The 57,671-nt window shown below is 47.2% G+C and carries 50 protein-coding genes and 2 pseudogenes (2 of these 52 cut by a window edge); 31 read left to right on the forward strand and 21 right to left on the reverse strand.

All coding sequences use genetic code 11. The features are described from left to right. Window positions 1-71, forward strand: the 3' end of a protein-coding gene (ttcA, locus tag G5S52_RS03395) for a tRNA 2-thiocytidine(32) synthetase TtcA (protein ID WP_165011798.1). The gene continues 856 nt to the left of window position 1, outside the view; only the last 71 of its 927 coding nucleotides appear in the window; its start codon lies beyond the left edge, outside the window; it ends in the stop codon at window positions 69-71. Window positions 72-140: 69 nt separating this feature from the next. Here ttcA and G5S52_RS03400 read toward each other — a convergent pair whose 3' ends face one another. Genes G5S52_RS03400 through G5S52_RS03410 form a run of 3 tightly spaced genes read right to left on the reverse strand, consistent with a single transcriptional unit; the run spans window position 141 to window position 2,365 of the window. After that, entirely contained in the window at window positions 141-785 is a 645-nt protein-coding gene (locus tag G5S52_RS03400; protein ID WP_165011799.1) for a DUF2987 domain-containing protein, read from the reverse strand. Continuing rightward, window positions 782-1,555, reverse strand: a complete 774-nt coding sequence (locus G5S52_RS03405) for a glucosaminidase domain-containing protein (protein WP_165011800.1) — start codon at window positions 1,553-1,555, stop codon at window positions 782-784. The genes G5S52_RS03400 and G5S52_RS03405 overlap by 4 nt, the downstream gene beginning before the upstream one ends. Next, window positions 1,556-2,365, reverse strand: a complete 810-nt coding sequence (locus tag G5S52_RS03410; protein WP_165011801.1) for a DUF2189 domain-containing protein — start codon at window positions 2,363-2,365, stop codon at window positions 1,556-1,558. It lies immediately after the preceding gene. 341 nt (window positions 2,366-2,706) lie between these two features. On the opposite strand from G5S52_RS03410, the gene potA reads away from it, so the two are divergent. From potA to G5S52_RS03430, 4 genes are all read left to right on the forward strand, one after another. Continuing rightward, window positions 2,707-3,822 (forward strand): spermidine/putrescine ABC transporter ATP-binding protein PotA, encoded by a 1,116-nt coding sequence (potA, locus tag G5S52_RS03415; protein WP_165011802.1) that lies wholly within the window; start codon window positions 2,707-2,709, stop codon window positions 3,820-3,822. Further along, window positions 3,806-4,663 carry a spermidine/putrescine ABC transporter permease PotB gene (potB, locus tag G5S52_RS03420; RefSeq protein ID WP_205743775.1) on the forward strand — a complete coding sequence of 286 codons (858 nt, stop codon included), beginning with the start codon at window positions 3,806-3,808 and terminating at the stop codon, window positions 4,661-4,663. Before potA ends, potB begins: the two co-directional genes overlap by 17 nt. Next, window positions 4,660-5,430 (forward strand): spermidine/putrescine ABC transporter permease PotC, encoded by a 771-nt coding sequence (potC, locus tag G5S52_RS03425; protein ID WP_002537168.1) that lies wholly within the window; start codon window positions 4,660-4,662, stop codon window positions 5,428-5,430. Before potB ends, potC begins: the two co-directional genes overlap by 4 nt. Window positions 5,431-5,556: 126 nt before the next feature. Then, on the forward strand, window positions 5,557-6,597 hold the full coding sequence (locus tag G5S52_RS03430) for an extracellular solute-binding protein (protein ID WP_165011804.1): 1,041 nt from the start codon (window positions 5,557-5,559) through the stop codon (window positions 6,595-6,597). Between the two features lie 50 nt (window positions 6,598-6,647). Here the strand turns inward: G5S52_RS03430 and cobB are convergent, their stop codons facing one another. Then, on the reverse strand, window positions 6,648-7,364 hold the full coding sequence (gene cobB, locus G5S52_RS03435) for a Sir2 family NAD+-dependent deacetylase (RefSeq protein WP_165011805.1): 717 nt from the start codon (window positions 7,362-7,364) through the stop codon (window positions 6,648-6,650). A gap of 212 nt (window positions 7,365-7,576) precedes the next feature. Here cobB and G5S52_RS03440 point away from each other — a divergent pair, with 212 nt between their 5' ends. The 10 genes from G5S52_RS03440 (at window position 7,577) to G5S52_RS03485 (ending at window position 19,095) form a co-directional block, all read left to right on the forward strand. Further along, the gene (locus G5S52_RS03440; RefSeq protein WP_205743760.1) at window positions 7,577-8,830 is read left to right on the forward strand and encodes a hypothetical protein; all 1,254 of its coding nucleotides are present in this window, start codon (window positions 7,577-7,579) and stop codon (window positions 8,828-8,830) included. A gap of 1 nt (window position 8,831) precedes the next feature. After that, window positions 8,832-9,266: a type 2 periplasmic-binding domain-containing protein gene (locus tag G5S52_RS03445; RefSeq protein WP_235956077.1), complete on the forward strand. Its 435-nt coding sequence runs from the start codon at window positions 8,832-8,834 to the stop codon at window positions 9,264-9,266. Further along, on the forward strand, window positions 9,250-10,878 hold the full coding sequence (locus G5S52_RS03450; RefSeq protein WP_165011806.1) for a sensor domain-containing diguanylate cyclase: 1,629 nt from the start codon (window positions 9,250-9,252) through the stop codon (window positions 10,876-10,878). Before G5S52_RS03445 ends, G5S52_RS03450 begins: the two co-directional genes overlap by 17 nt. Before the next feature lie 81 nt (window positions 10,879-10,959). Next, window positions 10,960-11,409 carry an NUDIX domain-containing protein gene (locus G5S52_RS03455; RefSeq protein ID WP_165011807.1) on the forward strand — a complete coding sequence of 150 codons (450 nt, stop codon included), beginning with the start codon at window positions 10,960-10,962 and terminating at the stop codon, window positions 11,407-11,409. Between the two features lie 78 nt (window positions 11,410-11,487). Further along, window positions 11,488-12,207: a DUF3581 family protein gene (locus G5S52_RS03460; RefSeq protein WP_165012105.1), complete on the forward strand. Its 720-nt coding sequence runs from the start codon at window positions 11,488-11,490 to the stop codon at window positions 12,205-12,207. 135 nt (window positions 12,208-12,342) lie between these two features. Further along, window positions 12,343-13,167: an HDOD domain-containing protein gene (locus G5S52_RS03465; protein ID WP_165011808.1), complete on the forward strand. Its 825-nt coding sequence runs from the start codon at window positions 12,343-12,345 to the stop codon at window positions 13,165-13,167. A 222-nt stretch (window positions 13,168-13,389) separates the two neighbouring features. Beyond that, window positions 13,390-14,163, forward strand: coding sequence for a (Fe-S)-binding protein (locus G5S52_RS03470; protein WP_165011809.1), 774 nt, complete (start codon window positions 13,390-13,392; stop codon window positions 14,161-14,163). Next, window positions 14,160-15,590 carry a LutB/LldF family L-lactate oxidation iron-sulfur protein gene (locus G5S52_RS03475; RefSeq protein WP_165011810.1) on the forward strand — a complete coding sequence of 477 codons (1,431 nt, stop codon included), beginning with the start codon at window positions 14,160-14,162 and terminating at the stop codon, window positions 15,588-15,590. The genes G5S52_RS03470 and G5S52_RS03475 overlap by 4 nt, the downstream gene beginning before the upstream one ends. Next, window positions 15,587-16,261 carry a LutC/YkgG family protein gene (locus tag G5S52_RS03480; protein WP_165011811.1) on the forward strand — a complete coding sequence of 225 codons (675 nt, stop codon included), beginning with the start codon at window positions 15,587-15,589 and terminating at the stop codon, window positions 16,259-16,261. The genes G5S52_RS03475 and G5S52_RS03480 overlap by 4 nt, the downstream gene beginning before the upstream one ends. 2 nt (window positions 16,262-16,263) lie before the next feature. Then, complete coding sequence (locus G5S52_RS03485; protein WP_165011812.1) at window positions 16,264-19,095, forward strand: FAD-binding and (Fe-S)-binding domain-containing protein; 2,832 nt, start codon at window positions 16,264-16,266, stop codon at window positions 19,093-19,095. A 52-nt stretch (window positions 19,096-19,147) separates the two neighbouring features. Here G5S52_RS03485 and G5S52_RS03490 read toward each other — a convergent pair whose 3' ends face one another. Continuing rightward, window positions 19,148-20,152: a substrate-binding domain-containing protein gene (locus G5S52_RS03490; RefSeq protein ID WP_165011813.1), complete on the reverse strand. Its 1,005-nt coding sequence runs from the start codon at window positions 20,150-20,152 to the stop codon at window positions 19,148-19,150. A gap of 114 nt (window positions 20,153-20,266) precedes the next feature. Next, on the reverse strand, window positions 20,267-21,124 hold the full coding sequence (locus G5S52_RS03495; RefSeq protein WP_165011814.1) for a DNA ligase: 858 nt from the start codon (window positions 21,122-21,124) through the stop codon (window positions 20,267-20,269). 567 nt (window positions 21,125-21,691) lie between these two features. Between G5S52_RS03495 and G5S52_RS03500 the strand changes: the two genes are divergently transcribed. From G5S52_RS03500 to pqqA, 4 genes are all read left to right on the forward strand, one after another. Next, window positions 21,692-23,518, forward strand: a complete 1,827-nt coding sequence (locus G5S52_RS03500; RefSeq protein WP_165011815.1) for a methanol/ethanol family PQQ-dependent dehydrogenase — start codon at window positions 21,692-21,694, stop codon at window positions 23,516-23,518. Between the two features lie 78 nt (window positions 23,519-23,596). Beyond that, a complete protein-coding gene (locus tag G5S52_RS03505; protein WP_205743761.1) occupies window positions 23,597-24,259 on the forward strand; it encodes a pentapeptide repeat-containing protein in 663 nt (220 codons plus the stop codon). A 101-nt stretch (window positions 24,260-24,360) separates the two neighbouring features. Continuing rightward, complete coding sequence (locus G5S52_RS03510; RefSeq protein ID WP_165011816.1) at window positions 24,361-26,472, forward strand: 4Fe-4S binding protein; 2,112 nt, start codon at window positions 24,361-24,363, stop codon at window positions 26,470-26,472. 131 nt (window positions 26,473-26,603) lie between these two features. Next, entirely contained in the window at window positions 26,604-26,675 is a 72-nt protein-coding gene (pqqA, locus tag G5S52_RS03515) for a pyrroloquinoline quinone precursor peptide PqqA (RefSeq protein ID WP_165012107.1), read from the forward strand. A gap of 56 nt (window positions 26,676-26,731) precedes the next feature. Here pqqA and G5S52_RS03520 read toward each other — a convergent pair whose 3' ends face one another. Together G5S52_RS03520 and hrpA are read right to left on the reverse strand one after the other, a co-directional pair. After that, window positions 26,732-27,343 (reverse strand): murein L,D-transpeptidase catalytic domain family protein, encoded by a 612-nt coding sequence (locus G5S52_RS03520; RefSeq protein WP_165011817.1) that lies wholly within the window; start codon window positions 27,341-27,343, stop codon window positions 26,732-26,734. 338 nt (window positions 27,344-27,681) lie between these two features. Then, window positions 27,682-31,523: pseudogene (gene hrpA / locus G5S52_RS03525) on the reverse strand (ATP-dependent RNA helicase HrpA). Window positions 31,524-32,024: 501 nt separating this feature from the next. Here hrpA and G5S52_RS24480 point away from each other — a divergent pair. The 3 genes from G5S52_RS24480 to G5S52_RS03535 all read left to right on the forward strand — a co-directional run bounded on the left by G5S52_RS24480 (window position 32,025) and on the right by G5S52_RS03535 (window position 34,196). Further along, complete coding sequence (locus G5S52_RS24480; protein ID WP_497707156.1) at window positions 32,025-32,339, forward strand: FAD-dependent monooxygenase; 315 nt, start codon at window positions 32,025-32,027, stop codon at window positions 32,337-32,339. Between the two features lie 14 nt (window positions 32,340-32,353). Then, on the forward strand, window positions 32,354-33,700 hold the full coding sequence (locus G5S52_RS03530; protein WP_497707157.1) for a GMC oxidoreductase: 1,347 nt from the start codon (window positions 32,354-32,356) through the stop codon (window positions 33,698-33,700). Between the two features lie 139 nt (window positions 33,701-33,839). Continuing rightward, on the forward strand, window positions 33,840-34,196 hold the full coding sequence (locus tag G5S52_RS03535) for a YibL family ribosome-associated protein (protein WP_002537231.1): 357 nt from the start codon (window positions 33,840-33,842) through the stop codon (window positions 34,194-34,196). A 133-nt stretch (window positions 34,197-34,329) separates the two neighbouring features. On the opposite strand, the gene G5S52_RS03540 is transcribed toward G5S52_RS03535, so the two are convergent. After that, entirely contained in the window at window positions 34,330-35,673 is a 1,344-nt protein-coding gene (locus tag G5S52_RS03540) for an endonuclease/exonuclease/phosphatase family protein (RefSeq protein ID WP_165011818.1), read from the reverse strand. A 444-nt stretch (window positions 35,674-36,117) separates the two neighbouring features. Between G5S52_RS03540 and G5S52_RS03545 the strand changes: the two genes are divergently transcribed. From G5S52_RS03545 to G5S52_RS03555, 3 genes are all read left to right on the forward strand, one after another. Further along, window positions 36,118-36,954, forward strand: coding sequence for a calcium-binding protein (locus G5S52_RS03545; RefSeq protein WP_165011819.1), 837 nt, complete (start codon window positions 36,118-36,120; stop codon window positions 36,952-36,954). Between the two features lie 331 nt (window positions 36,955-37,285). Then, a complete protein-coding gene (locus G5S52_RS03550; RefSeq protein WP_165011820.1) occupies window positions 37,286-37,699 on the forward strand; it encodes an OsmC family peroxiredoxin in 414 nt (137 codons plus the stop codon). 128 nt (window positions 37,700-37,827) lie between these two features. Further along, window positions 37,828-38,277, forward strand: coding sequence for a tellurite resistance TerB family protein (locus G5S52_RS03555; RefSeq protein ID WP_165011821.1), 450 nt, complete (start codon window positions 37,828-37,830; stop codon window positions 38,275-38,277). Window positions 38,278-38,285: 8 nt separating this feature from the next. On the opposite strand, the gene G5S52_RS03560 is transcribed toward G5S52_RS03555, so the two are convergent. The 11 genes and pseudogenes from G5S52_RS03560 to thrS form a co-directional block, all read right to left on the reverse strand. After that, entirely contained in the window at window positions 38,286-39,143 is an 858-nt protein-coding gene (locus tag G5S52_RS03560) for an Ig-like domain-containing protein (RefSeq protein ID WP_165011822.1), read from the reverse strand. A 101-nt stretch (window positions 39,144-39,244) separates the two neighbouring features. Then, a complete protein-coding gene (gene btuD / locus G5S52_RS03565) occupies window positions 39,245-40,000 on the reverse strand; it encodes a vitamin B12 ABC transporter ATP-binding protein BtuD (RefSeq protein ID WP_165011823.1) in 756 nt (251 codons plus the stop codon). After that, a pseudogene (gene btuC, locus G5S52_RS03570) lies at window positions 39,997-40,982 on the reverse strand (vitamin B12 ABC transporter permease BtuC). The gene btuD and the pseudogene btuC overlap by 4 nt, the downstream one beginning before the upstream one ends. Window positions 40,983-41,045: 63 nt before the next feature. After that, window positions 41,046-42,170 carry a succinylglutamate desuccinylase gene (locus G5S52_RS03575; RefSeq protein WP_368737446.1) on the reverse strand — a complete coding sequence of 375 codons (1,125 nt, stop codon included), beginning with the start codon at window positions 42,168-42,170 and terminating at the stop codon, window positions 41,046-41,048. Between the two features lie 123 nt (window positions 42,171-42,293). Then, entirely contained in the window at window positions 42,294-42,590 is a 297-nt protein-coding gene (gene ihfA, locus G5S52_RS03580; RefSeq protein WP_002540095.1) for an integration host factor subunit alpha, read from the reverse strand. Between the two features lie 410 nt (window positions 42,591-43,000). Continuing rightward, window positions 43,001-45,391 (reverse strand): phenylalanine--tRNA ligase subunit beta, encoded by a 2,391-nt coding sequence (gene pheT, locus G5S52_RS03585; protein WP_165011824.1) that lies wholly within the window; start codon window positions 45,389-45,391, stop codon window positions 43,001-43,003. 19 nt (window positions 45,392-45,410) lie between these two features. Further along, the gene (pheS, locus tag G5S52_RS03590) at window positions 45,411-46,394 is read right to left on the reverse strand and encodes a phenylalanine--tRNA ligase subunit alpha (protein WP_046302616.1); all 984 of its coding nucleotides are present in this window, start codon (window positions 46,392-46,394) and stop codon (window positions 45,411-45,413) included. A gap of 360 nt (window positions 46,395-46,754) precedes the next feature. Then, window positions 46,755-47,108, reverse strand: coding sequence for a 50S ribosomal protein L20 (gene rplT / locus G5S52_RS03595; RefSeq protein WP_002540099.1), 354 nt, complete (start codon window positions 47,106-47,108; stop codon window positions 46,755-46,757). Between the two features lie 41 nt (window positions 47,109-47,149). After that, window positions 47,150-47,344 (reverse strand): 50S ribosomal protein L35, encoded by a 195-nt coding sequence (rpmI, locus tag G5S52_RS03600; RefSeq protein WP_002540100.1) that lies wholly within the window; start codon window positions 47,342-47,344, stop codon window positions 47,150-47,152. A gap of 100 nt (window positions 47,345-47,444) precedes the next feature. Then, a complete protein-coding gene (infC, locus tag G5S52_RS03605; protein ID WP_082111321.1) occupies window positions 47,445-47,990 on the reverse strand; it encodes a translation initiation factor IF-3 in 546 nt (181 codons plus the stop codon). A gap of 3 nt (window positions 47,991-47,993) precedes the next feature. Beyond that, window positions 47,994-49,922, reverse strand: coding sequence for a threonine--tRNA ligase (gene thrS, locus G5S52_RS03610; RefSeq protein WP_002540102.1), 1,929 nt, complete (start codon window positions 49,920-49,922; stop codon window positions 47,994-47,996). Window positions 49,923-50,461: 539 nt separating this feature from the next. Between thrS and G5S52_RS03615 the strand changes: the two genes are divergently transcribed. Further along, a complete protein-coding gene (locus tag G5S52_RS03615) occupies window positions 50,462-51,232 on the forward strand; it encodes a nuclear transport factor 2 family protein (RefSeq protein WP_165011825.1) in 771 nt (256 codons plus the stop codon). A 208-nt stretch (window positions 51,233-51,440) separates the two neighbouring features. Further along, window positions 51,441-51,875 (forward strand): hypothetical protein, encoded by a 435-nt coding sequence (locus G5S52_RS03620; protein WP_165011826.1) that lies wholly within the window; start codon window positions 51,441-51,443, stop codon window positions 51,873-51,875. Window positions 51,876-51,963: 88 nt separating this feature from the next. Here the strand turns inward: G5S52_RS03620 and G5S52_RS03625 are convergent, their stop codons facing one another. After that, window positions 51,964-53,175, reverse strand: a complete 1,212-nt coding sequence (locus tag G5S52_RS03625) for a glycerophosphodiester phosphodiesterase family protein (protein WP_165011827.1) — start codon at window positions 53,173-53,175, stop codon at window positions 51,964-51,966. Between the two features lie 239 nt (window positions 53,176-53,414). On the opposite strand from G5S52_RS03625, the gene hutC reads away from it, so the two are divergent. From hutC to hutU, 4 genes are all read left to right on the forward strand, one after another. After that, window positions 53,415-54,119: a histidine utilization transcriptional repressor HutC gene (gene hutC / locus G5S52_RS03630; RefSeq protein ID WP_165011828.1), complete on the forward strand. Its 705-nt coding sequence runs from the start codon at window positions 53,415-53,417 to the stop codon at window positions 54,117-54,119. A gap of 444 nt (window positions 54,120-54,563) precedes the next feature. Then, the gene (gene hutI / locus G5S52_RS03635; RefSeq protein WP_165011829.1) at window positions 54,564-55,775 is read left to right on the forward strand and encodes an imidazolonepropionase; all 1,212 of its coding nucleotides are present in this window, start codon (window positions 54,564-54,566) and stop codon (window positions 55,773-55,775) included. Further along, entirely contained in the window at window positions 55,765-56,778 is a 1,014-nt protein-coding gene (gene hutG, locus G5S52_RS03640; RefSeq protein WP_165011830.1) for a formimidoylglutamase, read from the forward strand. Before hutI ends, hutG begins: the two co-directional genes overlap by 11 nt. Then, a protein-coding gene (hutU, locus tag G5S52_RS03645) for a urocanate hydratase (protein ID WP_165011831.1) crosses the window boundary here: on the forward strand, window positions 56,778-57,671 show its 5' portion. It continues 801 nt past the right edge of the window; the window shows 894 of its 1,695 coding nt (coding positions 1-894); its start codon is at window positions 56,778-56,780; its stop codon lies beyond the right edge, outside the window. Before hutG ends, hutU begins: the two co-directional genes overlap by 1 nt.

Raw genomic sequence — 57,671 nt, forward strand, 5'->3', positions numbered from 1 at the left:
CACAACCATCAGAAGACGATGTGGTTGAATTTGATCCATCGCTGAAACTGGACGTGGTTCAGGTGAACTAAGCCGACCAACAGAGATAAAAAAGCCCGCAACTTCAACTGCGGGCTTTTTCTTTTTTAAACGCTAAGAGACTAACTTTGCGGAATCCAAGGCGTCACTTTCAGTGGCTCTTGCGGGAAAAAGACACGTTCCCCACTCTTTAGCTCGGAAGCACGTATAATAGCGACCTTACCATTGACATCGATTGTGCGCCCTTCTGAAGTTTTCAGCTCAGGTTGTGCATCAGCAAAATGTACGGTCACACCTTCCACTTCCGGCATAAACCAAGAAGCGAACATACCCCCTAAATCCTGCATCATGGTCGTCATCTGAGGAACCAGATTATTCACCTCTTCTTCCGTCACTTCAGATCCAAAACTGTTCTTTGCCAAGACCTGAAACGAAATATCACAAGCTTGGGTACCAGCCGTTTCAATAAACACATCCGGATTCACTTTACGGAGGTGGTTATCAATGGGAAGCGGTAGTTCTTGCGATGCTGGGATCTCAAATTCTTCGTAATGCGCTTTTTTGGTCATCCAGGCTTTGGTGATTTGACAAGTCGCCCCTGAAGAAGGAGAAACCATAAAATACCCAATCTTTACGTCTGGATGGTTTTCACTGTAGTTATGCTTAAGCTGGGTATATAGCTTGCTATAACTGAATTTTACCTGCGCCGCGGCAGCAGGTGCTGAAATTACAGCTGCCAACAAGACAGCCGTAAGTCCTTTAATCATCCTTGGCTCCAATACTTCTCGTTGTATCGAATCATGCTTTGCACTTCTTCGACATAAGCTTGGCCGCGTTCAGAATAACTTTTCAATCCATTAGCCAAAGCAACGCCCGAAATCGGCTCTCCTGATTTTCTCAAGTCGGCTCGGATATCCCGCAACTGGGCATACGCTTTATTGCGGTTGACGTTAAGGAAATACGCGCGGATTGATTGGTAAGTGTCTTTGAACACGGCAACTTCGTGGGTTTTACCCTGCGAACGTGCACTTGGCACCATGCCGCAGCCAGAAGTGTAACACCACTGACCAAAGTAGTTATTTCCTTCGCGGGCAAAGCGTGATGTGCCCCACCCAGATTCTTTAGCTGCCTGAGTTAAAACAAGATCTGCAGGTATCACATCCACACGCTTGAGGGCTTCTTGATACCATTTTTTGTCAGCACCTGCTTCTGGAAGTGGCAGATTAAACAGCTCGGCGACACGGGCAAGGAACGCCTCGTCTTCATCCGTTGGTGTTTTACCTTTTTCCAGTCCAATGAGCCGCGTGCGTGCGTTCTCGATCAGTCCGTTGATATAGTTGATGCCAGGTTTCATAAAAGCCACAAACGCTTTCTTTTTCTCATCAACAATTTTGTAGGAAGCAAAATCAGGCTTCTCGACCATTGAAGGTGGTGGTGAAGCCGGTTGCAGATTGTCTACTGTGATGGGAGATTGTGGGGCGTCGCTACACGCAGAAATAAACAGAGCCGAAGCCAATACAGCATGGGAAAGCTTCATTTACGCGTTGAAAACCTCTTTATTCCCGCCATCAGAAGAAGAATCGTCATCTCCCTCTTGTGACACGGTCACTTCAATACCAACACCGAACATTTCACGGTAAAGCACGCCCTTCACATTGAACATGAATGGTAGCGCCCAGACCAAGGCCAAGCCTGCTGTCGCATAAGAAAAGACAAACAAGATAGCAATGACGATGTAAACCAAGGTCAATGGTATCAGTTTTTTTATAATCGCCCTAAATGAAACGATCATCGCCTCCACCGGACGCAGCCGTTTTTCACAGATAAGCAAAATGGTCATAGAAAAGGTAATGCCGAGGAAAATGCCCAGCAACGGTATGAGTTGGCTGCTAAAGCTTTGTAGTGCGTTGATAAAGCTCATTGCCAACGTCACCGCCAAACCATAAGCCAACCCCTTTGTGATATGCCTAGGTTTGGTTCTAAAGCCTATCGCGTGGCTTAAACCCATCAGGCTCGCACCGGCATAAAGTGGTGCAGATAGCACGGTGGCCGCGAAAACTGCAATTCTGGCCGACGCCATAAGATCAGGCGTCATTTGCTGCTTGCCTATAAAGGCTTCCATCACCGAATAAGGCGTGCCATTCATGATGGTCAGCGCCACCAGGAAAATCAGAATGTGCGCAATGGTCAATATCACGGTTGCAGGCAGAAATTGCCAAAAATGCTTTTGCGTTAGCTTAACGGCTTCCTGAACCACGCTGGAAGCACTCAAGTTATAATCACCACTCAGCGCATTTTCTAAAGTACCGCCAACGTGCAGTGCGTTGCTCAACTGTTGTTTATTCATAACAAAGTAACTTTTGTCTTTAGCCTAAGAAATTTCCCCACTCTTAAAGTTATAGGTGATATTTTTTGGATGCGTCTCAAGGTGTCGCATTTTTGGACGTCACATTAAGGGTCTATACTTGCGAGCGCCCGCGTCCTCAAATGGATGATGCAGGTCACAAGAATCGGTTTTGTTCGCGGTTTCTTCATTTTCTTATGCCGCGTCAATTCAGGGCGAAAAATTCCCGGTAAAACACAAAAAACGCTTTAACTTCATGATTCGCACGTCTATCATGCGCGGTCTAATTTTTAGGGGAATTTTTACTTAGCTAATCGCCCGTGGTGTAAGGAGTGAGAGTAGAATTGAACGCAACACAACCAATTAAAAAACCCGTTGTCCAGTTAAAAGGACTGTGTAAGAGCTTCGATGGTAAAGAGATCATCTCTAACTTCGATCTTGAAATTAACAACGGTGAGTTTTTAACCATTCTAGGTCCGTCAGGTTGTGGCAAGACCACAGTACTTCGTTTGATTGCTGGTCTTGAAGATGCAGACGATGGCCACATTATCATCGATGAGCAGGACGTGACTGCTATCCCCGCAGAACATCGTCATGTTAATACCGTTTTCCAAAGCTATGCATTGTTCCCGCACATGACGGTGTTCGATAACGTTGCTTTCGGCCTGCGCATGCAGAAAGTTGCTGAAAGTGAAATCGAACCACGTGTGATGGAAGCCCTTCGCATGGTTCAACTGGAACAATTTGCACCACGCAAACCTCATCAACTCTCGGGCGGTCAACAGCAACGCGTCGCAATTGCTCGCGCTGTCGTGAATAAACCAAAAGTACTGCTGCTTGATGAGTCCCTCTCTGCGCTTGACTACAAACTGCGCAAGCAAATGCAGATTGAGCTGAAACAACTCCAGCGCAAGCTAGGCATTACCTTCATCTTCGTCACCCACGATCAAGAAGAAGCGCTGTCGATGTCTGATCGCATCATCGTGATGAAATCCGGTGAAGTGGTTCAAGACGGCACACCTCGTGAAATTTACGAAGAGCCAGCGAACCTGTTCGTTGCGCGCTTCATCGGTGAAATCAACGTGTTTGACGCTGATGTTATCGCCCGTATCGATGAAGAGCGCATTACTGCCACCATCGAAGGCCGTGAATGTCAGGTTTACTGTAAGTTGGACGTTAAAGCGGGTGACCGGGTGAAAGTCCTGCTTCGCCCTGAAGATCTGCGTATCGAAGAAATCGAAGCGGCAGATTCTGGCAATGGCATTATCGGTTACGTTCGCGAGCGCAACTACAAGGGCATGACGCTGGATTCAGTCCTAGAGCTGGAATCTGGCATGTCAGTCATGGTCAGCGAATTCTTCAACGAAGATGATCCAGATGTAGACCACTCTTTGGATCAGAAAGTCGCGATTACCTGGGTTGAAAGCTGGGAAGTGGTACTGCCTGATGAAGAAGCTTAATCTCCAAAACGCCATCATTGGCGTGATTGTAGGTTGGTTGCTGCTGTTCGTGTTTATCCCGAACCTGATGATTATTGTCACCAGCTTCCTGACCCGCGATGACGCAAACCTGATTGAGATGACCTTCACCTTGAGCAACTACGCCAAGTTGATGGACCCTCTCTACGCGAAGGTGGTTTGGCATTCATTCTATATGGCGGCCATTGCTACCCTGCTCTGTTTGCTGATTGGTTACCCGTTTGCGTACATTATTGCGCGCATGCCAGTGAAATGGCGTCCAGTGATGTTATTTTTAGTGATTATTCCTTTCTGGACAAACTCACTAATTCGTACTTACGGCCTGAAAATTTTCCTGGGTACCCGTGGTTTACTTAACGAAGGCCTACTGACGCTGGGCATTATCGATAAGCCGCTACGTATTATGTACACCGAGTATGCGGTGATGATTGGCCTGGTTTATATCCTGCTGCCGTTTATGATTCTTCCGCTTTACTCAAGCATCGAGAAGCTGGACAACAGCTACCTCGAGGCCGCGAAAGACTTAGGCGCAAGCAAACTTCAGGCATTTATCAAAGTCATCTTGCCTTTGACCATGCCGGGCATCATTGCTGGCTGTCTTCTGGTTCTGCTTCCAGCACTGGGTATGTTCTACGTATCTGACCTGTTGGGCGGCGCGAAGAACCTGTTGATTGGTAACGTCATCAAGAGTCAGATCCTTAATGTTCGTGACTGGCCGTTTGGTTCAGCAGCAAGTATTTCCCTGACCGTATTGATGGGTCTTATGCTGTTCGCCTACTGGCGTGTCGGAAAACTGATTAACAAGAAGGTAGAGCTGGAATGAGTAAGTTTTTCCGCACCAGCTTTATGTCGCTGGTCTATGCGTTCTTATACATACCTATCGTCATTCTTATCGTTAACTCGTTTAACGAAAGTAAATTCGGTATGGAATGGAAAGGTTTTACCACTAAGTGGTACACCCTACTTTTGAATAACGACAGCCTGGTGCAGGCGGCATGGAACTCGCTGACAATCGCGGTGTTTTCTGCGACCGCAGCGGCGGTTATCGGCAGTCTGACTGCCGTTGCCCTGTTCCGCTATCGCTTCCGCGGTAAAGGCTTCGTGAATGGCATGCTTTTCGTGGTGATGATGTCTCCAGACATCGTGATGGCAATCTCTCTGTTAGCGCTGTTCGTGCTGATGGGCGCACAACTGGGTTTCCTGACCCTGTTGCTGTCACACATTACTTTCTGTTTGCCATTTGTTGTGGTGACGGTTTACAGCCGACTGAATGGTTTTGATGCACGTATGCTTGAAGCAGCGAAAGACTTGGCTGCAAGCGAGTGGACAATTCTGACGAAAATCATTCTGCCTCTAGCTGCACCTGCGGTTGCTGCGGGCTGGTTGTTAAGCTTTACCCTGTCTTTGGACGACGTCATCGTCAGTTCGTTCGTGACAGGTCCAAGCTATGAAATCTTGCCACTGAAAATCTACTCAATGGTTAAGGTTGGCGTTTCTCCGGAAGTAAATGCTCTGGCAACGCTGATGCTTATCGTCTCTCTCGTGCTGGTCATTTGCTCTCAAATGCTTGCACGCGACAAGGTGCGATAATGATCAGAGGGGAACAATCATAATGATTGTTCCCCTCCTTTGTTTTCGCATTTTTCAGTCACGGATGGTTCGAACCACCCGTTATTCTAACTAACTCATACCAACGAAAAACTACAGGAGTTGTCGATGAAACCCTGGTCTAAGTTTGTGCTGGGAAGCGCCCTGTCCTTCTCTCTTCTTTCTACCGCTGCTGTTGCTGACGAAGAGCTCTACTTTTACAACTGGTCAGAATACATTCCAACTGAAGTCCTTGAGCAGTTTACTGAAGAAACTGGTATCAAAGTCATTTACTCAACTTACGAGTCAAATGAAAGCATGTACGCCAAGTTAAAAACCCACCCAGATGGATATGATCTGGTTGTACCTTCCACATACTATGTGAAGAAGATGCGCGACGAAGGCATGCTGCAGAAAATAGACAAAAGCAAACTGAGCCACTTCGATGGGTTGGATCCAAACAACCTGAACAAGCCTTTTGACCCAGATAACCAATACTCTATCCCATATATCTGGGGTGCAACCGGTATCGGTGTGAACACGGACTTCGTTGAAAAAGACTCAGTACATGCTTGGGCAGACCTTTGGAACCCAGAGTATGAAGGCCAATTGCTGATGATGGATGATGCCCGTGAGTTCTTCCACATTGCGCTCACCAAACTAGGCTACTCAGCAAACACCACCAACCCGGAAGAAATCAAGGCGGCTTACGAAGAGCTGAAGAAGATTATGCCAAACGTACTGGTATTCAATTCAGACTTCCCTGCAAACCCTTACATGGCTGGCGAAGTAGCACTAGGCATGCTGTGGAACGGCTCTGCTTACATCGCACGTAGCGAAGGCGCACCTGTCGACATCGTATGGCCGGAAGAAGGCGCGATTTTCTGGATGGATAGCCTTGCGATCCCAGCGACAGCGAAAAACGTGGACGCTGCACACAAGATGATCGACTTCCTGCTACGTCCTGAGAATGCAGCGAAACTGGCTATTGAAATTGGTTACCCAACACCGGTTAAAGCGGCGTACCCTCTCCTGCCGAAAGCATTCAAAGATGATCCAAGCATCTACCCACCACAAGATGTGATGGAGAAAGGTGAGTGGCAAAGCTCAGTTGGCGAAGCGAATGTGCTTTATGAAGAGTACTTCCAGAAGCTGAAAGCGGGTCAATAACACACAAAAAGCGGCCATTGGCCGCTTTTTGTCACTCATTTGAAACCAGCTCAATCTTGCAGTGCGAGAATCTCTTCAACCAGCTCCGGAACCAAAACGCTCGCCTTTCCATAGCGCTTTTCATCAAATTCACTTTCTACCGCACTCGGCTCCAGGTTCACTTCAATGGTTCTCGCGCCATTAATCGCCGCTTCGTGCACAAACCCGGCAGCAGGATAAACAGAGCCCGACGTACCAATCGAAATAAACAGGTCTGCTTCTACCAAGGCGGTATGGATCTTGTCCATATCAAGTGGCATTTCACCAAACCAGACAACATGTGGCCTCATTGGTGATGGCATTTGGCAGCAATGGCATAAATCATCGACCATAATGTCGTCCTTCCAATCCAATACTTGGTTTGAGCCACTGCAACGGGCTTTCAGCAGTTCCCCGTGCATATGAATGATATTTTGACTGCCAGCTCTCTCGTGTAGGTTGTCGATGTTTTGCGTAACCACAGTGACTGAGCCTTCCAAATCCTGCTCTAGCTTTGCCAGCGCTTCGTGAGCTGCGTTCGGCACAACACCTGACTGCAATTGTCTTCTGCGTTGGTTGTAGAAGGTTTGAACTAATGCTGGGTTTCTTGCGAAACCTTCAGGCGTCGCAACATCCTCGATGTGATGCTCTTCCCATAACCCGTCTTGAGCCCTGAAGGTCCGGATCCCCGACTCTGCCGAGATACCTGCACCCGTTAGTATGACGATGTTTTTATAGGGGAATTGCATATTGAGCTTCCTTTCTGGCAGTGATTCCTGCGCGCTTTTACTGTGTTGGATTTATATGCGCTTTAAACCTTTATATCACTGTTGGTATTGGCAAAACAGCTCAGCGGGACTAGACCATGGTCGAAATCCTACATAAAACAGCATTTAACGAGAGAAATCCGAAATATGTCTTATATTTAATAAGTGTCCCAAACATGAATCGGAACTGACACTTGCAACGACTCAAACTCTCTTTACTTGCTGCCTCTATCACGGCGCTGGTTTCAGTAAATACTGAAGCTGGTGAGCACGTGCAGCTTAGCGGGTTTGGTAATATTTCTGCTATTCATTCGGGAACTGAAAAGTTTGGTTTCGTTTATGACCTAACCAAAGAAGGTGTTTTTGATGAATGGAGCCTCGAAGCAGGCTCATCTGTCGGTTTACAGCTCAACGCCAGCCTCTCCGACGATTGGGACTTTGTGATTCAAGGGGTCGTTCAGGATCGTATAGAAAACGATCTTAACAAGAGCATCACCTGGGCCTTTCTTCGCTACAAAGTATCTCCAGATGTGACCGTCAGAGTTGGACGCATCGCTACTCCGATTTACATGCTGTCAGAATACCGCGATGTGGGTTTTGCTTATCTGTGGACAAAGCCCATCACAGACTTTTACGCCAACATCCCTGTCACTAGCCTTAATGGTGGCGATATTGCTTACACCACACCACTCGGGGATGGTGTGATTGAAGCAAAGTTCTTCGGCGGTCAGTCAGATGTATCGATAAATACGATTTATGAATCCCATGAGGTGACACTGTCACCACTCATAGGTACAAAGCTGAGTTACTTTACCGACCAATGGATACTTTCGGGTTCTGCAGCGACCGCAAAGGTCGATGAAGGCAACCCGGCGACAACGTTGATCACTAATTCATCATCAAACCCATCCATTTTCCAGGCTTGGCCATCTCTTCAAAGCTCACTGCAAGACTTTGAATTCGAAAACACCCGGTTCTATTACTATTCGCTGGGTGCTCAATACGAAACTGGAGATTGGAACATCCAGACTGAATTGAGTTACACCGATGCAGACTGGCCATTCTTCCCCGACCTTGCTGCTGGCTATACCAGCGTGGGGAGAACAATTAACGACCTCACTGTTTATGGGTTTGCGTCAAAGGCTAAATCCGCTGGTGAAATCTATGAGTTAGAGGCGCCACCAACAGTCTTACTCTCCAATCCGCAAATAGGCGGCGCATATGCACTGATTAAAGGAAACCTCGATGCAAGGGTTATCGATCAAGAAACCTTCGGTATCGGGGCGCGTTATGACATCAATTCACAACTGTCACTAAAAGGACAAATCGAAAGAACTTGGTTGAACAACAACCGAATCGGCGGTTGGTCAGTTGACGAACAGGGCCTTACAGCGCCTGTTCCTGACCATATCGATACCATCTCTATTAGCCTGAGTTTCGTGTTCTGATATGAAAAAATTTGTATTAGCACTACTCACATTAACATGGCTAGCATGGTCTCCCGGGGCCCGTGCAGAGTTGGTAGTGGTTGTAAACGCAGAAAACCCGCTCAGTGCCCTCTCTTCACGCCAATTGGTGGACTTATACATGGGTCGCTACAACTCCTATCCAAACGGAGAGTCAGCGGACACAACAGATTTGCCTGAGCGCAGCCAAGAGCGAGAGTTGTTCTATCGTATGTTGGTGGGCAAGTCAGCAGCACAGGTCAATGCCTATTGGGCAAGGTTACTTTTCACCGGTAAGTCAGAGCCTCCACAAACTGTAGGTTCATCTGATGACGTCATTGCCTTGGTGAGAGACAACAAGAATGCAATTGCGTATATCAACGAAGCCGACTTGGTTGATGGTTTAAAAGTGGTATATCGATTTGAAGATTCTCAATAAACGCATTCACATTCGGGTTGCAACGGGTGTAGCCACCGGCGCATTCCTTTTTTCGATCTTCGCTTCTATCACTTGGTTCTACATTTCTTACCACCAGGAAGTCGACCGCTCGCGCAGTCAAATCAAGCAAGTCATCACTACCATCGAGCAAACCGCTTCTATTGCTATGTATTTGGGCAATAAAGAACTGGCGGAAGAAGTGTTACGAGGGCTAGAAGCGAATGACATTATCTCGGCTGCGCGTCTGACCAGTCAGGATGGCCTTTCTGCGTCTTTTTCGGGTAATAGCGATTTAGACCAAGCCGACACTGCGATTATCTTCCCTATTGTCTCACCTTTCGATGAGAACGAATTTGTCGGCGATCTGCTGGTATACCCAAATCAAAGGTACATCGAAAACAATGCGATATCATTGGCGAAAATTCAGGTTATTGTATTGGTTTTCTACTCCGTTATTATCGCGTTGCTAACTCTCATCATCGTCAACCGAATCCTGACGGAACCGATGAAGAATATCGCCAATCGCTTCCACATCATCACGCCTGGTGACACTACCCGAATCGAAGTTCCTGTCGGTCATAAAGAAAATGAAATCGGAGCTTTAGTCAGCGACATTAATGGCTTGCTCGATGCAGTAAACAACCAAATAGATAATGAGCGGGATCTGCGTTCTGAAACCGAAAATCTATCCAAAAAGTTCCGTTTTATCTTTGAGAGAGCGAGCGCAGGTATTGGTCTGATTGACTCTGGAAACCAACTTATTGTTGCGAACCCCGCACTGCTGAGATTGCTTGGCCAGACTTTTATTGTCGACACTGACCGCTTCTCAAAAACCGACTTTACTGGCTACTTCAACGATCCTGCTGAAATTAAAGAATTCATTGAAGAGTTCTGGCTCAAACCTGGCAATCAATTCAGCGCCATGGATATTCAGCTCAAGCACAAAGTGCGTGCTGCTGACCGTTGGGTACACTGCCTGTTCTCGAAAGTCGAAGACATTAACAACCCAGATGACAGCTTGCTTGAAGTCGTCCTCTACGACATCACAGAACGCGCTGAGCGAGAGCAAAACATTATCTATGAAGCGGAACATGATCCAATTACCCAACTGCTCAACCGACGGGCCGGTATGGCGAAATTGGAAGTATCGCTGGAAGAAGCTGACAAGAAACAGCGTAAGTTTGCAGTACTGATGATTGACTTGGATGGTTTCAAGCACGTTAACGACACATACGGGCATGATGCCGGTGATAAGGTGATTATCGAAGTCGCCAAACGTATCAAGCAATTCTTCCGCGGATCAGATGTCGTTGCCCGCTGGGGTGGTGATGAATTCTTGATTGGGTTCTCTTATAACCCGAATTATGAAACGGCGGTGTCAGATATAGCTTCTGATCTTCAATTCCAGATCGCCCTACCCGTCGAAATCGGCCACGAGCAAACAGCATGTGTAGGGTCGAGTATTGGTATCAGCGTCTACCCTGACAACGACGAAGCCATCAGTGCGCTTATCGAGCAGGCTGATGAAGCGATGTATTACGTCAAAAACAACGGCAAAAACTTCTTCCGCTTTTATCAGGCAGAAGAAGCGACAGCATCAGCAAATCGTTAGTCTAGCATTATCAATCATTGAATCCCTCCCTAGCGTCTCTGTATGCTGTGCTTTCACTTCGTAAGCAAAGGACTTCCATTGATGCACCCTCTCAGAGTTTCTGTCCGTGCTGTTTGTTACCGAGACGATACCATTCTGCTCGCTGAACATCGCGACGATCGTGGCCTTTGGTACATTATTCCGGGTGGTGGCATACAGCATAATGAAACGCTCGACCTTGCATTTAAACGTGAGCTTCTTGAAGAAACAGGCGGTGAAGCAGATATGGGCGACATTCTTTTTGTCCGTGAAGTGATTGCGGATGAATTAGAAACCACTTACCTACCCAAACACCTCCATCAAATAGAACTCTTTGTGGAAGCAACTAATTTCCGACAGATCACCGAAGCGTCAGAACCCGACAAAGACCAAATAGGTATGGTTTGGATGCCACTCGATAAACTGCCGGATTTGCTTTTCTTTCCAAAAGCCATGGTGGAAGCGCTTCAAACCAAATCCTTCGACAAGATCTATCAAGGTCACATTATGTAACTGGCTAGACCATTTGTTGTTAGTCACTCAGTTACAATGCCCAACAAGATTAACAGTGGACATCCACCAAAAGAGATCATGCAGTTAGATAACTACTTCAGTCAGAAAGACGGTCAATTCGTTTTCACTCGCCAACAGGCAAGTCACTTCGCCAAACTCGTTGCCGGCGATTTCAACCCGATTCACGACGAGGATTCCAAACGATTCTGCGTGCCAGGTGATCTTCTTTTCTCTGTTCTTCTTGCGAAGGCAGGTATTAGCCAGAATATGCGAGTCAGCTTTTCAGGCATGATTTCAGACAATCTTGGCCTCGCGATTCGTGAGGATGCAAACGGTCACCTGGATGTGATCGATGCAAACGACAAGTGTTATCTAACCATGCACCGCGAAGGTGATAATTTGGTCAATGAGAAGCTTGCGGCTAATGTTGCCGAAAACTACGTGAAATTCTCAGGCATGAACTTCCCCCACATCATGGTTCCTTTGATGGAAGAAAGCGGCATGATGATTAATCCAGATCGCCCGTTGGTGATGTATGAGAGCATGGAGCTCAACTTCAAACACCTCAACTTTTCAAACCCGACGGTTGAGCTAACTAACTCCACCATGGAAGTATCCGGTAAGCGCGGCGCTGTTATTCTTGCCTTTGCGTTTAAAGAAAATGGTGAAGTTATTGGTGAAGGAAAGAAAAAGATGGTTTGCAGCGGCCTTCGTGAGTTTGAAACTTCAGCGGTCGATGCTTTGGTTGATCGGTTTAACAGCCGAAAATCAGAATTCTTATCTGCACAGCCTGCATAACCTGTACGACATACCATATGAACCCCGATTCATTCGGGGTTTTTTATTTGCGTCAATGTCTTATGTGCAATATTTAGTCACACTTTTCACACACTGTTCTATATTTAACTTATCAATAGCGCGCTGGAGTTAAATATGGCAACTGCGAATCTACTCTCTCATATCGATAAGCTCCCAAAGATTCCAAAGGTCGTTCAGGAACTGATGGATTTGGTGAACAGTGAAGGTTCAGACATGAACCAAATCTCAGAAAAAATCGCGATGGATCAAGTGATCAGTGCTCGCGTTTTGCGTCTGTCAAACTCAGCCCACTTTGGCCGAGGCAGAAGTGTCTCCTCTGTTGATGAAGCAGTTATTCGACTGGGTCTGGGCCCTATTCGAACGCTGGTAACGGCTTCGGCATTAATGAGTACTTTTCCAAAAATTGAAGGATTGGATCTCAATGAGTTTTGGGGAACTACCTTCGAAGTAGCAACTTTATGTAAACACGTTGCTAAAGAACTCAAAGCTGATCAAAACGAAGCTTTTACGGCAGGCATGCTGCATAACATCGGCGACCTGTTGATTTACACCGTATACCCTGACAAGGCTCAAAAAGTCGAACTCCACATGGAAGCAGGGAAAACCAAGCCTGAAGCACAACAAATTGTTCTGGATACAGACAATGCACAACTCGGCGGTCAACTAGCCAAGAGCTGGAAATTTGCCGATACATTGGTTGATGCCATTGCTCATCAATATGGTGCTGTACAAGGGGACAACTTTTCTCAACTTGCTGCAATAATTAATTTCTGCGCAAAATTAGACGAAAACTGGGACGGCCTTGTCGACGGAGAAGCCAAAATCACTTGGCTTAACCATCAACTCGAATACAGCATGCTTGGACTCAATGAAAGTGTTGTTGAGTCGATTGACGATATTCGTGGGGCTGGTCGCGAGATGGCCAAGTCTCTGCTGTAAGCACAACCAAAGTCCTTTCAAAAAGCGCCAAAAAGGCGCTTTTCTTTTGTTCAAAACAAGTCAAAGCCCCTTCCCATTGCGTCGTTTTTGGAAACAATAAATTCATTTAATGCTATTTATCGAAAGGTAGTCGGTGCATATTCTCAAATTCTAATAATTAGAAAATCCAGTCGCTGAAAGAGTGACTAGAACTCAATGAAAGCAATGTCGCGAGGACAGCACATGGAACAACCTCGGATTTACCCTGCAAAGCCACGGAAGGTTTACCTCTACGCCACTTGTCTGGTGGATGCTTTTGACCCTGACACTGGGTTAGACGCTATTTCTCTGTTAGAGCAACAAGGCATAGACGTCGAGTTTGTTCCTAAACAAACCTGTTGCGGGCAGCCTGCTTACAGCTCGGGCTATACAGAAGAAGCCAGAGCCGTCGCTGAACACCAAATGTCTCTGTTTCCAGAGAACATTCCCGTGGTCATTCTGTCCGGCTCCTGCGGTGGCATGATGGTTCATCACTATCCTCGCCTGTTTAAAGATCATCCCCTTGAAGCGACCGCCAAGTCCTTTTCGGCACGTGTTTTTGAGCTTACTGAGTTTCTCACCAATGTTTGTCGCGCACAATTCAAAGACCAAGGTGAACAAACCACCGTCGCTATGCATACCTCTTGTGCCGCAAGACGAGAAATGAACGTACATGTTTACACAGCGCATTTGCTCGGGCAACTCGACAAAGTGGAATTGAAGCATCCCCAATATGAAGAAGAGTGCTGCGGATTTGGTGGCACTTTCTCTGTTCGCCATCCGAACATCAGTGAAGCTATGATGGATGACAAATCAAACAACCTGAAAAACACTGGCGGCGTTGAATTCGTCAGCGCAGATTGGGGTTGCATGCTCAATATCAATGGCGCACTGGAATACAAAGGAGAAACCTTCAAGGGTAAACATATCGCCCGTTTTTTGGCCGAGCGCACCGGAGTGGCAGGAGGTGAACAATGAGTCACAATACGCCAGAACATTTCCACCTGCAGGCACAAGAAGCGCTGGGTGACAAAGAGCTTCGACAGAATTTCCGTGGGGCGATGGACTACCTTCGTGGCAAACGGCGTGACGCCTTTCCTGATGCCGCCGAAGAAAAAGCCGTGCGCGACCGGGCAGAAGCCATTCGTCAACGCTGTTTAAGCAAGCTGCCAGAGCTTTTGGATAAGTTAGAAGCTCAGCTCACCCGTAACGGCATTCATGTCCACTGGGCACTCAACGCTGATGAGGCCAATGCAATTTTCAGTGAAATTGCGGAGAAACACCAAGCCACGCTCATGGTGAAAGGGAAATCTATGGTGAGTGAGGAGATTGGCCTCAACCACCACATGGAAAAACAAGGTGTACGCTGTTTGGAAAGCGACATGGGCGAGTACATTGTGCAATTGGACGGTGATACCCCTTCGCACATCATCATGCCCGCCATTCACAAGAACAAGCAGCAAGTTTCTGACACCTTCGAACACAACCTAAACGATTTCAAGCCAACGACCGATGTCGATACCTTAATTCAAACTGGCCGCAATGCGCTTCGTGAAGCCTATCAAGAAGCAGAGATTGGTGTTTCAGGTGTTAACTTTGCCGTGGCTGAAACGGGCACCCTTTGCTTGGTCGAGAACGAAGGTAACGGGCGTATGTGTACCACGATTCCTAGGGTCCATATTGCTATCACAGGTATCGAAAAGGTGGTTGAGTTCCTGTCTGACGTGCCGCCGCTCTATAGTGCCCTGACCCGTTCCGCCACCGGCCAGAACATCACCACCTACTTCAACATGATCAGCAGTCCACGCAAAGAGGGCGAGTTAGATGGCCCCGAAGAAGTCCACCTTATTTTGTTGGACAATGGCAGGACTCAGGCTTATCACGATGAAGAACTGCGTAAAACACTCCAATGTATTCGCTGTGGTGCTTGCATGAACCACTGTCCGGTTTATACCCGCATTGGTGGCCACGCTTACGGCACAGTATATCCCGGCCCCATAGGGAAGATTATCTCTCCGCATCTGATGGGCATCGACAGTACCAAAGAGCTGATTACCGCATCCAGCTTATGCGGCGCCTGTGAGGAAGTATGTCCGGTTCGCATTCCTATCCCTTCCCTGCTCCAGCGTTTGCGTCAGGAATCCAAGAACAAGCCGGAAACGGGTCATGATGTTTTAAAGGGGCAAAATGCGGCCAGCAATACACTAGAGAAGGCTGCGATGAAAAGTTTCGCTTTCGCCGCCACTCACCCATCGCTCTACCACACAGGCCTCGATGCCGCGAGAAAGATGAATGGACTCATCCCGAAGCATCTCGGTAACTGGACGCAGTGTCGCGTGAAGCCAAAACTCGCCAAAACCTCGCTTAAAACCAAGCTCGCACAGCGCAACGGAGGCCAAAAATGAAAACACAGAGTCAACAAGCGCGAGCTGCGATCTTCGCCAAGTTAAACGCGGCACCACGCTCACCGAAAAGTAATGAATTGCCAGCCTGGCAAGCTTGGACATCGGATAACAGTCAAGCTCGGGTTGAGCGTTTATTAGTGTGCATGAAAGCAAGCCACACGGAAATTATCCGCACCGAGAAAGGAAGCATTGAGACTGCATTGGCGGAATGTATTCAAAGCAATGGATTCGGCAAAGTACTGTTTTCGAAAAGCAGTCCACTGGCGGAAGTTATCGCCAACCAATGCCCTGACACAACGGCGCTCAAATTTGACCAAACCATGGAATCGCTGAAGACCACCTTGTTTCAAGAGATCGATGCCAGCGTTAATGTGATTAAAGCAGCTATTGCCGATACTGGCACCCTCGCCATTGTTACCAGTGAAGACGAACCGCGAGCCCTGTCACTGGTTCCCCCTGTTCATATTGCTATCCTTCACGAATCTGACATTGTGTCTAATTTCAGCGAGTTAATGGCTTCTACATTTTGGAAAGAAGCGGGATGGGAAACCCAACCACCAACCAATTTGGTATTGGTTTCTGGCCCTTCAAAAACGGCAGATATTCAACAGACACTCGCCTACGGCGCGCACGGACCGAAGCGCCTGATCCTGATTTTGGTTAAGGAGTAACCATGAGCCAAACGTTGGCTGATTCAATTTACAAAACTCTTCATGAGGCGCTGCAACAAAGGATTCCCCAGCAACGCCTCATCACGGATGAAACCCGTCGTTTAGCTTATGGTACGGATGCCAGCTTCTATCGCTTAATCCCCAAAATTGTCGCACAGGCGGATGATTTAGAGGATGTGGTATTCATCATTCACACCTGCGGCGAACTGAATGTCCCGTTCACATTTCGCGCAGCTGGCACAAGCCTTTCCGGTCAAGCGGTGTCAGATTCGGTGTTAATTACGCTCACAGATAACTGGCGTCACCACACCATTCTCGAAGACGGTGAGAAAATCCGGCTACAGCCAGGTGTGATCGGTGCAGATGCCAACCGCTACCTCGCCCCTTTTGACCGAAAGATCGGGCCGGATCCTGCCTCTATCAATAGTTGTAAAATCGGCGGTATCGCCGCGAATAATGCCAGTGGCATGTGCTGTGGTACCGCACAGAATACCTATAAAACCGTCGAGTCGATGAAAATCGTTTTCCACGATGGAACCCTTCTTGATACCGCAGATAGCCAATCGATCGACCAATTTAAACAAAGCCACCAGCATCTGATTGAAGGTATTCAGTCGCTCTGTGATGACGTGAACGCGAATCACGAGTTGAAGTCACGTATCGCTCATAAATACCGGTTAAAAAACACCACCGGTTACGCACTCAACGCCTTGATTGATTTTTCTGACCCTGTCGATGTGCTGACGCACTTGATGGTGGGCTCTGAAGGTACATTGGGCTTTATTGCGGAGATCACTTATCACACAGTGGTCGAGCACCCGAACAAAGCATCAACCTTGTTAGTTTTTAACGATATAGAGACCGCATCCAATGCCGTCAGCGCACTTTCTAAAACGCCAGTTTCTTCGGTAGAAATGATGGATGGACGCGCATTGCGTTCCGTTGCCGACAAGCCCGGCATGCCAGATTTTCTGCCGTCGCTGACACTCGAACATTGTGCTTTGCTGGTGGAGTCCCGCGCAGCAGATCAAGAGACACTCGACCAGCAGTGCGAGGCTATTCTCTCGTCCATCGCTCAATATGACGTGCCGCATAAAGTCGTATTCACTTCCGACGCTTACACCGTCGCGACACTCTGGGGGATTCGTAAAGGCATGTTCCCTGCCGTTGGCGCTGTTCGCGAAGCAGGCACCACTGTCATTATTGAAGATGTAGCTTTCCCTGTTGAGCGCTTAGCATCTGGCATACGAGAGCTTCAGGCGTTGTTTAGCAAATACGAGTACCACGAAGCTATTATCTTTGGCCATGCGTTAGAGGGTAACCTGCACTTTGTCTTCACCCAGGGGTTTGATAGCGAGGAAGAAGTTGAACGCTATGGCAAATTTATGGACGACGTCGCGCAGCTCGTTGCCGTGAAATATGGCGGCTCTTTAAAAGCAGAGCATGGTACCGGTCGCAACATGGCGCCCTACGTTGAGTTGGAATGGGGAACTGATGCCTACTCACTGATGCAGCGCATCAAAACCTTGTTTGATCCGAGAGGACTTCTCAATCCGGGCGTGATTATCAATGACGACCCGCATGCGCACGTGAAGAACCTGAAACCGATGCCAAAAGCGGATGATCTCGTCGATCGCTGTATCGAATGTGGTTTCTGTGAGGCGGTGTGCCCTTCAAGAACACTTTCACTGTCACCAAGACAGCGCATCGTCATGTATCGTGAACTTAGCCGTTTAGAGCGAGACGGCTCTACAGAGCGATATGCAGAGCTTCAGAAGGCTTTTGATTACCTTGGTGTAGATACCTGTGCCGCTACGGGACTATGTGCTGACCGCTGTCCTGTGGGTATCAATACCGGTGATCTCATCAAGAAGGTACGTACAGAGAAATACAAACGCTTTACGCCGATTGCGACCTGGACGGCAGCTCATTTCTCAACTGTCACTGCTATGACGCGAGTCGGTCTGACCACCAATAAAGTGATGCAGAAAACGCTAGGCCAAAAAGCGCTCGGCTCGACCATCAATGGGCTTCGTAAACTGACCAAAGGTAGAACCCCAAGCTGGCATGAGAACTTTCCTGTTTCGAATAGCATCCAGGTCGAGCCATCTGCTGTTGCTAAAGAGAAAAAAGTCGTTTACTTCCCTTCTTGTGCCTCTCGCAATATGGGCAATGAAGTGACCAGTGATGACAAACGTTCATTGACCGAGGTGACATTGTCACTTCTTGAGCGTGCGGGATATCAAGTCATTACGCCTCATTCACTCAAATCGCTCTGTTGTGGTATGCCTTATGACAGTAAAGGCATGAATTCTATCGCCAAGAACAAAAGCGAGGAACTTCAGGCCGCGATTTGGCATGCAAGCCAGCACGGAAAAATCCCGGTGCTGATGGACACCAGCCCTTGCACCAAACTCAGTAAGGAACACTTTTCCCAGACCATGAATATCATGGAGCCTGCAGGCTTTATCATGGAATACCTTATTGATGATCTGGATATCAAGCCACTGGATGAAACCGTGATGCTTCATATCACCTGCAGTTCGAGACGGATGGGATTAGCAGATACATTGCTGAAAGCCACTAAAGCGTGTGCAAAGGAAGTGATTGTGCCGGAACATATTGAGTGTTGTGGTTTTGCAGGGGATAAAGGCTTTTTCACGCCAGAACTCAATGAGTCTGCCCTTTCACCGCTCAAAGCTCAGATTCCGAATGGTTGCACACGGGGGTTTAGCAACAGTAGAACCTGTGAGATTGGATTAACCCATCACAGCGGCATTCCTTACCGAAATATTCTTTATCTGCTGGATGAAGCATCGCGCCCACGTGGTTAGGTAACGACCAATAGCTGCCCTTTTCGTTGATAACGCAAAGGGCTTTTTAGTGCTAAGCGGATGTTGCCAAACTATCCCCTTCATCGATTTCAAACTCTAAAGGCTCTGAGCACCATTCAGTGCCGTTAATCATACTAAGTAAGGTCAGTGCCGCCCTCTCCCCCGTTTCTCTGTCAGGTGTTACGACACTGGCCAGTTTCGGCATCATAGATTGCCCTATGTCCAGCGCATGAACTCCGGCGATACCAATCTGATCAGGAACTGACAGCCCTTGATTTTGGCACTCAATCAACACGCCAGCCGCAAGCTCATCATCTGTGCAGAAGAAAGCATCGGTATCCGGGTAGCGATCTAAAACCTTGGTCGTCATTTTGCGAGCCAGTGACACGGACGATTCTGCCTTTGCGGTAATACTTCTTGGCGTGAGTCCCGCATCTTCCATGGCATCGACGTAACCTTGAAGCTTGCTTGAGGTTCGGATCCCCTTTTTCACATTCAGGCATACAATGTGCTCGAAACCGCGCTCAATCATCAGTGTCACCATGGAAAAGGCGGCAAGCTCGTTATCAATACCCACACCGTGAGTGGTTTCTGTGGCGGTTGAATCCATGACTTCCACGTAAGGAATTCCGGCTGTCTGGATCATTTTCAGCGATTTTGCGGTATGTTCATTGTCAGCAAGGATAAGCCCATCAACATTAAAAGAGAGCAATGATTCAATACGCTGTTGTTCGATCTCTGCCTCATAGCCGCCATGAGCCAGCATGACTTGGTAGCCATTTTCTTCAGTGATGGCTTCTATTCCCGCAATCACTTGTTGGAACACGGGATGGCGCAAAGAAGGAAGGATAACACCGAGCGTTTTGCTGCTGCGGTTGGAAAGAATGTCGGGAACCCGATTAGGAATATAACCTAGCTCATCCAGTGCTATTTGGATTTTCTCTCCAGTTTTTTTCGCGACTTTATGGGGATGTTTGAGGTAGCGGCTGACAGTCATTTTGGTGACACCAACACGTTCAGCCACATCATTCATAGTGGGACGGCGACTTTTTTCCATATCACTCTCCTCAAAAGACCCTTGGTATAAGTTTTTGAGCAGATTCAGTTATTCGCCACTAGGAATATGCAAAGTGTGACCCATAACATTAACTCTCAGATCACACAGCTATGATTATTGTTTGCTCACATCCACCCGCATAAAACGCGCAAATTTTGGAATGCCATTTTTGGTGAAACCGTTGTGACGGTATGTCACCAGCTCACCAAGCTCTGGTGGGTTTTCCCGTTGAAAGTCTGAAAAGCCTGTGCCGATTTTAAATTCCTTTCCATCAGGCATTCTTACCACCAATGCGCCCATCCGGCCTTCATGTTTTCCTTTGCCTTCTACATACCCAATCACCTCGGCTTCGGCATCATCAGCCACTTTCATCTTTATGACGTTTGCCGAGCGCCCAGCCTGATAAATGCCGCTTAGCTTTCTAAGCATCAAACCTTCGCCGCCAGCATCATTGATTGCCTCAAGCAATTCCATCAGCGACGCTTTGTTTTCTACGGGTTTGTGTTCAACAAAGCCAAGATGAGGAATGTTCAGTCCTTGCGCCATGCTCTTAAACTGCTTGTAGCGAACATCAAAACTATCCAGGCTTGCTGGTAGGTCGAAGACCATAAACTTCACCTTCCCCCACTCTTTGTCATCAGGTTTGCCATCCATCACCGCCGCCATGGTTTCTTCAAAGCGGTTACGACCGATCCATAGCTCACCTTCCAGTGGTATTTCGGGTAGCGCATCAATAAACCATTTCGGCGCATAGATCAGTTTGCCTTGGCGGGTAAAAAGGTACTGTCCGCTCCAGTAAGCTCGAATACCATCGAGCTTTTCACTGAACACATAATTTTCCCAGTGACTGATTTCAGACTCTTCAAACGGGATCGCGAGCTGTGGCTTGTAATGAAGACAAGTGATGGCATGGACATGCTGGCTGGTTACCAGACCTAAGCTGATGGCTAATAGCAATGGAGCAGGTTTCATGGTCTCTACACAATATCTTCAGAAGGTAGATATCCATTTTTCCAGTGAAACGCCTCATTACCAGTTTGAATGAGGTATTTGAGATTTCTCATCAAGAACTTCGTTTCCTGTTGCAGACACAACCAAAAAAAGACAGATAGATCTGAAAAGAGGACTTTATTCTCGTAATGTCAGGAAGTTACCCTAACTGGTAGCCGCTGTTGTCAAACCTTTCCCCATCATTCGTATCCTATCCGAAAGTATGAGTTATTGAAGCCCACGTATCGATAGAGGCCCTTAGCCGCCCTGCTTAACATAGACATCGGCTAGGAACTGACAACATCATCACAAGCATCATCGGAGCTAAATGACCTGTGATATGTATCAGTTGTGTAAGGAGATGCCGGCCGACTCTGAATGGTTTTCGCTTCTTCATCTGACAATAACACCTGCACAGCTTTCCTTTGCCCCAGAACAGTTAGCGCCTGTTTCGTTATAGCTAACTGAATTTCTCAAATCCCAACACGGTCCTGGCGAGTATAACAACCGCCGGTTTTGATAAACCGATTGCAAATATGGAGAACCCAAATGAGTAATCCTCTACGCTACAAGAGCTTTTGCTTAGCCATAGCTTTGGCAGGTACTAGCTTTATCGCATCAGCTGATGCTGCGAAGGGTGTGACGTGGGAAGACATCATGAATGATGCAGACACACCTGAAGATGTACTTATGTATGGTATCGGTCCGAAAGCACAGCGATACAGCAAGCTGACCCAAATCAATACGGATAACGTTAAGAAGTTGGTTCCTGCTTGGTCGTTTTCTTTTGGTGATGAGAAGCAACGTGGCCAAGAGGCACAAGCTCTTATTTATGATGGCGTCGCTTATGTAACGGCATCGTATTCGCGTATGTTCGCCATTGATGCAAAAACCGGTAAAAAACTGTGGAGCTACACCCACAGACTGCCAGCAGATATCCGCCCTTGTTGTGACGTGGTAAACCGAGGCGCCGCGATTTATGGTGACAAAGTTTTTATGGGGACACTTGATGCGGGAATTGTCGCGCTCGACCGGCACACAGGTAAACGCATTTGGAAGAAGAAATTTGCCGACCACAAGGCTGGTTATACGATGACTGGAGCTCCAACCATCGTAAAAGATAAAAAAAGCGGCAAGGTGATGCTTATTCATGGCTCCTCTGGCGACGAGTTTGGTGTAGTGGGTAAGCTTTATGCCCGAGACCCAGATACGGGAGAAGAGATTTGGATGCGCCCGTTTGTTGAGGGACATATGGGGCGTTTAAACGGCAAGGAAAGCACACCAACTGGCGATCCAGAAGCACCAACATGGCCTCGAGATAAAGATGGTAACTTGGTCGAAGCTTGGCATCACGGTGGAGGCGCGCCTTGGCAAAGCGCTAGCTATGATGCTACGACCAACACCATTATTGTAGGTGCTGGCAACCCAGCACCGTGGAACACCTGGAAGCGCACATCTGAAGGTGGTAACCCTCTCGATTACGACAACCTTTATACCTCTGGACAGGTGGGCGTAGATCCAACGACAGGCGAAGTAAAATGGTTTTATCAGCACACGCCAAATGATGCTTGGGATTTTTCCGGTAACAATGAACTTGTGCTCTTCGAATACGAAGAAGATGGTGAAACCATTCGTGCCACAGCGCATGCCGATCGCAATGGCTTCTTCTACTTGGTCAACCAAGATAACGGAGAGTTCATCAAAGCATTTCCATTCGTAGATAACATCACGTGGGCAACAGGCATTCATCCGGAAACCGGTCGCCCAATGGAAGTTGAAGGGCAACGTCCTCCCCTGCCAGAACCTGGTCAAAAAGCGGGCAAACCCGTTGAAGTATCCCCTCCATTCTTAGGCGGTAAAAACTGGAATCCTATGTCATACAGCCAAGATACCGGTCTGTTCTATGTGCCTGCTAACCACTGGAAAGAGGATTACTGGACAGAGGAAGTGACTTACAAAAAAGGCGCAGCGTACTTAGGGCAAGGTTTCCGTATCAAGCGTATGTATGACGATCATGTCGGTATTCTGCGTGCCATGGATCCTAAGACAGGCAAAGCAAAATGGGAACATAAAGAAAAACTGCCTTTATGGGCTGGTACTCTGGCAACAAAAGGGAATTTAGTATTTACCGGAACAAGTGACGGCTACGTAAAAGCGTTCAATGCTGAAACAGGTGAAGAACTTTGGAGTTTTCAAACTGGGTCAGGAATTATTTCATGCCCGGTAACCTGGGAACTTGATGGGGTCCAGTATATTGGTTTGGCCTCAGGCTATGGTGGTGCTGTTCCTCTTTGGGGCGGGGACATGGCTGACCTGACAAAGCCTGTACCTCAAGGTGGTTCGTTCTGGGTATTCCGTTTACCTGAATGGCTGTAAACAAAAGAAACGGAATCGGGTTGGCATCTATAGTCTGCCGCCCCCTTTCCTTCTCTAGTTAAAAATCAGGAGTCATTCATGATGGACAAGTTGAGAGCCATAAAAGGGATTCTGTTAATAGGTATTTCTGTGAGTTTTTCACTGAGTGTTTCGGCCGAAGAAGAGGAGTTCATCGTTATTAACGGCTGTGAGCTAAAGCCTTACACTTCATGCCCGGGCGCAGACCTTCGTAATACTAATCTAGCCAATATGGATCTGACTGGATCTGACTTCAATGGTGCAGACTTTAGTGGTTCAGATTTACGCCATATCGTGTTGAAAAATGCGAATTTAAGAAAAGCAAAGTTTACGGGTGCCAACCTCGCTCGCGCGGACCTACGCCACGCGAATGCAAGGGTAGCCAACTTTGATAATGCCAACCTTCAAGCCGTTCGAGGCTGGGCAATGTTCGCGCAAGTAGCTTCTTTTAAACATGCTAATTTACAAGGGGCAAATTTGGAATTTGGTCGTATCGCCAAAGCAAAATTTCATGACGCCAACTTGCAGGCAGCCAATCTTGAAATGGTCTGGGCCCCAAAAACAGACTTTCTTAGGGCACAGATGCAAGACATCAATCTGCAAGAAACCAAGCTTTACGACGCGAACCTGCAAGAAGCAAATATCTCAGGTGCACGAACTTATTTCACCATTTTTGAGGGAGCCAACCTCGAAGGGTGTATTGGCTGTCCTGAGAACTGGTAGCAACCCATTAGCAATACAGCGTAATGAGCTAAAACCCTGAACCTAAACCACTCAACAGTGGTTTAGGTATCAGCATTCGAGTATTCGTTAGGGAGACAACAATGTCGCCTTCCCTTCTCTTACCAAAGCAATTCTTCTTTGTATTGTTGATTGCAATTTTGGCTGTTTCCTTTTCTTTTTCCAGAACTAGCATTGCGCAAGAATCGACAACTGCAAACACAGAATCAACAAACTTTTTCCCTTCTGCCACACGTTTTGGAGAACCTGATGACGAGCTAGGTATTATTCCGGTTTACCAGTTGAATCAGATAATTGGCTATATTTTCGAAACCGATAATTTGACTCATTTTCCTGGCTTCTCAGGAGAGACCGTCAATCTAGAAGTCGCATTGGACACAGAAGGCGTCATTCGAGGGATAAACATCATTAATCATCATGAGCCCATATTTCTGTACGGGTTGGGCGAAGAGCCTTTGCAGAATTTTGTCAGGCAGTACCTTAACCGACGCATAGACCAACGTTTGCTTGTAGGTTCAACATCAATGGGTAAAGATCATAATACCCAGTATGTAGATGGTATTACTAAGGCCACGGTTTCTGTGATGGTCATTCATGACACCATACTGGGGGCCGCAATGCGTGTTGCCAGAAAGAAGCTTTCTGGTTTTGAGGCTCAAGCTGAAGCAACTATAAAGCTGGGCTTCTTACCTATGTCTTTCGACAACTTAGTTTCAAAGCAATTTGTTCAATCATGGAAGCCCGACAATGAGTCAGAATACAGAAAGCTAGAAGAGGAACTTGAATCGCTTCGTGAAAACGATGCTGAAAATCTTTTTGACATACAATGGGCTCTTATAAACAGCGAGCAGGTAGGCACAAATTTGCTAGGCACAGGTGAATATGAACGCCTGTTGAATGAGTTAGCGCCCGGAGAGACGGCAATACTCATGCTCTCAAACGGCGCAATCAGTTTCATCGAGCCAGATTTTGCATCAGGGGCATCACCCAACCGTCTAAGCATTTACCAAAACGGCTATTCCGTTGATATCCGTGATATCAATTTTCACAGCTTCCACCCTGAAACGTTCAGCGAAAAATTTCCGCCATATCGGGACGTTATGATCTTCCGCATCAAGGCAAATTCGGGTTTCGACTTAAGCGCTCCGTTCGAAATCCGGTTGACATTATTTACGTCATCGAACCCTATTCAAACCACGAGTTTGTCTCTCGGACAGGTAGTTTCGATCTCTGCAGACTTGTTAGACATTGCTGCGATAGAGAACATGAGACCTACGCCTCTTTGGAAAAGGCTTTGGCAACAAAGAACACCTGAAATCATTTTTCTTGGCATATACCTCGTCACACTGGCCTGCATGTTTAGCTTTCAAAGACAACTCGCCCCTAGATTTGGTCGGCACCTTTCGATCGTGCGCTTCATTTCACTGCTGTTTACGGTCACCTTTATTGGGTTCTACGCGCAAGGACAATTGTCAGTCGTCAATATCTACACCCTGCTTTTGTCCCTTTGGCAAGGTTTCGACATCCAAGTATTTTTGTTAGACCCAATAATATTTCTACTCTGGGGCTTTGTTTTTATCAGCCTTTTCCTTTGGGGACGTGGAGTATTCTGTGGTTGGCTCTGCCCATTTGGTGCTCTACAGGAACTGGTGGCTCTTGTGGCAAAACAATTAAATATCAGGCAGTGGATAATAAGCGAAAAGCAGCATCGCGCACTCCAATGCGTTAAATACCCCATTTTAGTCTGCTTGGTCGCGATGGCATTTATTGACTTATCCATGGCCGAAACGTTGGCAGAAATTGAGCCATTTAAAACCGCCATTACCATGAATTTTATTCGTTACTGGCCTTTCGTCGTCTACTCCCTGCTTCTTTTAGCCTTAGGGATGTTTGTCTATAAATTCTACTGTCGATACCTCTGCCCGCTCGGTGCTGGCCTAGCCATTCTGGGTAGGTTTAGGCTCTTTTCATGGTTAAAGAGAAGAGATGAATGCGGTTCACCATGCCAACTTTGCTATAAACAGTGCGAGATTAAAGCAATTAGTAAGATAGGCCAGGTTGACTATAACGAATGTGTACAGTGCTTAGAGTGCCTGGTCATTATTGACGACAAGAATCGATGCGTTACAGACCGATATAAAAGTAAGGGGAACCGACGAAAGCAACAAGCCATACCGGTGAAAATCAGCGAATGAAACTATGAATGCCAAAAAAGAGGACGAAGTTCGTCACAAAGTAGCATTTTGATGAATACGAAGCGTAAGTATTCTTAGCTTTGAAGGCCAAAAACCTTTAACAACCAATCGATTAAATTAGGAGAAAGGCGATGTGGAAAAAACCAGAATACAAAGAACTGAGACTTGGTTTTGAAGTCACGCTGTACATCAGCAACCGCTAAAGACTCAGCCTCCAGATTCAGATATCTGGAGGCTATATTCTTCACCCATCTGAAATCTACGCAAAAGCGTAAATATAAGTGCCGTTCTTGATGGTATTGATCACATTCTTCGACAAGTAATTTGGTAGCGCCGGACAACCCCAACTACGACCCAGCTGACCAGTTTTCGCAATCACGTTCGGATGAGCATATGCCGCGCCATGGATCACAATTGCTCTGCGACGTGCGTTGTCGTTCACGCCTTTAGACAAACCATCGAGACGCAATGAGTAACCGTGTTTCCCATAGTAAGTCTCCGCAGCGCGGAACACGCCGATAGAGGTTTGGCGCGAATTCACCACGTTAGAAAATTTCTTTGCGTATAGAGAGCCGCTGTTTTTGCCATGAGAGACATAAGAAGCGAACAGCACCTTGCGTTTTTCTGCATCAACGACCCAAAAACGTTTTTCTGAAGAAGGTTTGCCGTAGTCAATAAGGGTGAAAACAGATTTTCCCGTTCTGTGAGTGCGGAAGTGGTTGTAGGCTTTCTGGAATTTATCGAACGATACCTCGTCAGAGAGGCTAAGTTGCCGATACATAGACTGTGCATCTGGCAGAATGGCTGCGAACACGTTCGCAGAAAACAGTAATAAAATGAGCGCAAAAGTCGCTTTCAACGCCTTAAACATAACATTCCCCGTAAATGGTATGTGATTAAAAAATGCGTGCCGAGCAATGCAAATCGGCTAATCCCATTTATGTCATACCAAAATTCGTGCCAGAGCCTTATCTGAAACGATTAATTATAATTTTTCAGTAAGTTAGCTTTTTGTTAAACAAGTTAAGTGCTCTTCCCAGCCCACATCACTTGCTCGTTTGCGCGGATAAAGGCATATGATTGCCGTTTGTTATCCTTGTCTTTAGGGAATGTTGCCATAGCGGCAAAGGTGAGAAAGCCAGCGACAACGCTGGCTTTCTATTTTTATAGATAAGTGCTTCTAAGATGAAGCATGACTGTAAAGCGGAACTAGATTGCGTCGATGGCGTTCTTGATTCGCTTATCTGAAATCGGATAAGGCGTACCAAGTTGCTGGGCGAAGTAGCTGACACGAAGCTCTTCAATCATCCAGCGGATTTCCTTCACTGACTCAGGAACACGCTGCCCTTTCGGGATTTTGTTCAGCAGCTCTTTGTAGTCGTTAGTGACAGATTCAATCTTGAGGATGTGCAGACGATCCTTGTTAGGATCAATCGGCAGTTTCTCCAGACGACGCTCTGCGGCATTCAGGTAACGCTGAATATCCGGCAAACGCTTCCAGCCGCATTCCGTCGCAAAGCCTTTGAAGATCAGGCTTTCTACCTGAGCTTTGATATCCGACAGGGCGAACGCCATGGTGAAATCTATTTTACCTTTCAGCTTTTTATTGATGCTGAATGCCGTCGTCAGGATCTGTTCGACCTGTTTGGCGATTTCCACCACGGTGTCACCCAGTTCTGCACGAACATATTCTTTGAGCGCTTCAAACTCTTCAGGCTGCCACTTCAAACCGCCCTGCGACTCAATCAACTTATCGACACCACAGGCAATGCAGTCATCAATCAAATCCAGCACGCGGCCGTAAGGGTTGAAGTACAAACCGAGTTTGGATTTGTTCGGCAAGTTGTCGTGCAGGTATTTGATTGGCGATGGTACGTTTAGAAGGATCAAGCGACGCTGGCCTTGTTGCATCGCCTGACGCTGCTCTTCTTCAGTTTCGTAAAGCTTAATACCCACCGAATCTTTGTTATCAACAATCGCCGGGAAAGCTTTTACTTCAAAGCCACCGCGTTTTTGCTGATACATTTTCGGCAGCGTACCGAAACTCCAGGTCGTTAGCCCTTGTTGCTCGATATCGTCATCCGCAACCTGAGACAAGGTTTCCTGAACCTTCTCTTTCAAGCCATCTTTCAACTCATACAAATCGTAGCTTTCGTTCAGCTTGCGATTCTTATGGTCCACCGCGCGATAAGTAATCTTCAAATGCTCAGCAACTGGTCCAATTGCCAGCTTTCTCGAAGCACGGTCACGCCTGTCATACGTTTGAGCTCTTTCTCCAGCGCATCTAACAACGGCATTTCCATTGGTGTCGCGCGCTGCAGGAATGCAGACGCATAGTTCGGTGCTGGCACAAAGTTACGTCGTAACGTTTTTGGTAACGATTTAATAAGCGCAACAATCAGCTCGTGGCGTAATCCCGGGATTTGCCAATCAAACCCTTCAGGTTCAATCTGGTTCAACACCGGCAGCGGAATATGAACCGTTACACCATCGTGATCTTCACCTGGTTCAAACTGATAACTCAGCTTGAGCTTCAGATTGCCTTGATGCCAGAAGTTCGGGTAGTCCAGCTCAGTCACATGACTGGCATCGCCTGCCAGCAGCATGGCCTTCTCGAAGTTCAACTTTTCTGGCTCATCACGGATGGCTTTTTTCCACCAGCTGTCGAAATGACGACCAGATACAACGGTATGTTCGATACGCTGATCGTAGAACTCGTAGAGCGTGTCATCATCAACCAGAATATCGCGGCGACGTGATTTCTTCTCAAGCTCTTCGACTTCCGCCAGCATTTTACGGTTCTGATGGAAGAACTTATGTTTGGTATCCCAATCCCCTTCCACCAACGCAGAGCGGATAAAGATCTCGCGGCTGACCACCGAATCGATGCTGCCGTAATTCACCTTACGCTTCGGAACGATAGGAATCCCGTAAAGCATGACTTTCTCGAACGCGAATACCGCTGCCTGCTTCTTCTCCCAGTGCGGCTCGGAGTAGCTGCGCTTGATAAGATGCTTTGCCAGTGGCTCTACCCATTCTGGTTGGATTTTTGCGGCAACACGACCCCAAAGCTTGGAGGTTTCGACCAGCTCTGCCACCATCACCCACTTCGGCTGCTTCTTGAAGATGCCTGAGCCCGGGAAGATATTGAAACGGGCATTACGCGCACCCTGATATTCATTCTTCTCCTGATCTTTCAAACCAATATGAGAGAGCAAACCAGCCAGCAACGACATATGAATGGACTGATAATCAGACGGTTCCTGATTGATCTTGAAGCCCAACTCATTCACCACCTGGCGAATTTGGTAATGGACATCCTGCCACTCACGAACACGAAGGTAGTTCAGATAGTCTTTCTTACACTGCTTGCGGAATTGGTTTCCAGATAATGCCTTTTGCTGCTCTTTGATATGTTCCCAAAGATTCACATAAGCGAGGAAATCTGACTCTTTGTCATTAAAACGGCGATGCTTTTCATCAGACTGCTGCTGTTTATCCGATGGACGCTCGCGCGGATCCTGAATTGACAGCGCAGACGCAATCACCATGACTTCATGCAATGACCCTAGGCGGGCTGATTCCAGCACCATACGCGCCAAACGCGGGTCGATTGGCAAACGCGCCAGATTGCGACCTGTTTCAGTCAGTCGCTTATGGTCATCGCCTTTCTTGCCTTCTTTCAGCGCACCAAGTTCTTCAAGCAGGCGAACACCGTCAGAAATGTTGCGGCTATCAGGCGGCTGAACAAATGGGAATGCAGAAATATCACCCAGACCAATCGCCGTCATTTGAAGGATAACGGACGCTAGGTTGGTACGCAGAATTTCCGGATCGGTAAACTCAGGGCGCGACAGGAAATCGTCTTCTGAATACAAGCGAATACAGATACCGTCAGATACACGGCCACAGCGACCTTTACGCTGGTTCGCACTCGCCTGAGAAATCGGTTCAATTGGCAGGCGCTGAACCTTGGTGCGATAGCTGTAACGCGAAATACGCGCCGTACCTGGGTCAATCACGTACTTGATGCCAGGAACCGTCAGCGAGGTTTCTGCTACGTTAGTTGCCAGAACAATACGTCGACCAGAGTGGGACTGGAACACTCGGTTTTGCTCTGCCGATGACAGACGTGCATAGAGCGGCAAAATCTCGCAATCGCGCAGATTGCGTTTATTCAGCGCATCCGCCGTATCACGGATTTCACGCTCACCGTTCATGAAGATCAGAATATCGCCCGGCCCTTCGTCATGCAGTTCATCGACGGCATCGAAAATTGCCTGAAGCTGGTCACGATCCGTATCTTCACTGTCTTCAACCAGAGGACGATAGCGCACTTCCACAGGATAGGTACGGCCAGAGACTTCGATAATCGGCGCGCCACGGAAGTGGTTAGAAAAGCGCTCAGGGTCGATAGTCGCTGAAGTGATGATCAGCTTGAGATCTGGGCGTTTTGGCAGAAGCTGTTTCAGGTAACCAAGGATGAAGTCGATGTTCAGACTGCGCTCGTGCGCTTCATCAATGATGATACAGTCATACTGATTCAGATAACGGTCATGCTGGATTTCCGCCAGCAGAATACCGTCCGTCATCAGCTTGACACGGGACTCTTCCGACACCTGATCGTTAAATCGAACCTTGTAACCGACCGTTTTACCCAGTTCGGTTTCCAGTTCTTCGGCGATACGGGTTGCGACTGAACGCGCAGCCAGACGACGCGGTTGGGTATGGCCGATAACGCCTGAAACACCAAGCCCCAATTCCATACAAATTTTTGGCAACTGCGTGGTTTTACCGGAACCGGTTTCACCGGCGACAATCACTACCTGATTGTTGGCAATCGCCTCTGCAATGTCGTCTTTTTTCTGACTGACTGGCAGTTGCTCAGGGAAAGTGATGTTTGGCTTATTGGCCAAACGTTGCATGCGCACTTGCATCGACTTAGCGATGTCCAGCGCGATCTCATCGAAGACAGCCTGACGGGCTTCGTCTTTCTCAATGCGTTGTGCTCCCTTGATGCGTTTGCTGAGACGAAACTTGTCTTTCAGCATGCAATCATCAAGCGCAGCGAAAAGCGTTTTAGCGTTGTTTTGATGGATTGAAGCGGTCAAATCGATATCCAAAGAAATGCTGTTTTGAAGAAAATCCACTCACGATACGAGCGTAAGACTCAATAAAGCTCAGTACCGTTTGAAAAGTTGCGAAGATTCTACCACATCACGCTGCAAGCTCGATCTTCAATCTTACTTCCAGATTCTAAAGAACATTGAGCCGTTCGTTATTGACTTTTTGTGGTCAAAGAAAACTACTTGCATGTTTGAGCCGGCATTCGCTGGCTCTTTCTATTTATCCCGAACCTTCTTTCTTAAACATGAAAAACCACAATATAAATGTGCATGATATTTTGGGCGTGAAATATATCGTGAGCTTCTTAGACAACGTCATTATTTCATGTAGTTAACAGGACGCTTCTCATTTGTGCATCGTCCAATCACCAACAAGTTGCACAAGCAATCAGGCAGTCGCCAGATTGTGCATTAAGGAGACACCAAATGAATAACCCTGCAAGAAGAAAGTTCGTCAAATCTGCATTGGGTGTATCTGTAGCCGCGGCCGTTGCGCCATACGCCAGTGAATCTCAAGCATCAATCGTTCCCCTGCTATTTAGTTACGAAACTTTATTGCCAGAGCTGTTCAATTCACCACCCCGCCTTTCTTATCACTACCCTGTTATCATCATCGGCAGTGGCTTTGGCGGTGCAGTAAGCGCACTCCGCCTTGGGCAAGCAGGCATTAAAACAGCCGTTCTGGAGCGCGGAAACCGCTGGCCTCTCAGTGACTCCCGAAAATCTTTGCTCACGATATGATTGCCGATGGAAGAATGTTCTGGCATCGCACATCAACTACCTTCCCTGCGTTGACCTACCGCCTGCCATTTTTCAATGCCATCGATTCAAAAACCATTGATAACTTCTGTGGCGTGTTGGATATCATCGACAGACCGGGAGAGAATTATACTGGCGGCTCTGACCTTCTGCTTGGCACTGCAGTCGGTGGCGGTTCTGTCATATACACTGGCGTGAAAGCGGTTCCAAAGCAATCATACTTTGAGCAACTTTTCCCTTCCGATATTTCTTACAGCGAAATGGTAAACACCTATTACCCACGCGTGAAGTCAGTGCTCAACTTCTCTCAAATGCCGGACGACATATACAATAGCCTGCCTTTTAAACACTGCAGAGACTGGGACAGAGAAGCCGCGAAAGCGGGTTATCAATCCTACAAAATTGATGGAAACTGGAACTGGGGGACAGTGAGACAAGAGTTAACGGGTCAATCTCTTCCCTCTTGCACCATCGGCTTAACCAATTTTGGTAACAGCAATGGCTGTAAGAACAGCCTGGACCAAAACTACATCCCAATGGCCGAAGCAACGGGTAACGTGACTGTTCATCATAACCACGAGGTGAGAGAAATAAGACCGAATGGCGATATCTATGAACTGGATGTGGTTGAGCTAAACCCATACGGCGAAGAAGTCAGCGCTAAGACAGTCACCTGTGACAAACTCATAATGGCGGCTGGCGCTTATCACACGCCGAGAATGTTGGTTCGCGCAAAAGCCAAAGGCACCTTACCTGGGCTTAATGATTTCGTCGGCAAGAACTGGGGAGATAACGGTAACAGAATGGCATTCCGTCAATCATGGTTCGGCATTCCGCAAGGCGGGCCGCAAGCTTCTCCTTCCCCTTCTGCTATCTATGTTACTGGTTCAGGTCAAAGCCCAGTGATTGCCGAAAATTGGGCAAACGCCGCGATTGCCGAAGTCGGTGTGTCGATGACGCTTGCAGTTACTGCAGACTTCAACAACCGAGGTTACTTCTACTTTGATGCGGCGAAAGATGATGCCGTTCTTCATTACCCTAAATCCCATGAAGCAGATGCCACCAACGCCGTTCGTGCAGTAAACAACAAGATGGCTTGGGCGAATTGGCAGAAACTGGGAGCCCCTGGTTTTGATGACGTTATTTTTACCGGCGCGCACCCAGTTGGCGGCATGGAAATAGGTAAAGCCACGGATATGTTTGGTCGCGTCAAAAATCATCCTGGGCTCTACGTAATGGATGGTTCACTAATTCCCGGAAATACTGGTGGTGCAAACCCATCTCTCACCATTGCCGCACTGGCGGAGAGAAACATCGAAAGAGTGATTCAGGAAGATTTTTAATTTCCGCTAAACCAAAAACGGCATCAATTGATGCCGTTTTTTGTTTCCGCAAAGACGAGTGCATTAGAGGCTTGGCTATACCATCTTTCTTTGCCTGTGATACACTCCGCGCCCAAGTCAATCTGAGTGGTCGATTACCATGAGCATTAAACAAGAACTACAACAACTGAAAAACCGTCTGAACAAAAGCCAAGTAAAACTTGATGCCGCTAAGTCTCGTGGTGACGACGTGATGGTGACCAAATTCACTAACGACATCGAAGATTTGAATAAGAAAATCAGCCAACTTACGCACAAACAAAGCTTTACTCTGAATAAAGAGCGTAAGGCACTGTTGGATATGCCTTTCTCTCGTGAAATCACCAAACAAGAGCAAGCAGACATGGGCAAGCTTAAGAAGTCAGTTCGTGGCCTGGTCGTCGTTCACCCACTGACTAAACTGGGTAAAGAGTTGAAACTGGAAGTCGTTACCGGCTTTGCACCAAAACAATTCTAACTCCCCAAAAGCGTTGCCGTTCTTCTGAGAAAGAGTGGCAACGTCTCTATCCTCTTTCATCGCACTAAACATTCCCCAACCGCAAAAAGAAAAGCCAGACTTTCGCCCGGCTTTATCACAATCCATCAGCTTTTCAGTAAATATCCAGTGTGTACCAAACCATTCGGTGGTCTGAAGAAATGTCCTTGCCATTTCCAAAGCGCCCCACACGATCGTCATTCATCAGTAGTCGCCCCGGTTCATCGCTTGCTGGCCAATATATGCCGGAGTCTTCCACTTTCAGCATTGACGACGGAAATGCATAGTCAACACGAAGTCCGAAGGTGCTGGTAACACGTTCAGGAAACGCGGCATCAACTGCTTCCTCTAAAGCACCAGCGCTTGTTGGTACAAATTCCCCCACTGTCGCTGATTGGTTGACTCGTGGGTGTTCAAGCAGCCCAGCAATAGTTTCTCGAACACCATCACCCGCTTCAGGATCGGCATTCAAATCTCCCATAACGACAAAGTGTGCATTCTTCTTCAACCCGCCCTTTTTGCCGCTGTCGTCGTAGATAAACTTCTCGCCATTGATGTAGTCAATCCAAAACTGAATTTCATCACGGTTCCGTAGCTTGTTATTTTGGGTCACTGTGTCGAACACTGGCGGTGTGGGATGCGACAATAGAAGGTGCACAACCTCTTTGCCATAAGGCGTTGGAATGACAATAGGAAGATCAACATGATTTTTTGAAGACAACCTTACTTGTTCCCATTCTGCATCTGTGTACCAGTTGTCACCACAAGCCAGTCCTTCAGGAATTGGGTTGTTCTCATCGTCACAGTTTGTAATGGTTGGAATACTCGAAGTGGGCAGATCTTTCCATTTGAAGGCTTGGAAGGTTCTTACCTTGTTCTTCTTGATACCGAACTTGGACATAACAGCAAACGCGTACTGACCATGATAAAAACCGAAGCCCCATGCATCACCAGGCAACTGGCCTGCATTGCCATTGTTGTCTAAATCCAATCCACTGTTCAGGCCCGTATTGGTAGAAAAGCTCTCTATGATGGGATATGAAATAGGCTTAAGTACGTCTCCTCCATCAATACTGTTCAGGCTTTGTCCTATTGACAGGTAGTTATTCTGAAAGCCATGCAAAGCACTGAGATCCTGCCCATATCCCTCATTGTTGAATTCGCCCATCATCAGGATATCCGGTCGGTTTTGCTGGATAATTGCTGCGACGTTACGGATTTGGATCACTTTCTCCGCTTTTACTTTGTCATCATCACTCATTGCTTCCTTGTCTTCTAAATAAGCCTCAACCAGTGCATCCTGATCACTGCGGCTCGTCGCCATCTCATTTTGCAGTTGTTCAAATGTCGCTCTATCAAATGAAAGGTTAAACGCTGCTATTGTGATTTTCTCATTCAAACACCCCGTAAGTCCGACAGTGCTTAACATGAACAACAGCGCTATTTGTAGTTCCTTCATCACTTTTCCTCCTCTCTTCTGATCCTGGCAACGTTTTTATTCAACTGGGTTTAACTTTGGATACTGATCGTCAATCAATAAACTGCCTAAATTCTTCTCTTTATTGAGAAGAAATCAAGACAGTGACATCCGGATGCTAATCGAAAGTGTTGAAAAGAGGGTTAATGATCTGTGAATTATTCAAGAATCAAATCAGACGTTATTAATTTGATTGTTACTTATTGAAATTCGGCCATTAAATATCTTCGAAATTACAAATATTTGACACTAAGAAAATCTCACAAATGAAAAATGTCGTCTTATATTTAACCCACTCGCTTCAAGCTCATATTTACAGGGCGAAATAAACCAATTGAAAACAAATTAATCTTTAATGACGCATAGAATTAATTTCGTACCTGCCCGTTCATCTAATAAAGAACATGGAATATTCAGGAGATAAAGATGACAACCGTATATGGAATTGAGTTCGACTATGTGAAGTTTGGTACAGAAGATGATGACACCCTAAACGGTGACAATGGCAATGGATTTATTAATGGCTTCAACGGCGCCGATACCATCATTGGCTTTGGTGGTGGCGATCTGATCCTGGGTGATGATATCCCTCTTGAAGACTATGTTGATGTCGACAGCCAGGCATTTGAAGACACAGTGTCGACGCTTTATCAGTCTATTCAGGAAGAAGATTTTTCGTGGACATCACCTTCAGACGTAGAGTACGCATTAGCAGGAATTCAAGATTTTCTTGTTGAGAATCAGGATTTCCTTACCCTGCTTGCAACGCAGGGAGACGACGACACTCTTATTGGTGGTGCAGGTAACGACATTCTCTATGGTGGTGCTGGCAATGATGTCGTTCGGGGTGGAACAGGCCAAGATATTTTAATTGGTTTAGCTGGGGATAATGCGCTTCTTGGCGGTGATGGTGATGATGTTATTGTCGGTGGTATTGGAAATGACCGTTTGTTTGGTAATACCGGCAATGACTACTTGATTGGTACCAGTGGTTCAGATTTTTATTTTGGCGGAGATGGTGCGGATTACTTTGTCTTCACTACTTTACTCGACGGGGCGGTCAGTGAAGACCGTATCGTAGACTTCGAGCAAGGTATTGATAAAGTGGTGCTGTTTAATGTCGCCAGTAATTTTGAAGATTTGACGATAACTCAACGCGGTCCAACTGTTGAGCTCCAAATCGGTGAAGACCACTCCATAGTTTTCAACAATTCACGTCTGGATGAATTTTCAAGTGATGATTTTATGTTCTACAACGTCTAAATAACGTTAAACAGGCAAACGCCTGCGTCTACGACTTTAGGATAATGTCTTTATAGTGAGAACATAAGTCCCTAGGAATTATGGAGAAATAGATCGCACTGAGTCCGAAATCAGTTTTGTAGTGCGGTCGTCTGCCAATACTACCTTGCGCGCCTGATGGCGCGTATTTTTTATTCCTCACCGACATATTTTTTCTCTCTCCCCGAGCAACATTTCATTGGTTGTTACCGACACCTTGCATTGGGAGAATCTCACTGCACGATAAGGTCAGTAGGTTATTACCCTAGCAAGATCACCACTTGACTGGGTAAATTCAAACAAGGAGAAAATAATGCCAACACAAAAAGCCAATGCAGTATGGGAAGGTACCTTAAAGTCAGGTAAAGGCGTGATGAAATACGGTGATGTTACTGGGCCGTTTACTTTCGCTTCCCGATTTGAACATGGTGAAGGGACCAACCCTGAAGAACTGATAGGTGCAGCTCACGCTGGATGCTACTCCATGTTTCTTTCTGCCCTGCTATCGGAAAAAGGCTTGGTTCCAACCATTTCTACACAGGCCAAAGTTCACCTAGGTGATGACGATGGTCCAAAAATCACGCTTATTGAATTGGAATCTGAAGTGTCTGCTGATGGCCTGGAAGAAAGCTTACTTCAAGAGTTAGGCTCACTTGCCAAGCAGAAATGTCCTGTATCCCGCCTTGTGACTGGCGCTGAAGTGACACTTCAATTAACCCTCGTTTAACCCTACAGACGCTCCTTAGACGACTCATTGAGGAGCGTCTTTTTAACCCGCATTGTAAATACGGTTTACATCACGTTTCTTTGTCGCGTACTCTTTGATTAGACAAAAGATCAGGAGATACGACGGCTATGTTTTCAAAACTGTCTTCGATTCTAAAAGAAGTATTTTCGGAAGAAGGTGGTAGCGCCACTTCAAATGAAATGCGCTACCAGCGAGCAATGGCAGGCTTGCTCTGCGAAGTCGCGGGCGCTGATCATCAACTCGATCCTCGAGAGGAAACAGCCAAAGTCAGCCTACTCTGCTCATTACTGGATGTTGATGAAAAGGAAGCCAGCCTCTTGGTAGAGGAAGCCCGAGGAGATAGCGAACACTCAGTGTCGCTTTATGACTACACGGACAAGTTGCGTAAATTAGAACAAAGCCAACGCTACAACTTGGTCAAGGCGATGTGGGAAGTGGCGTATGCAGATGGTGAACTGGACCCACTGGAGGACTCAGTGATCCGCAAAACCGCAGAGCTTTTGTATTTGGATCATGCTTTGTTTATCAAAGCCAAGTTAGAGGTCATCAAAGAATAGTTAAGCTCCTAACTTCCCGACATGCATGAGGCATATTCATGTCCAAACGTGGAGATCGTACTTGTTGTCCCAGAAGTTAGTGAGATGTCGACATAATCCTTTCCTGATTGCGTCGATGTGAAATAGTAATAGAACCCTGGCCATCCGTACCCCGTCCACAAGTTGCCCAAATCAGTGAACAAGCCACTTAACTCTGTCGACGTTGGCATTCGCCAGTTGCTTCTGCCCGCAAAGTTGAGGTCGTTAAGGTGGGTACACCAATCTTCGTTCACGAACCACTTGAATCGGATAAAAATGCCATTATTTGGCCCAAAGGATCCATCTTCTAAGTAGCTATGATGTAACTGCTCAAAATTAACAGTCCTCGCTACCTCATAGCTGGGGGTCGATGTAAACCAGTTTCCCCCCGAATCCTCAGCAATCTTTACACATGCGCCAATGGCATTGGCCGGATCGGAATCATTTACCGCGGTAGAATATTCACTGCCATAACTATGTCCACAGACAATTGACGTAGGTACGGTTAAGGAGGCTTCACTGCTGCTTACACCATCGAGTGAGGCGGATATATTCGTCGATCCTGCGCTTAAAGGAGATACTCTCCCAGCGGCATCAATGGTGGCAACGCTATTGGCAGAGGTATCCCAACTAACGGAAGAAGTAATGTCGGACTCAGAGCCATCACTATATCTGCCCACCGCTCTGAACTGGAGGCTGGTGAATACTGTGGAGGATGGTGCAGAAATGTCTATGTGGGCGAGTTTTGGCGTTTGATCAACCACCTGTTGAACCACGGTTTCGTCATTACAGCCCGCGATAAACACGCTAAGAAAAACAAAAGATAACAAGGGTGCCTTTAAATACATCAGCACAACTCCTAAAACTTACAGGTACAACGCTCATTTATGAGACGCTTTAAGTATTAGACGTTACTGATGGATTTGTCAGGCAGTATCTAAATTTTAGGTTATTGATTCAATATCAGAATTTGCCCATCAACGTCGACTCGACGCAATTGAGCGCCAAATGTATCTTCCAAAGTGCTTACATCCATCACTTCGGCTGGTGCGCCTTGAGTAACGATATGACCGTTCTTCAGAAGCACAACACGGTCTGCGTCCGACAAGGTACGATTGATATCGTGGTTGGACATCACGACCGCAATCCCCTTATCTGCAATCTTTCTGACTATTTTGTACATGACGCTCTGCTGCGCAATGTCTAACGCAGTGGCGGGCTCATCCAGAATTAACAGCTTGCCATCGGGATTGATATCCGGCCAGATTTGTAAACATACGCCAGCGAGTCGAACACGTTGCCATTCACCACCAGAGAGCTGTTCCGTGCTGCGGTTTAGCTTGTCTGATACCCCCAACACTTCGCAAACCTCAATAACAGCGCGCTCCGCTGATGATGGAGCGAGCTGTGGGATGGCTGACAAACTCAGGTTTAGGTATTGATAAACACCAATAGCAAAAGCGGGCTTCTGTTGCTGGTTAAGATAAGCACGCTGGCGTGCGAGAGACATGCTGTCAATTTTTCGCATATTCTTGCCATTCAGCTCAATATCACCCTGCCCTTCAATTAAACCGGATAGGAGTTCGAGGAGTGTACTTTTCCCGCTACCATTAGCCCCTAATAGATGAACAATTTCTCCCTTTTCGGCTCGGAAGTTAAGCGGTAACAGGCGCGTCCCCAACGCAATGTTTCTTGCAATGATCATATGCGCCTCAATAGCATCCAGATAAACAGAGGGGCGCCAATAGTCGTTGTTACGGCGCCCACGGGTAGCTCAGCTTCGGCGATTGCCATTCGGCCTATTGTGTCAGCAATTAACATCAAAGCGGCGCCGGAAATGGCAGCAAGTGGAAGCAGGAATTTGTTTTCCGTTCCCAGCCAAAGACGCAGAAAGTGCGGCACGACAAGACCAACAAAACCTATCACGCCAGCCATCGCCACGGATGCCCCAACCAGAAGGCTTACTAAAAGGATCAAACGCCATCTTAAGCCGTCTGTATCCAGACCCAGTTGCTTTGCCTGCATTTCACCAAGCATCATCAAATCAAGCTTTTTACCCTGCAAACAGAGCCAGATAAGTGCAGGGACAACAATGATAGTCAATGTCAGTTGGGGCCAGTGAACACCTGACAAACTTCCCATCAACCAATACATCAACTGACGTAAGTTAAGATCGGAACTGAAGTAAAACGCCCAAGTGACAATCGCACCAGACAAAATCCCGAGCGCGACGCCGACCAAAAGCAACCTTGCTGTCGACATCGTCCGCTTTTTGGCCAACATGACCAAAATCGCCGTAAATGCCAATGCTCCCAACATGGCGGCACCCATTAACCCATAAGGCGTGGCCAGTGCAGGAAAGAGAAATAGCACAACAACTAAAGCAAGGCTGGCCCCGCCTGATATGCCCAACACCCCGGGCTCTGCCAGTGGATTACCAAGCAAGACTTGCAATACGCCACCGGAAACAGCCAGCGAAGCACCTATGACAACCGCTGCGATAACACGCGGAACGCGCAATTCCACAAGGAGTTGCTGCTCGAGTGGAGAACTGACAAAAAAGGAGATATCCAGATTTCACCAACGGACAAGGAAACGAACGCACTAACCGTGAGAAGGCAAAGAGAAATGATAAGTGCGGCATGCCAGCGCCTTTCCCGACGCTGGACAAGTTGAAGTAAATGCATGGTTTTCGGGTTTTAATCGCGATTGCCGCCAACCATACATAGAACAGATGAAAATGAAAAGCGCTAACTGAAGGCGACAGGCCCCGGATCGCGTTCCACATTGACGTAGAGCGGTTTAGAAAGATCAGGTTCAAACGGTTGAACTAATAGTGCTGCACGCTGCCCTATCGCTACCTTTGAATTTGGAAACACCACCGCCTCACCGCCAGCGATCGCTGAATAAAGGGTACCGTTTTCCTCTGCTAACTGCGCCCCTTCTACAAAATAGGTAAAGTTTGCTGCATCATCACTGAATGCCAGATTAAAAGCGGCATCTGTTTTGGTGATCGTTCGCGTCACTTTATAAATTGAGAAGCTTTTCACAGCAGAAGGTTCAGGCAAAGCCTTACCACACATTAATGCAACTAAAGCGTCTCGTAGTGGCACAAATTCGTCCATGTTGTTTTCATACAGACGAGCTACCCGCCCCATCTCAAATGTCGCTGCCAATGCGCCAAATTTTTCCGCACTGAACCAGCTAAATGTCGATGATGGTGTACGGCTAAACATAACTGCATCCATGTGAGACGCTTTTAGGAAGTTGACCAGCGGTCTGATATCTGTGGCTTTCGACGAAGCTGGTACAACACCAAACATATAGTGCTGAGACGCTCTGATTGCGCTGTGCAGGTCAAAATGCCAAGGCTCTTCACTACCCTTTTCAAAAAAAGACTGAACTTGCGCCTGTAGCTCATTGGCCATTTCACATTCTTTGTTTCTTTGAGGGTTTATACCCGCAAACAAACGATTGAGGTTTTCTTCTATAAAGCGTGTGTGTGCGTGAATGGCATCAGGATGGGCAATGATAAACAGTAAACGTGATGTAGGCACAAAGGCTTCATCTAAAACGCTGGAGACCAAGTCGTCGACCAGTTCGATAGGTGCGGTTTCATCACCATGAATACCTGAAGAGATCACAATGGCTTTATCAGCCATTGGTGGCGTGATTTCAACAACACCAATTGCGTTGTGGCTGACGTTGACGCCATTAGAAAGGGTTATGCTGCTAGGGATGAAATTACTGGGTGGATATAACGTGTGCTTTAGAAAGCCCCCGGAGAGTTGACTATCCATTTCAAGCTGTCCTTTTTGATTATTTTGTTTTATGTGTTCTTCTCGTATCTGACCCCCAATATACAAATTAAACACTCTGATAACAAACGCAATTATGCGCCTATATCGCCATGCGAAGATGCCAAAGCCCCTAACTTACAGGCAATAAAAAACCGCGGTTAAATAACCACGGTTCTTTGGAAAACTCTCGTACGACGATTAATTGTCTACTTTGGCTTTTTCGACACGTGCCTTCAGTTTTTGGCCCGGACGGAACGTAACAACGCGACGCGCCGTGATAGGAATATCTTCGCCCGTCTTTGGGTTACGGCCAGGACGTTCGTTCTTGTCACGAAGATCAAAATTTCCGAAGCCAGACAATTTGACTTGTTCGCCACTTTCTAACGCTTTACGAACTTCTTCGAAAAACGCTTCGACAGTTTCCTTGGCGTCCCGCTTGCTCATCCCGACGTTCTCAAACAGGTTCTCAGCCAAATCGGCCTTGGTGAGCGCCATAGGTCATTCCCTCAAGAAATGTTGAACACAAATGTGATACGTCGTATCTACACCACGATTGCACTGCGAAGAAATTATTCACTTGCTCCTTCGTCGGGCAGCATAATCTCCAGCAGCAACTATCGAACAGTGTAAGCCAACTGGCTGATTTGCGCCAACTTTTTTCCATATCATTATTTAGAACAGTGCTCTGTTTATGAGCTTTTCATTCTCGAGTCATGCATAAAAAATGAGACACGATATTGTGAATATAGTCATTAAGTGATGTTTTTACTGAGGTTTTAATCGTTTGCAAGTCGAGACTTGTTAAGAATATGATAAAACATAGATTTATCAGAATGATACGTGTTAGAACTTTTAGACATAAAAAAAGCAGCCATCAGGCTGCTTTTTTATTAATAATTTTGTAATTAGTCGCGAAGATGCGCGCCAAATTTCTCGCCAAGCAATTCGACAACCGATGCAACCGCCTCAGAAATATCACTTTCTTCCAAGGTGCGCTCAGTAGATTGTAGGCTCAAAGCGATAGCCAAGCTCTTCTTGCCGTCTTCTACGCCCTTGCCCTTGTAAAGGTCAAACAGCTTAGAACCGGTGATCAGTGCATTATCGGTTTCCAAACAAGCACGAACCACAGCCTCTGACTCAACGTCGTCAGCAACAATCACAGCGATGTCACGGCGGTTAGCCGGGAACTTGGAGATAACAACCGCTTCTGGAATAACACGAGTGTTAATCGCTGACCATTCGATTTCGAATACGATGGTGCGGCCGTTCAGGCCAAACTTACGCTCAAGTTCTGGATGAACCGTACCGATGTAGCCCACGACTTTGCCGTCGACTTCAATTGCAGCTGATTGACCAGGGTGCAGTGCCGAATGCTTAGCAGCTTTAAAGCTGTAGTTCAGTTCGTTTGCAGTCAGCTCCAAAATCGCTTCGAGATCACCTTTCAAGTCGAAGAAATCGACGGTGTTTGTTGCGATGTCCCAGTGCTCTTCTGAACGAGGCCCTGCAATCACACCTGCCAACATCATTTCCTGACGCATGCCGTTTTCTGCGGATTGTTCAGGGATAAAACGAAGACCTGCTTCAAACAGACGAACACGTGGCTGCTGACGTTTCTGGTTGTAAGCAACGGTATTCAGTAAGCCAGTCCAAAGGCTCAGGCGCATGGCTGACATGTCTGCTGAAATTGGGTTCGGCAGAATCAATGGCTCTACGTCTGGCACAATCAGTTTCTGTTGGTTTGGCTCAACAAAGCTATAAGTAATCGCTTCGTGGTAACCACGGTCTACCAGCAGATCACGAACACGTTTCAGAGGCTGATTAGCTTCTTTGTGCTCGTTCATGTTTAGAGAGGCTACAGGCGCTTGGTTTGGAATGTTGTCGTAGCCATAGATACGGCCAACTTCTTCAATCAAATCTTGCTCAATCGCCATGTCGAAACGCCATGAAGGCGCTTTCGCAGTCCACCCTTGTTCAGTCGTTTCAACTTCGCAGCCCAGACGGCTCAGGATCTCTACCACATCTTCAGAAGAAATCTGGTGACCCAGCAAGTTGTCCAGCTTGGTACGACGCAATGCAATGTTGTTCGCTTTAGGCAGGTGCTCTTCAGACTCCTGACCTACGATTTCACCTGCTTCACCACCGCAGATATCGATAAGCAACTGAGTAGCACGCTCCATCGCGTAGTTTTGCAGCGTTGAATCAACACCACGCTCGAAGCGGTGTGAAGAATCAGTGTGAAGACCATAGCTACGTGCACGACCGCGGATTGCGTCTGGTGCAAAGAATGCTGCTTCCAACAGAACGTCAGTCGTGGTTTCTGCGTCCACACCTGAATCCTGACCACCAAAGATGCCAGCAATCGCCAGCGCCTTGTTGTGGTCTGCAATAACCAGCGTATTTTCGTTCAGCTCAGCTTCATTGCCGTCCAGCAGAACCAGTTTTTCACCTGGTTTCGCCATACGTGCAACGATGCCGCCTTCGATCTTCGCCAGATCGAAGGCGTGCATTGGCTGACCTTGCTCCAGCATCACGTAGTTAGTGATGTCGACGATTGGGTCGATAGAGCGGATACCGCTACGACGCAGTTTTTCCTGCATCCACAGTGGCGTAGCCGCTTTTACGTTAACGTTACGAACCACACGGCCTAGGTAACGTGGGCACGCGGCTGGGGCTTCGATGGCTACAGAGATTTTGTCGTCGATTGCCGGAGTGACTTTCTCGAACGCTGGCTGGCATACTTCAGCACGGTTCAGAACGCCCACTTCACGTGCCAGACCTTTGATGCTCAGACAGTCTGCACGGTTTGCAGTCAGGTCTACATCGATAGTCACATCGTTTAGCTTCAGGAACTCGCGGAAATCAGTACCGATCACTGCATCCGCAGGCAGTTCCATGATGCCGTTTGACTCGACGTCGATACCCAGCTCAGAGAACGAACACAGCATGCCGTGAGATGGCTGACCGCGCAGTTTCGCTTTCTTAATTTTGAAATCGCCTGGCAGCACAGCGCCAACGGTCGCTACTGCTACTTTCAGGCCAAGACGGCAATTTGGTGCACCACAAACGATGTCCAGCAGCTCTTCACCGCCAACGTTCACTTTAGTAACACGCAATTTGTCTGCATCAGGGTGCTGGCCGCACTCAACCACTTCACCAACAACAACGCCGGTAAACTCACCTGCAACAGCTTCAATGTCGTCGACTTCCAGACCTGCCATGGTGATTTGGTGTGCCAGTTCTTCGCTGTTAACTGCAGGATTAACCCACTCGCGAAGCCAGGATTCACTGAATTTCATTTATCAATTACCCCAATGCTTACTTGAATTGTTTCAGGAAACGCAGATCGTTCTCGAAGAACGCACGCAGGTCGTTTACGCCGTAGCGCAGCATGGTCAGACGCTCTACGCCCATACCGAATGCGAAACCTGAGTATTTTTCTGGGTCAATGCCAACAGAACGCAGTACGTTCGGGTGAACCATACCGCAGCCCAGTACTTCCAGCCATTTGCCGTTTTTGCCTTTAACATCAACTTCTGCTGAAGGCTCAGTGAATGGGAAGTATGAAGGACGGAAACGTACTTCCAGATCTTCTTCGAAGAAGTTACACAGGAAGTCGTTCAGGATGCCTTTCAGCTGTGCAAAGTTTACGTTTTCGTCAACCAGCATACCCTCGACCTGATGGAACATTGGGGTATGAGTCTGGTCGTAGTCGTTACGGTAAACACGGCCCGGTGCGATAAAGCGCAGTGGCGGCTGGTTGTTTTCCATCGTACGGATTTGAACACCTGAAGTGTGCGTGCGCAGCATCAGATCAGGGTTGAAGAAGAAAGTGTCGTGATCAGTACGCGCTGGGTGGTCTTCCGCAATGTTCAGAGCATCGAAGTTGTGGAATGCGTCTTCGATTTCTGGGCCTGTTTGAACGCTAAAGCCAAGCTCACCAAAGAAGCTTTCGATACGTTCGATAGTGCGGGTTACAGGGTGAATGCCACCGTTCTCGATACGTCGGCCCGGCAGAGTCACATCAATGGTCTCAGCTGCCAGCTTCGCTTCAAGCTCTGCACTTTCGAGTGCAACTTTACGCTCGGTCAGCGCTTGTTGAACTGCTTGCTTTGCTTTGTTGATGCTTGCACCCGCTTCACGGCGCTCTTCCGGCGGAAGTTTACCCAACTGCTGCAGCTGTAGGGTCAGCTCACCTTTTTTACCCAGGTACTTAACACGTACCTCATCCAGAGCCGCAACTGAATCAACTGCTTCGATAGCAGCCGTTGCGTTGGATAGAATCTCTTCTAGTTGTTGCATCGTTTCCTCATCTGCCTGTCCAGGCAGTGTCCTACGGGGGAGTAAAAGATATACCAATTCTCGTAGCAGAATCCGTCTTTCCAGTGCGATTTGGCATCGGTAGATCACGCTCTGAGAATTGGTATGAGACGTAACGATACATAGTAATTAAACCGCGCCTCAAATCCAATCTGAAATACACGATAAGTGCTTGTCATGCTTATTTCATCGCCATATTTATTCATGAGATAGTGCTTTGTGGAGTGAGGTGGTGAATTGTTGAAACTCAAGAGAAAAATTTTGCAGGTATACGGGCGAGAAACAGATAAGAAAAAGGGGAGCCGAAGCTCCCCTTTCTCACAAAGTCTATTCTGTAATAAATTACAGAGCAGCTTTCGCTTTCTCTACCAGAACAGAGAATGCAGCTTTGTCGAATACAGCGATATCAGCCAGGATCTTACGATCGATTTCGATAGACGCTTTCTTCAGACCGTTGATGAAACGGCTGTAAGACATACCGTTTTGACGAGCCGCAGCATTGATACGTGCAATCCACAGTTGACGGAATTGACGTTTCTTCTGACGACGGTCACGGTAAGCGTATTGACCAGCTTTGGTTACTGCTTGGAAAGCTACGCGGTAAACACGTGAACGTGCACCGTAGTAACCTTTAGCTTGTTTCAGAACTTTCTTATGACGTGCACGAGCTTGTACACCACGTTTTACGCGAGGCATTATGTCTCTCCTAAACTAATTCGTTAAAAATACTAAGAAAATTATGCGTATGGAAGCATACGCGCAACTGCACCCATTTCGCACTTAGGCAGAATTGAGTTAGGACGCAGTTGACGTTTGTTCTTAGTAGTACGCTTAGTCAGGATGTGACGCTTAGTTGCGTGCTTGAACTTGAAACCGCCACCAGTTTTCTTGAAACGCTTAGCAGCGCCTTTGTTTGCTTTCATCTTAGGCATGATGAATAACTCCGCATTGTATGCAATTAATAACAGTGTAATTTGGCGAACAAAGAGGCTATGCCCGAAGGCATAGCCTCTCGTTACTTGTATGCCGAAATTACTTCTTCTTAGGGGCAAGAACCATGATCATTTGACGACCTTCAATTCTTGAAGGGAAGCTTTCTACCGAAGCGATTTCAGCAGTGTCTTCCTTCAGTCGGTTCAGAACGTCAACACCGATATCCTGGTGCGCCATTTCGCGACCACGGAAACGGATAGTAACCTTGACCTTGTTACCCTCTTCAATAAAGCGAACCAGGTTGCGTAGTTTTACCTGATAGTCGCCAATATCGGTTCCAGGACGGAATTTAACTTCCTTGATCTGGACAATCTTTTGCTTTTTCTTCTGCTCTTTCGCAGCCTTACTCTTTTCGTAGATGAACTTACCGTAGTCCATCACACGACATACTGGCGGCTCGGCATTAGGGCTAATTTCAACCAGATCAACACCAGCATCTTCTGCCGCTTTAATCGCTTCATCATATGAAACAATACCAAGCTGATCACCATCAATACCAGTCAGACGTACTTCACGCAGACCACGAAGTTCTTCGTTAAGACGGTGAGCATTTTGTTTAGCCGGGACTTTTCTTGCGCCTTTAATACCTTAATCCTCCAAAATATTAAGAGTTCGGGTGCGAACTTCGTTCTCGAGCAGAGAAACGAATTCGTCAATTTTATATTTACCCAAGTCTTTACCTTTGCGTGTACGTACCGCGATTTCGCCAGCTTCCATTTCCTGGTCGCCACAAACCAACATATAAGGTACGCGCTTCAAAGTGTGTTCGCGGATTTTAAAGCCAATCTTCTCGTTTCTCAAGTCTGCAGACGCTCTAAATCCTGCTTTTTGCAGTTTTTTCGCTACTTCCTGAACATATTCCGCTTGATTGTCGGTAATGTTCATCACTACAGCTTGTTGTGGAGCTAACCAGCTTGGGAAATGACCCGCGTATTCTTCAATCAGAATACCGATAAAACGTTCCAGTGAACCCAGAATCGCACGGTGAATCATTACTGGGGTGTGACGTTCGTTGTCTTCGCCAACGTACGTTGCGCCCAAACGCTCAGGCAGAGCAAAATCGAGCTGCACAGTACCACACTGCCACGCACGATCCAAACAGTCATGCAAAGTAAATTCAATCTTAGGTCCGTAGAATGCACCCTCGCCTTCCAGAATCTCGAACTTAATGTCCATAGATTCCAGCGCTTCAGCCAGTGCTTTCTCAGCGCGATCCCACATTTCATCAGAACCTACGCGCATTTCAGGACGGGTAGACAGCTTCACCACGATCTCGTCGAAACCGAAAGTCTGGTAAGTGTCGTAAACCATCTTGATACAAGAAGTCACTTCTTGCTGAACCTGTTCTGGCGTACAGAAGATGTGTGCGTCATCTTGCGTGAAACCACGAACACGCATCAGGCCGTGCAGCGCGCCTGAAGGCTCGTTACGGTGACAGCTGCCGAATTCAGCCATACGCAGTGGCAGGTCACGGTAAGATTTCAAACCTTGGTTGAAAATCTGAACGTGGCCTGGGCAGTTCATTGGCTTCAGTGCGTATTCACGGTTCTCAGATTGAGTGGTGAACATGTAGTCAGCGTACTTATCCCAGTGACCTGAACGTTCCCACAGAACACGGTCCATGATCAGCGGACCTTTCACTTCTTGGTAATCGTATTCGTTTAGTTTTGCACGAACAAAAGTTTCCAGTTCACGGAAAACAACCCAACCGTTGTGATGCCAGAACACCATACCCGGTGCTTCTTGTTGCATGTGGTAAAGGTCAAGTTGCTTGCCGAGTTTACGGTGGTCACGTTTTGCGGCTTCTTCCAAACGCTGCAGGTGAGCTTTCAGTTCTTTCTTGTCGTTGAAAGCCGTGCCGTAGATACGTTGCAGCATCTTGTTATCGCTGTTACCGCGCCAGTATGCACCAGCAACGTTCAGGATTTTAAAGTTTTGGCAGAAACCCATGTGCGGTACGTGCGGACCACGACACATGTCGATGTATTCTTCGTGATGGTAAAGGCCTGGACGATCATCGCGAGATACGTTTTCATCCAAAATTTCCATTTTGTACGGTTCGCCACGTGATTCAAAAGCATCACGCGCTTCCTGCCAGCTCACGTTCTTCTTGATGACCTGGTATTTGGTTTTCGCCAAATCCTTCATGCGCTTTTCAATCGCATCCAGGTCTTCTTGAGTCAGAGAACGGTCAAGGTCAACGTCGTAATAGAAACCGCTGTCAATGGTTGGACCGATCGCCATTTTCACGTCAGGGAAAAGCTGCTTAATCGCATGACCCAGCAAGTGAGCACAAGAATGGCGAATGATCTCAAGACCGTCTTCGTCTTTCGCAGTGATGATTTCCAGATTCGCGTCGTTTTCAATCAGGTCACACGCATCAACACGTTGACCGTTAACACGACCCGCGATACATGCTTTAGCAAGACCTGGACCGATGTCAGCAGCGACGTCGTAAGTAGAAACTGGGTTATCAAATGAACGTTGACTACCGTCAGGAAGAGTAATTACAGGCATTATATTGTCCTATTTACAGTGGTGTTACACACGAAGTAACACTTGTTTGGATTTTTTGCATCCAGCTTAGAGAGCGATGAATGCACGAGAATGAAAAGATTCTTGAGGGTCCAATTTTGGTACCAATCAAAATGTCTGAACCCGAATCGAAAGAGGATTGTAACCATGTGGTGGAATAACGCAACTAATCAAGCGCCCTTACCTCTATTTACTCTCCACCTAAACGAACTGAAATGCTTCAAAACAGCGAGCATCAATGGATTCGATTCTAAGAGAGTGTGGCTAGGAATCGTTGATCTCTTTCCGTATCAGTAGAGACGAAATCGCCCGATTGGTGGTCTCTATTTGTGCGACTTGAACAAGTTATACATCTTTATTATCTCTGCAGCTGTCGCACTCTCGGACACCTCTTTGATTCAAAGTTCCTTTACTGTTCCCGTACCATATTGGCTATAGCGTTGGGATTAGACCCAAAAGTCGCCTGCCCCATTGCTAAGCTGACATAGAGTGCGATCTAACCAAAACGAAGGATTCGAACAATGAGCCAAAAACTACAAAATGCTCAAAGCCTATATTTGGAAGGTATTCGAGACGGCAACATTGAAGTCGTAAAAAAATACACAGGTGAACGGTACACTCAACACAGTACGGGTGTGGCAGATGGTCCTGAAGGATTTATGGCATTCTTTGAAGGTTTTCTGGAAAGAACACATTCCCGTGACATAAAAGTTATCCGCGCGATAGAAGATGGCCGTTACGTGTTTGTCCACGTCTATCAGGATATTGATAACGGTGCCGCCAAGTGGGTTACCACAGACCTTTTTGACACAGATGCTGATGACAAAATCGTTGAGCACTGGGACGTGATTGCTGCCTATCAAGAGCCCGACGACACAGCCTCTGGCAATGACATGATTCTTGGGGACTTCGAAATAAAGGACCTAGACAAGACCGAAGAAAACAAAGCCATTATCCGACGCTTTCTTGTCGAAGTTTTTCAAAACGGTCGTATCGAAGCGCTAGATAAATATGTATCAAGCGAAAATTATATCCAACACAACCCTCACCTTCCTGATGGCATTGAAGCATTGCGCGAGTTTCTGGGCACACATGAATTAGCCTATGACTTTGTTTTCAAAGTTATCGGCCAAGGTGACCACGTGGTGAGCTACTCTAAAGCCACGTATGAAGGCCAAGAGTTGGCAGTGTTTGATATCTTCCGTATTGAAAACGGAAAAATCGTCGAACAATGGGACAACATGGAGCCTATTCCACCAAGAACTGAATGGGCTAACACAGGAAAATTCTGATTAGTTATGAGCGGTATAAGTCGACAATACAATCGCTTATATCGCTATGTATTCTCGACATATGGAGATCTTCAGTCCAAAATTCACTTCAGCAAACACTTTGATACGAAATTCCCTCCATTAAAGGTGGTCATTTGGCACCAAAACAGGAAGATGGAATAAACCTCTCACGACGTCACTATCAACATCGCAGTATCAAGAGTTGCTCATGCCTAACATCTTCATTTTTGTTGCTCTTTCAGCCCTATTCATTCTCACGCCTGCACACGCCAATATCTCAGAAAAGGCTTTGAACCGACATAAACAAAGTTTTAGTGAGCTCATTGCCAGCCAATGTGAGAACAAAGCGCCAGACACCAATGAGGTGAACTTCAAAAAGGTGGCGACAGCATTAGCGCAAGCAGAAGAAATGGACAACGAGATCGACCTCGAACCCGGCCTGCTCAACCAAATGCACAAACTCCTGCCACGGTACATCGATTGCGACACTCAAGAACAAGGCCTTTTGGAGCCCATCATGGATAGTTTCATTGCCTTCCTAGCGGTTAATCGACATCTGTCAGCCGAGGAGCGCAGAGCCTATGTACAGTTCGCAATGAAGCTCGCAGAAATTGAAAAAGAGAATGTTGAGTCAGTGAAGTGAACCGAAGCTAAAGACGTCACGTAATGGATTAGTGATGTTGCAATGCTGTAGCTTAGGCCTCAGGGACTCCCGTCTTTGAGGCCTCTTTTTATTCTAAGCCCATGCAGTTTGCGTAGAAGGTGGTCGTCGCTGGCCAATCTGAAAAAACGCCTACGACGCCAACATCCTGAGCCAATACATCTAATAAGTTGAAGACATCACCATCGTTGTTGGTCGCATCTATTATCGACTGATAATACCAACCGCCACCATTGCTTAACTGACCAGAACGCTCTAGCGTCCAAGCGATGATGTTTAAGTCTGCATCTTTCGCAAGCTTTGCATACTTAGAAGGAACAATCTCGCCTTCATCGTCTAACGACACTAGCGCAAACAACGGCGGAGCAATAAATTCAACACCTTCCGCTTTCAGGGCTTTCATGTCTTCCGCAGTGGGTTTCCAGGTTCGGTCTTTGTACATTCGGGCGTCAAGTAACACAGCTTGCTCACCAAAAGCAGGCTCAGAAGCGATCCAGTATTTCACATCTTCAATATCGAACGACTGCGCAAAAACGTCAGATGCTTTCACGTCGGCTTCTTTATACTCATCGATCATCTTCTGCGCGTAATCTTGTTGCGTAAAACCCTCGTAAGGCATATCGACAGCGGGGCTTTTTAGCTCCGGCGTCATCTTGACGCCAAGCGATTTGAACAGTTCGATGCTCTCCGCATGTGTCATTAGCGTTCCTCGGCTGGAATAGAGATCAGTGCGCCAGCCTGGTGTGCCATCCATGTATTCTTCTGGAGTCGTCGCCAAGAGGTTTGCTCCATCCATTTTCCCTTTCAGACGTTTAAATTCCTCCAATGTAAAGTCTGTGGAGCGGCATTCCACGCTTGCCTTTTCACCGGTTTCAGGATTGGCCGGCGTAAAAGGAAAGGTGCACTTTGCAGCGAGATCGGGATGTGCCAACACATCCGTCGTGGTGTGAAGGTCACTCTGGGAATGACGACAAACCAGCGCTTTGTCTTTGGTGAAGGTGACGTCGCACTCCAGCACACCTGCTCCCATTTGGGCTGCCGCTATATAAGACTCCTTCGTATGTTCTGGAAACATTAAAGCAGCACCACGATGACCAATCGAGAAATCGCTTTTCTTCGGTTTGTCGTCCAAACACTTTTCCAGCTTCTCTTTCAGTTTTCCTTCATCCATATCTGCAACAAGAAACAATGGACGAGGTCCAAGTGTATAGCCTTCAGATGCGATTGCTGACCCTGCACCTAACAATGAAAACACTAAACCCAACTTGACGATATTCTTCATGTGTCACTTCCTTTAGGTTTTATGGGTATGACGTTAGTCACCGCACTGCATTCTGTATGTACCATATGAATAAATTGAGACAAAAATCTTACCGTTCAGTGTTAAATCAAGACCATATCAAAAGATAAGACAAAGGCGCGATTTATGCGCATCATCCGACTCCCTGACAATGAGCCTTGATTTTCGGTCTGACTTCATCAATGATATATTTGTATATACCAATATGACACTAAAAACCTATGCCGAAATCTCCCCGCTTCCAGCAGATTAAAGACTTCCTGATTGAGAAAATTGAATCACAGGAATGGCCAGTTGGTGCAAAAGTGCCAACAGAAGCAGAGCTTTGTGAGCAGTTCTCGGTCAGTAGAATGACGGTAAACAAAGCGGTAAGAGATTTAGTCAATGAGGGTTGGCTAGAACGGACCCCTCGTTTAGGTACGTTTGTATGCCAGCGCAAAGCGGAAAGTCCGCTGATGGATATCCGCAATATCGCAGAAGAAATATCAGGGCGCGGTCAAGCACATCACAGTGAAATCATATCTTTAAGAAGGATACGCGCTCCGGAAGATGTGGCAATGCGTCTTGGTATTATGCTAGGTAGCGATGTTTTCAAAAGCGAAATCGTACATTTTGCGGATGAAGTGCCGATTCAAGTTGAACTGAGATGGGTAAATCCCGCATTTGCCCCTGATTATTTAAATCAGGATTTTTCCTCGATGACGCCCAATCAATATCTTGTATCCCAATGCCCGGTAGGCATTATCGAACATACTGTGGAAGCTATTTTGCCTCCTGCACACATTGCTAAACTTCTACAAATCGAAATTAACCAGCCTTGCCTTTTACTCCATCGACGTACCTGGAGTGAGAACCAACTAGTCAGTGCAGCCCTTCTCTTCCATCCCGGTAACCGCTACAAACTGAGCGCACGCGCGGAACTCTAAGTCCCGTCAGCCGCAAGTCCAAACTACCTTTTTAAATTCAGGGGATTCCCTAGGGGCTGTTGACCTTTGATGATGATTTTTGCATCAGTTTGTGGGGATTCTATGCAAGGCAGAGGCTTCGATGTGTAGCTAGCCTACATGAGAAGCCGATAACGCAGCAGAAATTTCCCACAAGCGCTGCCCGGAGGGTTCGACTGCGCGTCCCGTACTCTAAGCGTTTTATGCTTTGTTGAGGTGTATTTGCTTAGAATGACTAGGCGGCACACACCTCGCCGCGCCTAAAACGCTTATAGCGAGAACAAAATTTAACCACCAAAGTTCAACAGCCCCTAAAAGTGGCCGCTGAACTTTACACCCTTCATCACAATTTCATAACAACTGATCTTGTCATCGCCTTCTTATTTGTCTATACATTTATATATACAAATAAAGAGCACGGTAAAAATGAAGAAGATGTTCACGGATTGTCGTCTTGTTTCAATGCACACAGACGTCATTCGTACTGAGGGATACCAAATACGTGATAACCATATGATTGCTGTCGAAAATGGCAGTATCGTTGCCGTGGGTGAAAAACTCCCTACTTCTGGATATCAGCTCGTTTCGCTAAAAAACCGGTTAGTTACACCTGGGCTTATCGACGCGCATACCCACATCATTTTTGCTGGTGACCGCTCTGGTGAATTTGAACAACGCTTGCAAGGTGTTCCCTACGAACAGATTGCGAGAAACGGCGGGGGTATTCTTTCTACCGTTAAAGCGACCCGTGAGGCTTCACTTGAAGAGCTCGTCTCTTTGGCGCTTCCACGCGCTAAAGCTCTAATGCGTGACGGCGTCACAACCATTGAAGTCAAAAGCGGATACGGACTGACGGTGGAGCATGAACTCAAGATGCTCAAAGCGGCAAAACGGTTAGAGCAAGAGTTGGATGTGAATGTCACCACCACGTTGCTTGGCGCTCATGCCCTGCCACCAGAATACAAGCATGACAGCGATGGCTATATCTCGCTGGTATGCGAGGAAATGATCCCAGCTGCTGGCGAATTGAACCTTGCAGATGCCATCGATGTATTCTGCGAAGGCATCGGCTTCTCGCCAGAGCAAATGGCCAGAGTTTTCGAGGCTGCGCGAAGCCACGGATTGCAACTTAAAGGTCATACCGAACAGCTTTCGAACCTGGGTGGCAGTGCGCTCGCCGCCGAAATGGGCGCACTTTCCGTGGATCACATCGAATATCTTTGCGAAGAAGGCGTCAAAGCACTCGCTGAAAACGGCACTGTCGCCACCCTGCTTCCCGGCGCATTCTACTTTTTGAGAGAAACCCAAAAGCCACCCATTGACTGGCTGCGTCAACACAATGTCCCAATGGCGATTGCCACTGACTTCAACCCTGGAACGTCTCCCTTTGCCAGCCTGACTCTCATGATGAATATGGCGTCCACCCTTTTCGGGCTGACACCGAAAGAGAACCTTTATGGCGTGACCCGTCATGCTGCAAAGGCGCTAGGACTCAATAAAAAAGGACAAATATCCGCTGGATTTGATGCTGATTTCGCTGTGTGGGATTTAACGTCTCCGGCACAACTCAGCTATCAAGTGGGCCTAGCGCCACTTCATGCGCGCTATCTGAAAGGAGTCAAAGCCAATGACGATTGATATGAGCGTCTGGCAAGGCCGGACAGATCCAGAAGATGGCGAAAGCGGCCTGCGCTTTCACCAAAAAGTGCAAAGCGCTGATCAAGCAAAAGAGCCCGGCTGTATGTTGATTGGCTTCGCTTGTGATGAAGGCGTGTCTCGCAATAAAGGCCGAGTTGGGGCGTATTCCGCACCTAGCGAAATCCGTAAGATGCTCGCAAGCTTACCGTGGCACCATCACTCACTCCCGCTCTTTGATAATGGCGATGTGTGCTGTGATGATCATGACCTTTCTAAAGCGCAGAAACGACTAGCAGACAATATCTCTGAGGCTATGCGCCAAAAACACTTTCCTTTGATCATGGGTGGCGGGCACGAAGTGGCGTGGGGCTCGTTTCAGGGCTTGGCAAATCACTATCTACAAAAAAGCCCCTCGGATATTCCCAAGATCGGCATCATCAACTTTGACGCGCATTTTGATCTCCGCACGCTCTCTGGCAATGCATTCAATGGCAGCTCAGGTACGCCGTTTTCACAAATCGCAGAGTTCTGCCACAACCGACAATGGCCATTTCATTACGCCTGTCTTGGTGTAAGTCGCGCCAGCAACACTCAAGCGCTATTTGATAAAGCCGAAGATCTCAACGTTCTGGTTGTCGAAGACACGGATTTCACTACCGCCACGCTCGCCACCGTCGAAGGTCAACTCAGCACTTTTATCTCTGAAATGGATGCCCTTTACCTGACCATCGACATTGATGTTTTCCCTGCCGCCACGGCGCCAGGAGTCAGCGCCCCTGCTGCACATGGCGTCGATTACGTTCTGGTAGAACGCTTGATTCGCCATATAGGCAACGCGAAGGATAAACACGGCTTACCCAAATTGAAGATTGCCGATATCGCGGAGCTGAACCCGCGTTATGACATTGACAACCATACATCTCGACTTGCTGCCCGTCTGGTTTGGACGATTTCGCGCAGCCTTGCTGACCATCTGGTCACCGAAAACCAAGGAGTGAAATAATGAATGACCCACGTCTCGATTTGTCGCGCACTATCAAAGCGCCGACAGGCACAAAACTCACGGCAAAGTCTTGGCTGACTGAAGCACCGCTTCGAATGCTGATGAACAACCTGCATCCTGACGTGGCCGAACACCCTCACGCTTTGGTGGTTTACGGCGGTATTGGGCGCGCAGCGAGAAACTGGCAGTGCTTTGACAAAATCGTAGAGGTACTCAGCCGTTTGGAAGACGATCAAACCCTGCTGGTGCAATCCGGCAAACCTGTGGGTGTTTTCCAAACGCATAAAGATGCCCCTCGCGTATTGATTGCTAACTCTAACCTGGTTCCCCATTGGGCAAACTGGGAGCACTTTAACGATCTCGATAAACAAGGTTTAGCCATGTATGGCCAAATGACAGCGGGTAGCTGGATTTACATTGGTTCCCAAGGCATCGTTCAGGGCACTTACGAAACCTTCGTTGCCGTCGCCAATAAGCATTTTGGCGGAGAAGCGAAAGGACGCTGGGTGCTCACCGGTGGCCTTGGTGGCATGGGAGGCGCGCAGCCTTTGGCGGCAACCATGGCCGGCTTTTCAATGATCGCGGTTGAATGTGATGAAAGCCGAATCGATTACCGTCTACGTACCGGATACGTTGACAGAAAAGCCACCGATTTGGATGAAGCGCTCTCCATCCTTCAACAGTCAATCGATGACAATAAGCCACTCTCCATTGGCCTACTTGGCAATGCGGCGGATATCTTCGCTCAACTTGTCGAGCGCGATATTACGCCTGATGTCGTCACTGACCAAACGTCTGCTCACGATCCGTTAAATGGCTATTTGCCTCAGGGCTGGACCATGGAAGATGCAGCCGAAAAGCGCAAAGAAGACGAAGCCGCCGTTGTTGACGCA

The organism is Grimontia sedimenti (assembly GCF_011045095.1).
GTDB lineage: Bacteria > Pseudomonadota > Gammaproteobacteria > Enterobacterales > Vibrionaceae > Enterovibrio > Enterovibrio sedimenti.

What these genes read in the sequence shown, in the direction of transcription:
- G5S52_RS03400 (WP_165011799.1), bottom strand. Translation starts at nt 785, where the DNA reads ATGATTAAAGGACTTACGGCTGTCTTGTTGGCAGCTGTAATTTCAGCA.
- G5S52_RS03405 (WP_165011800.1), bottom strand. Translation starts at nt 1,555, where the DNA reads ATGAAGCTTTCCCATGCTGTATTGGCTTCGGCTCTGTTTATTTCTGCG.
- G5S52_RS03410 (WP_165011801.1), bottom strand. Translation starts at nt 2,365, where the DNA reads ATGAATAAACAACAGTTGAGCAACGCACTGCACGTTGGCGGTACTTTA.
- potC (WP_002537168.1), top strand. Translation starts at nt 4,660, where the DNA reads ATGAGTAAGTTTTTCCGCACCAGCTTTATGTCGCTGGTCTATGCGTTC.
- G5S52_RS03430 (WP_165011804.1), top strand. Translation starts at nt 5,557, where the DNA reads ATGAAACCCTGGTCTAAGTTTGTGCTGGGAAGCGCCCTGTCCTTCTCT.
- cobB (WP_165011805.1), bottom strand. Translation starts at nt 7,364, where the DNA reads ATGCAATTCCCCTATAAAAACATCGTCATACTAACGGGTGCAGGTATC.
- G5S52_RS03445 (WP_235956077.1), top strand. Translation starts at nt 8,832, where the DNA reads ATGAAAAAATTTGTATTAGCACTACTCACATTAACATGGCTAGCATGG.
- G5S52_RS03455 (WP_165011807.1), top strand. Translation starts at nt 10,960, where the DNA reads ATGCACCCTCTCAGAGTTTCTGTCCGTGCTGTTTGTTACCGAGACGAT.
- G5S52_RS03460 (WP_165012105.1), top strand. Translation starts at nt 11,488, where the DNA reads ATGCAGTTAGATAACTACTTCAGTCAGAAAGACGGTCAATTCGTTTTC.
- G5S52_RS03465 (WP_165011808.1), top strand. Translation starts at nt 12,343, where the DNA reads ATGGCAACTGCGAATCTACTCTCTCATATCGATAAGCTCCCAAAGATT.
- G5S52_RS03470 (WP_165011809.1), top strand. Translation starts at nt 13,390, where the DNA reads ATGGAACAACCTCGGATTTACCCTGCAAAGCCACGGAAGGTTTACCTC.
- G5S52_RS03475 (WP_165011810.1), top strand. Translation starts at nt 14,160, where the DNA reads ATGAGTCACAATACGCCAGAACATTTCCACCTGCAGGCACAAGAAGCG.
- G5S52_RS03480 (WP_165011811.1), top strand. Translation starts at nt 15,587, where the DNA reads ATGAAAACACAGAGTCAACAAGCGCGAGCTGCGATCTTCGCCAAGTTA.
- G5S52_RS03485 (WP_165011812.1), top strand. Translation starts at nt 16,264, where the DNA reads ATGAGCCAAACGTTGGCTGATTCAATTTACAAAACTCTTCATGAGGCG.
- G5S52_RS03490 (WP_165011813.1), bottom strand. Translation starts at nt 20,152, where the DNA reads ATGGAAAAAAGTCGCCGTCCCACTATGAATGATGTGGCTGAACGTGTT.
- G5S52_RS03495 (WP_165011814.1), bottom strand. Translation starts at nt 21,124, where the DNA reads ATGAAACCTGCTCCATTGCTATTAGCCATCAGCTTAGGTCTGGTAACC.
- G5S52_RS03500 (WP_165011815.1), top strand. Translation starts at nt 21,692, where the DNA reads ATGAGTAATCCTCTACGCTACAAGAGCTTTTGCTTAGCCATAGCTTTG.
- G5S52_RS03505 (WP_205743761.1), top strand. Translation starts at nt 23,597, where the DNA reads ATGATGGACAAGTTGAGAGCCATAAAAGGGATTCTGTTAATAGGTATT.
- G5S52_RS03510 (WP_165011816.1), top strand. Translation starts at nt 24,361, where the DNA reads ATGTCGCCTTCCCTTCTCTTACCAAAGCAATTCTTCTTTGTATTGTTG.
- G5S52_RS03520 (WP_165011817.1), bottom strand. Translation starts at nt 27,343, where the DNA reads ATGTTTAAGGCGTTGAAAGCGACTTTTGCGCTCATTTTATTACTGTTT.
- G5S52_RS24480 (WP_497707156.1), top strand. Translation starts at nt 32,025, where the DNA reads ATGAATAACCCTGCAAGAAGAAAGTTCGTCAAATCTGCATTGGGTGTA.
- G5S52_RS03530 (WP_497707157.1), top strand. Translation starts at nt 32,354, where the DNA reads ATGTTCTGGCATCGCACATCAACTACCTTCCCTGCGTTGACCTACCGC.
- G5S52_RS03535 (WP_002537231.1), top strand. Translation starts at nt 33,840, where the DNA reads ATGAGCATTAAACAAGAACTACAACAACTGAAAAACCGTCTGAACAAA.
- G5S52_RS03540 (WP_165011818.1), bottom strand. Translation starts at nt 35,673, where the DNA reads ATGAAGGAACTACAAATAGCGCTGTTGTTCATGTTAAGCACTGTCGGA.
- G5S52_RS03545 (WP_165011819.1), top strand. Translation starts at nt 36,118, where the DNA reads ATGACAACCGTATATGGAATTGAGTTCGACTATGTGAAGTTTGGTACA.
- G5S52_RS03550 (WP_165011820.1), top strand. Translation starts at nt 37,286, where the DNA reads ATGCCAACACAAAAAGCCAATGCAGTATGGGAAGGTACCTTAAAGTCA.
- G5S52_RS03555 (WP_165011821.1), top strand. Translation starts at nt 37,828, where the DNA reads ATGTTTTCAAAACTGTCTTCGATTCTAAAAGAAGTATTTTCGGAAGAA.
- G5S52_RS03560 (WP_165011822.1), bottom strand. Translation starts at nt 39,143, where the DNA reads ATGTATTTAAAGGCACCCTTGTTATCTTTTGTTTTTCTTAGCGTGTTT.
- btuD (WP_165011823.1), bottom strand. Translation starts at nt 40,000, where the DNA reads ATGATCATTGCAAGAAACATTGCGTTGGGGACGCGCCTGTTACCGCTT.
- ihfA (WP_002540095.1), bottom strand. Translation starts at nt 42,590, where the DNA reads ATGGCGCTCACCAAGGCCGATTTGGCTGAGAACCTGTTTGAGAACGTC.
- pheT (WP_165011824.1), bottom strand. Translation starts at nt 45,391, where the DNA reads ATGAAATTCAGTGAATCCTGGCTTCGCGAGTGGGTTAATCCTGCAGTT.
- pheS (WP_046302616.1), bottom strand. Translation starts at nt 46,394, where the DNA reads ATGCAACAACTAGAAGAGATTCTATCCAACGCAACGGCTGCTATCGAA.
- rplT (WP_002540099.1), bottom strand. Translation starts at nt 47,108, where the DNA reads ATGCCTCGCGTAAAACGTGGTGTACAAGCTCGTGCACGTCATAAGAAA.
- rpmI (WP_002540100.1), bottom strand. Translation starts at nt 47,344, where the DNA reads ATGCCTAAGATGAAAGCAAACAAAGGCGCTGCTAAGCGTTTCAAGAAA.
- thrS (WP_002540102.1), bottom strand. Translation starts at nt 49,922, where the DNA reads ATGCCTGTAATTACTCTTCCTGACGGTAGTCAACGTTCATTTGATAAC.
- G5S52_RS03615 (WP_165011825.1), top strand. Translation starts at nt 50,462, where the DNA reads ATGAGCCAAAAACTACAAAATGCTCAAAGCCTATATTTGGAAGGTATT.
- G5S52_RS03620 (WP_165011826.1), top strand. Translation starts at nt 51,441, where the DNA reads ATGCCTAACATCTTCATTTTTGTTGCTCTTTCAGCCCTATTCATTCTC.
- G5S52_RS03625 (WP_165011827.1), bottom strand. Translation starts at nt 53,175, where the DNA reads ATGAAGAATATCGTCAAGTTGGGTTTAGTGTTTTCATTGTTAGGTGCA.
- hutC (WP_165011828.1), top strand. Translation starts at nt 53,415, where the DNA reads ATGCCGAAATCTCCCCGCTTCCAGCAGATTAAAGACTTCCTGATTGAG.
- hutI (WP_165011829.1), top strand. Translation starts at nt 54,564, where the DNA reads ATGAAGAAGATGTTCACGGATTGTCGTCTTGTTTCAATGCACACAGAC.
- hutG (WP_165011830.1), top strand. Translation starts at nt 55,765, where the DNA reads ATGACGATTGATATGAGCGTCTGGCAAGGCCGGACAGATCCAGAAGAT.